Here is a 56,771-nt window from a genome sequence, read left to right on the forward strand (position 1 = left end):
AGTCCGGATGCGAAGGCGCGAGATCCTCGGACGGCCGCCAGCGGTCCCACGGCCGGCCTGCGCCGGGCCGGGGACGCCGGCGACCGCTGCACCGGCGGCCGTGGCCGCGGCCGCGGCCGCACCGAGTTTGACAAAAGTGCGTCGGGAATATATCGACATGCGTTGATCTTTTCAGCCGGTTGGGCATCGGACCATCCAGCCAACCCCCCGATCGGTGGGGGTGATAACCCTACCGGCGGGGCATTCAATTCCTGGGTCGCCCAACTCCGCCCCTACATGATCGTCACAGCACGACTCCGCTGGGACTCGCGCACCCGCGCCTACGTCGACCGACGCGTCCGCGAAGGCAAGACCAGACGCGAAGCAATCCGCTGCCTCAAACGCTACGTCGCGCGCGAGCTCTACGACCTCATCGCCCGGCCAACGCCGCACACCAGCCTGCCAACGAACGCTTGACATCCATAGGGGCATCAAGCTCCGCGACCGCTACCACGCCACCGTGACCATCGCCTCGATCATGATCTGGCTCCGCGCCAACCCAGACCGAGCCCGCCCATGATCCGTCAGATTCGCTCTAGTCCGCCGGATCCGGGCGCCGGCGACCAGGCCGCACGACTGCGGCGGCGATCCGGAAGTTTCCTGGGAGGTCTGCCGCCGGGGCCGGTCCGACCGGCGGATCTCTCAGAGTTCTCCCAGAAGCTCTGCGAAAGCGGCCAGCCGGGTCGGCGAGCATCGCCGCCATGACGATGATTGAGGTACGCGGCCTGACCAAGAGGTACGGGCCCGACACCGTGGTGGACGACCTGTCGTTCACCGTCGAGGCCGGCCAGGTCACCGGCTTCCTCGGCCCGAACGGCGCCGGGAAGACCACCACCATGCGCATGATCGTCGGCCTGGCCGCGCCCGACCGGGGTTCCGTCACGATCCACGGCCGCCGCTACGCCGACTTCCCGGTGCCGCTGACCGAGGTCGGCGCGCTGCTCGACGCCGGCGCTGTGCACGGCGGGCGCAAGGCCTACGACCATCTTCTCGCGCTGGCGGCCAGTAACGGCCTGCCCCGGCGCCGGGTCGGTGAGGTGCTCGACCTGACCGGGATGCGGGCCGCGGCGGGCAAGCGGGCCGGTGACTTCTCGCTCGGCATGCGGCAGCGGCTCGGTATCGCGGCGGCCCTGCTGGGCGACCCCCGGGTGCTGATCTTCGACGAGCCGGTGAACGGGCTCGACCCGGAGGGCATCCGCTGGGTCCGTGAGCTCATGCGCTCGCTGGCCGCGGAGGGCCGCGCGGTGCTGGTCTCCAGCCATCTGATGAGCGAGATGGCCCAGACCGCGGATCATCTGGTCGTGGTCGGCCGGGGGCGGCTCATCGCCGACACGTCGGTGAGTGAGCTCGTGAACGCCGCCGGGGGCGGCACGGTGCAGGTGCGGGCGGGCGATCCGGATGCCCTCGCGCTGCGGCTGTCGGCGGCGGGCGCGACCGTACGGGAGGGGCTCGAGTCGACCCTCGTGGTCTCCGGCATGACCGCCGAGGACATCGGCAAGCTGGCCGCGTACCACGGGGTTGTCCTCAGTGAGCTGACCCCGCAGCGGGCGTCGCTGGAGGACGCCTTCATGGCTTTGACCAAGGACAGCGTCGAGTACCAGGGGGTGCCCGCATGAGCCGCACGTTGCTGGCCGAGTGGATCAAGCTCCGCAGCCTGCGCTCCACCTGGTACACGCTGGTCTGCCTCCTCGTCGTCGGGCTGGGCATCACCGCCCTGTCCTCGAACTCGGCCCGGGAGGCGTACGCCGACGCCGGCGCCGCCTGGGATCCGACGGCGCACAGCCTGACCGCGTACATCGTGGCCCAGCTGATCATCGGGGTGCTCGGCATCCTGGTCGTCACCTCGGAGTTCGCCACCGGCCTGATCCGGACCACGCTGACCGTCACGCCCCGGCGGCACCGGGTGCTGGCGGCCAAGGTGGTGATCGCCGCGGCTGTCGCCGTGGTGGCCGGCCAGGTGCTGATGGTCGCCGCGTTCCTGATCGGACAGCCGCTGATCGACCGCCAGGGTGTGCCGAACGCCGGCCTCGGCGATTCCGGGGTGCTGCGTGCCGTGCTCGCCGGCGGTCTCTACCTCACCCTGATCGCGCTGCTGTCCGTCGGGCTCGGCACGATCATGCGGGCCACCGCGGGCGCGCTCGCCACCCTGGTGGGCATCATCTTCCTGGTGCCCGCCCTGGCCGGCATCTTCCCGTCCTGGATGAGCGGCCTGTTCGACTTCTGGCCGACGCTGGGTGGGTCGGCCGCTCTCGCGACGGTCCCGGACCCGGACTTCCCGCACCCGTGGTGGAACCTGGCCGGTCTGGGCCTGGGAGTCGCCGGTGTGCTGGTGGCCGCGTTCGTGGTCCTGCGGCGCCGAGACGTGTGATGACGGCTCGCGACATCGGCCGGGGGCTGGCCGCGGCGGCCGGGGCGCTGCTCGCCATGGCCGGCACCGCGGCGGCCGGCCTGCTCCTGCTGGACGCCGGTCGAGGAGGCCGGCTCGAGCGCCTGACCGCCGCGGTCGTCGCCATGGCGGCCGGCGGTCCGGCCGACGTCGGCGTCACCCCGGCCGGCGGCCTGCCGATCGCGGTGCAGGGCCGGATCGAGGTGTTACCGCTCGGCGTTTCCCTGGTGGGCGCGGTCGTCCTCGGGACTTTGCTGCTGGGCCGCGGCCGTTCCGGGCTGCTGGTCCGCGGCGCGTCCGCGGCGGTCGCCTGCACGGCCGGTCTCGGCGCGGTGGCCGCGGCGGCGCGCGGAACGCTGACGCTGCCGTCCGGCAGCGCCCGGGCAGCCGGCGGGGGAGTGGGGGCGTGCGCTTCGGGCACCCGTACGCCGTTTGCCGGCACCTCCGTCGACAAGCTGGAGGCCGGCTTCTCCACCGCCGTCGGACCCACCGTGGCCGGCGCGGCGGTGGGGGCGCTGGCCGTGGTCGGGCTGTGCTGGCTGGCCGTCCGGTTCCCGGCTGTGGGGGGAACGCTGCGCGCCGCGCGGTGGCCGGTTGCCGGGGCGGGCATCGTGGGTGTGCTCGGGGCGTGGGCGGTCGGCGGTCCGGCCGTGGCCGGCGGGGTGCTGCTCGCGTTGCCGCTCGTGGTGGGCGGCGCGCTGCTGCTCGGGCTCGGTGTGCCGTGGGCGTTGAGCTCGGGCGGCATGCTCTCGTGCGTCGTGGACGGCGGTTGGTCGCCGCCCGGACGCGGTGCCCTCGTGGTCCTGTCGGGTGCTGTGCTCCTCGCCTGCGCTGTCGCGGTCGCTGCGCGTACCGGTGCAGACCGGGCCGGTGGCCCGCTGCGCCGGGCGGCCGGGCTCGCCGTGCGGTTCGCCCCGGTGGTCGCTGCCGTGCTGGTCGTTCTGACGCTGCTGTCCCGGGTGTCCGTGGAGCTGGGGGTGCAGGCGTTCATCATCGCTGTCCCGGTCCTCGACCTGCGGCTGGCCGCGAGCCCGTGGGTTGCGCTGGCGGCCGGGCTCGGCGCCGGTGCCGTCGCCGGCTTCGCCGCAAGCCTGCTGGTTGACGCCGTCCGGAGCCGGACCTCCGTAGGCTGGCGGGCATGACTGCCCGGGAAGAGGCTGAACGGCTGCTCGTGGTGGACGACGAGGCCACCGTCCGGGAACTGCTCGCCGCGACACTGCGGTTCGCGGGCTTCCGGGTGACCTCGGCGGCCACCGCGGCCGACGCGATCGCCTCGGCCATCGCGGACCCGCCCGACCTGGTGCTGCTCGACGTGATGCTGCCCGACATGGACGGCTTCGAAGTGGTCCGGCAACTGCGCGAGCACCGTACGCCGGTGCTCTTCCTCACCGCGCGCGACCGGCAGGCCGACAAGATCACCGGGCTGTCGCTCGGCGCCGATGACTACGTGACGAAGCCGTTCGACCTGGAGGAGCTGATCGCCCGCATCCGGGCCATCCTGCGCCGCACCGCCGGACACCACGACGGGGTCCTGACCGTCGGCACGCTGGCCCTGGACGTGGAGGGACACCAGGTGACGCGGCACGGCCGGCCGGTACGGGTGTCCGCCACCGAGTTCCGGCTGTTGCGCCACCTCATGGAGAACGCCGGGCGGGTGGTGTCCAAGGCGCAGATCCTCGACCGGGTGTGGCACTACGACTTCGGCGGCGACGCCAGCATCGTGGACACGTACATCTCCTACCTGCGGCGCAAGGTCGACGGCGAGGAACCGAAGCTGATCCACACCGTGCACGGCGTGGGCTACGTGATGCGGGAGCCGCGCCCGTGAGTCTGCGCGTACGGCTGCTGCTGCTCACCACGGCCCTGCTGCTGACCGGGCTGGCCCTGGTCGGCACGGTGGTCTCCGACCGCCTGGAGCACTACCAGGTCGACCGGCTCGACAGCCAGCTGGGCTCGCTCACCGCCCTGATCTCGCGCCTGCCGGTCAGCGGGCCGCGTGATCCGGGCACCACGGGCGCCCGGGCCGACCTGCTCGACCCGGCCCTCGACCTGGTCGGGGCGCCCTACCTGGTCTACCTGGACGCCGGCGGCGCGGTCGCCGACGGCCTGCACACCTCCCGGCTGAGCACCGCGAGCCTGCCGCCGCCGGCCGAGCTGCGGACGGTCCCCACCGACGGTTCCGCGGTCTTCCTGCCCGCCGCCGACGACTCGGGCCGCTGGCGGGCCGTCGCCCGCCGGACCACCGGCTGGAACGGGACGGTGATCGCCGCGGCGCCGATGACCGCGGCCGACGCCACCGTGGCCCAGCTGCGCACGACCTCCCTGGTCAGCGGGATCGTGCTGCTGGTGGCGCTGACGGCGGTGGGCTGGTTCGCGCTCGGCCGGGGACTGCGTCCGCTGCGCCGCATCGAGCACACCGCGGCCGCGATCGCCGCCGGTGACCTGACCCGGCGGGTGCCCGCGCTCGCCTCGCCGGGCACCGAGATCGGCCACCTGGCGGCGTCGCTCAACCTGATGCTCGGTCAGCTCGAACGGGCCTTCGCCGACCGGGCCGCCTCCGAGGCCAGGATGCGAACGTTCGTCTCGGACGTCAGCCACGAGCTGCGTACCCCGCTGTTCGTCATCAAGGGCTCGACCGACCTGCACCGGATGGGTGCGCTGGCCGCCCCGGCCGACGTCGACGCGGCCATGCGCCGCATCGACAGCGAGGCGACCCGGCTCACCCGGCTCACCGAGGACCTGCTGCTGCTCGCCGAGCTGGACGACGCGCCCGAGGCCCAGCTCGACCGCGCCCCGATGGACCTGCGGACGCTGGCCACCGATGCCCGGCACGACCTGCACGCCCTGGACGCGACCCGGCCGGTCGAGCTGACCGGCCCCGGTGGGACCGGCCCGCCCGGCCCGGCCCCGGTCGACGCCGACGAGGCCCGGCTCCGGCAGGTGGTCACCAACCTGGTCGGCAACGCGGTCGCGCACACCCCGGCGGGCACCGGCGTACGCATCGGGGTGGGCACGGTCGACGGCCGCGCCGTGCTGGAGATCGCCGACCGCGGCCCGGGGATGACGGCCGAGCAGGCCGGCCGGGTCTTCGACCGCTTCTACCGCACCGACCGCTCGCGGAACCGCCTGGGCGGCGCCAACGCCGGGCTCGGACTGGCGATCGCGCGTTCGCTCACCCGGGCCCACGGCGGTGACGTCGAGCTGGAGACGTCGCCCGGCTCGGGCTCCTGTTTCCGGCTTGTGCTGCCCCTTCTGGCCCAGCCTTTGTAGCGTGTCGGCGTGAGCAGAGTCCGCACCTGGTGGCCGATCGTCTGCTGCCTGGTGGCGGCGGTGGCGCTGCTGTACGCGGTGGTCCTGCCGGGCGGCTACCTGACCTGGTTGTGGGTGGCCATGGTCCTGTGGCTGGTGGCCGCCGTGGGCTGGCTGAGGTCGCCGGCCGGCCGGTCCTGGCCGATCCGGTTGGTCCTGCCGGTGGTGTCCGTCGTGACGATGGTGGTGGCCTGCTCGGGCGTGGCCGGCCGGGTGCTGTTCGCCTGGCACCGCCCGGGACTGGCGCAGCTGGCGGCGTCGCCGCTCGGGGCAAGCCATGGCCTGTACCGCTTCTCGGCCGTGTGGAGCCATGACGGTTGCGTCACGTACGTGACCGAGGACAGCGGCATGTCCCACTTCGCCGGTCTGGTGCGATGCTCACCCGGCGTGCGGCCGTCGCCCCGCTTGGGAGACACCGCGGGCGACGCCGTGTTCGAGCCGCTCGGCGACGACTGGTACGCCTTCACCGTCCCGCGTTCCGGCTCACCGGTCTGGGGTTTTAACCCGTTCGCCGTAGGAGCTACCACCGAGGTTTGACGGTCCGCGCCGGGTCGCGGTGGACCGGATCAGCACGATGCCCGTGGCCAGGGCCCAGAGCAGCACGCTGTAGAGCGAGATGCGTTCGGCCAGTCCGGTCGGCACCCAGCCGTACGTGAGCGGGATGTTGAGCAGTCCGATGCCGCCGGCGGTGATGCTCAGGACGGCGAGCCATCGGGGGAGTCCGAGCGGCCGGTGGGCGAAGCCGGTGACGACGGCCAGGACGTTCCCGGCGATGATCGACAGGAATGCTCCCACCAGGTAGAGCACCAGGGTCCCGTCGTCGAAGCGCGCCGGCCCGAGCGGGAACACGGCGAACAGGATCAGGGCCACGGCCTGCGCGATGCCGAGCGCTGGGATCACCCGTCGGCGCCGGCCGGTGAGCCGGCGACCGAGGGCGATGCTCGCGGCGGCGAAGAGCGCTCCGGAGAGGATCCAGGCCGCGCTCATCATCCACCACAGCGGTGAGGAGATGAGGAAGCCGCGGAACTCGCCGGTGAAACGGCTGCCCAGGAAGTTCACGTAGTCGTCGATGTAGCTGTACGGGCGCACGTCCCAGGCGGCAGCGACGACCGCCTCGGCGATCAGGTCGACGAGGACCGCGGCGACGAGGGCAGGCCCGGCCCAGCGCGCGACGACCGGCCGGGTCCGCGGATCCGCGCTCACGGGATCAGGATGATCTTGCCGAGGGCGGTGCGGTTCGCGGACTCCGACAATGCCACCGCCGCGGCCACCTCGGACAGCGGGTAGCGGGCGGCGATCTGCGCGGTGAGCTTGCCGTCGCGTTGCAGCTCGAAGACCCGGGTGAGATCCGTACGGATGCGGGCCCGGAACGCCTCCCGCTTGGCCGAACCGGGTTTGCCGGCTCCGGCCCAGACGTTGTAGAAGCTCGCGTGCCGGCCGGTGGGCAGGTAGTTCCAGAACGCGAGCTTGCTCAGCAGCGCCATGAAGATCAGCAACACGGAACTCTTGTCGTCGAGGCTGCTGGCGATGCTGTACGCGACGAGCGTCCCGGTGCGGTTGAGCAGCCGGTACGACTGGTCGACGCTCTTGCCGCCGAGGTGGTCGAACACGGCGTCCACGCCGCCGGGGGCGAGTTCCCGGATCCGGGCGGCCAGGTCGGGGTCGCGGTAGTCGACCGGCTCCACCCCCAGCGCACGCAGTGCCTCGTGGTGGCGCGGGCTCGCGGTGCCGATCACCCGGGCCCCGGCCTGCCGGGCCAGCTGCACCAGGATGGTGCCCACGCCGCCGCTGGCGCCGAGCACCAGCACGGTCTGCCCGGCCCGGACCCGGGCACTGCCGTGCAGCATCTGGTACGCGGTCAGCCCGTTGACGATCAGCGTCTCCGCCTCGTCGGCGCCGATCCCGTCGGGCACCTCCACCAGGTCGGCAGCGGTCAGCAGAACAGCCGTGGCCCAGGCGCCGGTCTTGGTCAGCGCGGCGACCCGCCGGCCGACGAGGGCGCCGTCGACGCCCGGACCGACCTGCTCGACGACGCCGACGAGGTCATAGCCCGGCACGAACGGGAACGCGGGCTGCCCGTAGTAGCGGCCCCGGCGCATCGCGCTCTCGGCGAACGACACGGCGGTGGCCTCGACCCGCACCAGGGCCTCGCCGGCACCGGGCGGCGGCAGTACGCGCTCGACCAGTCGCAGGCCGGCGGGCTCGACCTTGCCCGGCAGCACCACCTCGGTGGCGGTGTTCGTCCCCATCATGGCCTCGGCTCCTCGTTCACTGACGCATCGTCACTCTGTTAATGGCCGTAACTATGCATCGGTACGTCAGACCGCGTCAACCGGTCGCGGCACGGGCCGTCGCACCGGGACGGCCCGTTACGATGCGACGATGGCCGACGACCCGCAGGTGATGAACAGGCGCGAGCGGTTGCGGGTGCAGACCCTGCAGGAGATCGAGGACACCTCGTTCGCGATCATCGACGCGGACGGCGTGCACGCGTTGTCGATCGCCGCCCTGGCCCGCAGCATGGCGATGTCCGCCCCGGCGGTGTACCGCTACTTCCCGTCGCGGGACGCGCTGCTGACACAACTGATAACCCGGTCGTATGAGCAACTCGCCGCGGCGATGCTCGAGGCGGCGGAGGGTGGGCGGCGGACCCCGCGCGTACGGGTGCGGCTGATCGTCGCCGCGTACCGGGACTGGGCGCTGCGCCACCGGCGCCGGTACGGGATGCTCTTCGGTCAGCGGACCGGGGGCGTGCCCGGCGACGCCGGGCCGCAGACCCCGCTGGACCAGCCGATGGCGCTGCTGGTCGGCCTGCTCGAAGCCGTTGCGGACACCGCATCGGCCGCCGGCAGCAGCGGCGACCGGACGCTGGACGGGCAGCTGCGGGAGTGGGCCCGGGCGCGGGAGTTGCCGGGCACCACCCCGCGGGCCGCGCGGGCGGCCATCGTCATCTGGACGCGGGTGCACGGGATCGTGAGCCTGGAGCTCACCGGCCTGTTCGACAACAACGCCGTCGACGTGCAGCGCCTGATCGACCAGGAGGTCGACAACGCCATCCGGTCCCTGACGCCGCCGACCCCCTGATGCGGACCGCTCAGGTGTGCGGGTTGTCGACGTAGTTGCCGCGCGTGTACGGCGTCGAGCTCGCCCCGTTGTCGATGCGGACGTAGAAGCCTCTGATGACTTCACCGGTGGCGGCGCCGTAGGTCTGGTCCGGCCACTGGGCGTACGAGCCGCCGCAGGCGTTGTCGGGCCGCGGCGTCGTCCAGACGCTGCGGACCGTGCTGCCGGCGGCCACCCGGATCTCGATCTTGACGACCGCGGTCGGGCTGTTGCTCGCGCAGCTGGTGTCCTTGACGCTCTCGTTCCAGCGCATGGTGCGCGTGCCCCAGGCCTCGATGGTGGCACTGCCGCAGGCGTACGACGGGCAGGCCTCGGACCGGCCGGCGGCCTGGGCGGCGGTGGCACCGACGAGCGCGATGCTCGTGCCCAGGACCGCGGCGGCGGTGATTCGGGTCTTGCGCATGGGAGTTCCCCTTCGATCGGGATCGGCGGGCGCCGGTAATGCGGCGCGTTGCCGTTGTTGGTACGCCCGCTCAGCGCAGCCGTTCCACGATCCCGACCGTTCCCGCATGCGTGCGGCGCTGGTCCACCGCGGCCAGCCGAATGCGCAGCTGCTCGGCCTCGGGGCTGCTGAAAGCCGCGTACAGGTTCATCGCCTGCCGGTAGTGCTCGCGCGCGGTGAGCACGGCGCCGAGCGCCTCGTGCGCGTGGGCCAGGCCCGCGCAGGCCCGGGCCAGCTGGTAGCGGTCGCCGATGCTGCCGGCGACGGACTGCGCCGCGGCATGGTGCGTCACCGCCGCGGCCGGGTCACCCGCCAGGTACGCCGCCGCGCCGAGGCCGTTCAGCGCCGACGCCTCACCCTCGCGTTCACCGGTGTCGCGGTGGATGGCGAGGGCCTGCCGGTGGTGGTCCTCCGCCAGGTCGAGCCGGCCGAGGCGGGCGTGCAGGGTGCCCACGTTGTCGAGCGTCCAGGCCTCGCCGTGCCGGTCGCCGTGGCCGCGGAACAGCTCCAGCGCCCGGCGGAGGTGGACGGCGGCGCTGTCGAGACGGCCCAGCGGCATCTCGGCCTCGGCGAGGTCGTCGAGGCCGTGCGCTTCACCGTTGGCGTCCCCGGTCTCGCGGAAGTTGATCACAGCCCGCTCGTGGCGGGAGATCGCGGACTCGTACTGGCCCATCCGGGCCTCGAGGTTGCCGAGGTTGCCCTCGGCCCGTCCTTCCCCGGTGCGGTCGCCGGCCTCGCGGCACGCCAGGATCGCCTGCTGGTAGAGCGCGACCGCTTCGTCGTACCGGCCGAGGCGGGCGGTCACGATGGCGAGGTTGTTGGCCGCCCGGGCCCGGCCGCCGGGGTCGCCCGCCCGGGCGAACAGCTCGAGTGCCTGCCGGAGCAGCTCGACGGCGGTCTCGTACCGGCCGAGGCGGGTGTACGTGGCGCCGAGGTTCGTCAGCGCATGCCCCTGCGCCAGGGGATCCGCGATGTCCGCGGCGGCGTGCCGGGCGTGGTCGTGCAGGGTCAGCGCGTCGGAGTGATGACCGCCGTTCAGGTAGCGGAACAGCGTGGTGGACAACGCGGTGGTGTGGCCCGGCCAGCCCTGCACCGCCGTGTACGCGGCCACGGCGACGAGCGTGTGCCGCTCGGCGTCCAGCCACGCCCGGGCGGCATCCCGGTCGCCCACGTCCGGCAGCGCCGACTCCGGTGCCGCGATCCGTGGACGGCTGTGCGCCTCGGCGGGGGACAAGGCGTTCGCGGCGGCTGCGGCGGTCGCCAGGTAGTAGTCGAACAGCCGGGTCAGCGCCGCCCGCCGGGCCGACGGCGCGTCCTCGTCGGTCGCCCGGTTCGCCGCGAACGCCCGGACGAGATCGTGGAACGCGTACCGTCCCTCGCCGGCCGGTTGCACCAGATGGTCCCGGCACAGGTCGTTGAGCTCCGCGCGCACCGTGGCCGGGTCCGCGCCGGCCAGCGCCGCTGCCGCGTACCCGTCGAAGTCCTGCCCGGGATGCAGCGCGAGCAGGCGCAGCAGCCGCCGGCACCCACCGAGATGGTCGTAGGAGACGCGCAGGGTCAGCTCGACCGCGTCGTCGAGGCGCCGCTCCTGCCGGCGCTCGTCGAGCCGGTCGGCATGATCGGTCAGCGTCCACCCGGGCGCCGCCCGCAGCTGCCCGCTCACCAGGGCCAGCGCGAGCGGAAGGTAACCGCAGCTCCGGGCGATCCGGGCCGGCGCCGACGGGTCCGGCCCGAGCGGGACCCGTGGGCGCACCGCGCCGAGAAATCGCAGCGCTTCCGCCGGCGTGAACGCGTCCACGGCGAGGCGCGTGGCCCCCACGATCCCGGGGAGCCGGCGCCGGCTGGTGACCAGCGCGAACGACCCGGGCGTGTCCGGCAACAGCGGCTCCAGCTGCTGCTCGTCGGCGGCGTTGTCGAGCACGAGCAACACCCGCAGCCCGGTGAGCCGCTCCCGCAGGGCGGTGGCGCGCGCTGTCATCCCGTACGGGACCCGCAGGCTGGGCACCCCCAGGCTCTGCAGCATGCCGTCGAGCACGGCCGAGGGATCGGCCGGCGGCTGGGTCGCGTCCTCGTGGAAACCGCGCAGGTTGACGAACAGCACCCGGTCGAAGGCGTGCTCCGCGGCGAGCAGGTGCCCGGCCCGGACCGCGAGCCGGGACTTGCCGGCGCCGGCCATCCCGGTGATGAGACAGACCCGGGTGCCGTCGCCGAAGGCCGACCGGAGCCGCTCCAGCTCGGACTCCCGCGCGGTGAACGCGGGCAGGGCTGCCGGCAGGGCGGCGCTGACCCGTACCTGAGCCGCGGCCTGGATCTCACCGCCGACGACCCGCAGCGCCTGCCGCCAGCGCGCGACGTAGCCGGGATCGGTGTGCAGGGCCTCGACCACGGCGACCACCAGATCGGCGTTCAGCCGGCGCCGTCCGGGCCGGAAACAGTCGACCACGGTGGTCCGCCCGGCCAGGTCGGCCTCCCGCCCGGAGCGCGACCAGGCGGCATTGACGCGCGCGGTGATCGTGTCGAACGAGGGACTCCCGGCCCACGCCTTGAGCAGCCGTAACCGCTGCACGATCTCGTCGACCGAGCCGGCCCGTTCGGGATCAGGCGGACTCGCGAAAGCTGACACGACAGAACCCTATTCACCCGGCCGGTCTCCCTCACCGAAAGTCACCGATGCGACAAGGCCAGGGACCGAAACTTTCGGCAACGGTTGATCCTTCGGCGGTGGACAAAACGGTCGCGCGGTAGTCGGCGGACTCATTTCTGTGCTGCTTGATAGCGCGGCTGAGCTGGGAAGATCCGCTTTGGACGGCACTTTGTCCGAGTTCGTAATTCCGGTGTGTTTCCGGAAGTTGTTGACTTCGTCACGGCTGCCGATCGATACTTCAGCCGTCAATCGATAGATGGACATGAACCCCGCCTGGTCCCCCGCCAGGCTTCCCCCGAGGAGGACGTCCGCGATGCAAGTAGCTCCCGTGCAACCGAAGGGCCGCCGGCGCGGCCTGGTCAGAACGCTGTTCGGTGTCGGCTGCGCCATGGCGATCGCCCTCGCCGGCACCGCGATGGCGGTCGACGCCAGCGCCGAGGCCAACCGGACCGTCACGTCGAACACCACCGGCAGCCACAACGGCTACTTCTTCTCGTTCTGGAAGGACAGCGGCAACGTCTCCATGACGCTGGGGCCGGACGGCAACTACACCTCCCAGTGGAGCAACGTCAACAACTGGGTCGGTGGTAAGGGCTGGGCGACCGGTGCCCGGCGCACGATCAACTACTCCGGCTCGTTCAACGTCAACGGCAACGGCTACCTGGCGCTCTACGGCTGGACCCGCAACCCGCTGGTCGAGTACTACGTGGTCGAGAACTTCGGCAACTACAACCCGAGCACCGGCGCGACCCGGCTGGGCACCGTGACCTCGGACGGCGGCACCTACGACGTCTACCGCACCCAGCGGGTCAACCAGCCGTCGATCGAAGGCACGGCGACGTTCTACCAGTACTGGAGTGTGCGGCAGCAGAAGCGCACCGGCGGCTCCATCACCACCGGCAACCACTTCGACGCCTGGACCCGCTCCGGTCTGCAGCTCGGCTCGCACGACTACCAGATCATCGCGACCGAGGGCTACCAGAGCAGCGGCAGCTCGAACATCACCGTGAGCAGCGGCGGCACCACGGTCCCGAACCCGGGCCAGACGACGACCCCGCCGGCCGGCGGTAGTGGTGGCTGCACCGCCGCGGTGACCGCCGGCGACTCGTGGTCCGACCGCTACAACCTCAACGTCGCGGTCAGCGGCTCCAGCAACTGGACCGTGACGATGAACGTCGTGGCACCGCAGAAGGTGCTCTCGACGTGGAACATCTCCGCGAGCTACCCCAGCGCCCAGACGCTGGTCGCCAAGCCGAACGGCAGTGGCAACAACTTCGGCGTGACGATCCAGAAGAACGGCAGCACCACCTGGCCGAGCGTCTCGTGCCAGGCCGGCTGATCCGCAACCAGTCGAATCCGAGAGGAGGAACGCGCATGCTGACCACATCACGTCGGTGGAGAGGGACGCTGACCGGCCTGACGGTCGCCGCCCTGGCCGCCCTGGGCCTCGTCGCCACCACTGTCACGGCCACGCCGTCCCAGGCGGCCACCTGTAACGGCTACGTCGGACTGACCTTCGACGACGGGCCGTCGGGCAACACCCAGGCCCTGCTGAACGCGCTGCGCCAGAACGGCCTGCGGGCCACCATGTTCAACCAGGGCAACTACGCCGCGCAGAACCCGGGGCTGGTCAGGGCCCAGGTCGACGCGGGCATGTGGGTCGGTAACCACAGCTACTCCCACGCCCACCTGACGCAGGGCAGCCAGGCCAGCATGGACTCGGAGATCAGCCGTACGCAGACGGCGATCGCGAACGCCGGCGGTGGCACGCCCAAGCTGTTCCGCCCGCCGTACGGCGAGACCAACGCGACCCTGCGCTCGGTCGAGCAGAAGTACGGCCTGACCGAGATCATCTGGGACGTCGACTCGCAGGACTGGAACAACGCCAGCACCGACGCCATCGTGGCGGCCAACGCCCGGCTCACCAACGGCCAGATCATCCTGATGCACGACTGGCCGGCCAACACCCTGGCCGCCATCCCGCGTATCGCCCAGGGCCTGGCCGGCCGCAACCTGTGCGCCGGCATGATCTCCCCGTCGACCGGCCGGGCGGTCGCCCCGACCGGCACCTCCAACCCGACGACGCCGAACCCGAACCCGACGACGACGCCACCGCCGCAGGGCGGCGGCAGCTGCACCGCCACGTTGTCGGCCGGTCAGAGCTGGAACGACCGGTACAACCTGAACGTCGCCGTCAGCGGCTCGAACACGTGGACCGTGACGATGAACATCCCGGCTCCGGAGAAGGTCCTCTCCACCTGGAACATCAACGCGAGCTACCCGAGCGCGCAACAACTCGTCGCCCAGCCCAACGGCAGCGGCAACAACTTCGGCGTGACGATTCAGAAGAACGGCAGCACCACCTGGCCGACAGTCTCCTGTCGAGTGGGCTGAACCGGATGGTGGCGCGGCAGCTGCGGCTGCCGCGCCACTGATCGGCGGCAGCAAGGCGATGTAAGCGCCGGTCGCCCGCCGGTTCCTAGGGTGAGCACCGACAAGGTCTGGACAGGCTCGGTGGGTGGTGGTTGCGTGGAGGGCGCTGATGTGAGGAGTGTGGCCATGACAGCGATCCATCCCGGTGCCACGGACCGGCGCGGGCCGTCCGCCGGCGTTGTCGGTCTGACCGTCAACGACGTCGTGCACACAGTCGACCTGGAGCCGCGGGTCAGCCTGCTCGACGCGCTGCGCGAGCACCTCGGCCTGACCGGCGCGAAGAAGGGCTGCGACCAGGGCACCTGCGGCGCCTGCACGGTCTGGGTGGACGGTCGCCGGGTGCTCGCCTGCCTGACCCTGGCGGTCACCTGCGAGGGCCGGGCGGTCACCACCATCGAGGGCCTCAGCGGCGACGGCGACGATCTGCACCCGATGCAGCAGGCGTTCATCGAGCACGACGCCTTCCAGTGCGGCTACTGCACCTCGGGCCAGATCATGTCCGCGGTCGCCCTGCTGCGCGAGGGCAACGCCGGCGACGACGCCGCCATCGCGGAGTTCATGAGCGGCAACATCTGCCGCTGTGCCGCGTACCCGAACATCCGGGCCGCCATCCGCGCGGTCCGCGACGGCGAACGGCGGGCGACCGGCGATGCGACCGCTTAGTTACGTACGCGCCCACGACGTCGACGAAGCGGTGACCGCGGTCGCCGGTGACCCGGCGAGCACCTTCCTGGCCGGCGGTACGACCGAGGTGGACCTGATCCGGCTCGGGGTCACCGCACCGGACGTCCTCGTGGACATCAACGCCCTGCCGCTCGCCGACGTGTCCGGCACGCCCGGCGGTGGCCTGCGGATCGGCGCGCTCGCCCGGATGAGCGACGTGGCCCGCCATCCCGCCGTCGTCGCCGGCTATCCCGGCATCTCCCAGGCGCTGCTGCTGGGCGCGTCCGAACAGCTGCGCAACATGGCGTCGATGGGCGGCAACCTGTGCCAGCGGGTACGGTGCGCGTACTTCCGGGACGGCGTCTCGCCCTGCAACAAGCGCGCGCCGGGCACCGGCTGCTCCGCGCTCGACGGCTTCAACCGCGGACACGCCGTGCTCGGCACCAGCGACCACTGCATCGCCACCCATCCGTCGGATGTCGCGGTGCCGCTGGTCGCCTTCGACGCCACGGTCCGCACGGCCGGTCCGCGGGGCAGCCGCTCGATCCCGATCGACGACTTCTACCTGCTGCCCGGCGACACCCCGGAGCGCGAGCACCCCCTCGAACACGGCGAACTGATCACTGCGATCGAGGTGCCGGGCCTGCCGCTGGCCCGTACGTCGTGCTACCTGAAGTTCCGCGACCGGCAGTCGTACGAGTTCGCCCTGGTCTCGGTCCTGGCCGCGGTCCGCGTGGAGCAGGGCACGGTCGCCGAGGTCCGGCTGGCCCTGGGCGGCGTGGGCACCAAGCCGTGGCGCGCCCGGCGGGCCGAGGCGGCGCTGGCCGGCGCACCGGCGACGGCGGAGGCGTTCGCCCGGGCGGCCGCCGAGGAGATGCGACCGGCGGTCACCCGTCCCCTGAACGCCTTCAAGGTCGAGTTCGCCGAGCGCGCCATCGTGCGCGCGCTGACCACCGCGATGCGAGGAGCAGAGCGATGAGCCCCGCGGTAGGAACACCCGTCGACCGGGTCGACGGCCGGGACAAGGTCACCGGTGGGGCCCGGTACACGGCGGAGATCGCCCTGCCGGGCCTGGTGTACGCGGTCATCGTCGGGGCCGCGGTGCCGGCCGGGCGGGTGACTGCGGTACGGGTCCGAGCAGCCCTGGACCAGCCCGGGACCCTGGCCGTCCTCACCCACGAGAACCTGGAACGGATCGCCGCGCCACCGCGTCTGCTGCCCTCGCTGGTCGGCCAGGCGGCACCGGGGGAGAGCTTCTTCCCGATGCAGGACGACGTCGTGCACTACCACGGGCAGCCGGTCGCGGTGGTGGTCGCCGACAGCCACGAACGGGCCCAGTACGCCGCGTCGCTCGTCGAAATCGACTACGAGCGGGCGCCGTCGCTCACCACGATCGACGAGGGCCGGGACCGGGCGTACGAGGCCGAGCGGCTGTTCGGCGGACTCGCCCCCGGGCGCAACGAACGCGGCGACGTGACCACCGCCCTGGCCGCGGCCCCGGTACGCGTCGAGACGACGCTGCGGATGGCCGCGAACCACCACAACACGCTGGAACCGTCGGCAACCACGGCGGTCTGGCATGACGGCCGGCTGACCCTCTACGACTCCACCATGGGCGTACGCGCCAGCCAGCTCACCGTCGCGCAGCTGCTGGGCCTGCCGCTGTCCCGGATCCGGGTGATCACCGAGTACGTCGGCGGCGGCTTCGGCGGCAAGGCGATGGTGTGGCCGCACGTCACCCTGGCGGCCATGGCGGCCAGGCACGTCGGGCGCCCGGTGAAGCTGGTGCTGACCCGGCCGCAGACGTACACCTCGCACGGTCATCGCGAGGAGCAGGAGCAGAGCGTCACCCTGGGCGCGGGCGAGGACGGCCGGCTGACCGCGATCCGCCACGAAAAGCTGTCGATCACCTCGCCGTTCGACGACTGGGCGGAGCCCGCCACCGGGGTGTCCTCCCAGCTGTACGCCGTCGACAACTACCTGGGCGTGCACCGGCTGATCAAGGGCAACACGATGACGCCCACCTTCACCCGCGGCCCGGGCGAGACCCTCGGGGTGTTCGCGCTGGAGACGGCGATGGACGAGCTCGCCACCCGGGTCGGGGTCGACCCCGTCGAGCTGCGGCTGCGCAACCGGGCCGGCACCGACCCGTACGGGCACCCGTGGTCCAGCGACGGCTTCGCCGAGTGCCTGCGCGCCGGCGCGGAGACATTCGGCTGGCAGCAGCGTGATCCACGGCCACGCTCACGGCGCGAGGGCGACTGGCTCATCGGGTCGGGCATGGCCGCCGCGGCGTACCCGATCGCCTTCTTCATGCCGGTGCAGCACGCCCGGGCCCGGGTGTACGCCGACGGTAGCGCGGTGTTCGGGGCCGGCGCCCAGGAGTTCGGCACCGGCGCCACCACGGTGATGACCCAGGTGGCCGCGGACGCGCTCGCGGTGTCCCTGGACGCGGTCCGCTTCGAGGCCGGCGACACCGACCTGCCGAACACGTCCTCAGCCGTCGGCTCGTCCGGCGCGATGATGGTCAGCTCCGCGGTCCACGACGCCGGCGTGCAGCTGCGCGACCGCCTGGTCGCGATGGCAGTGGCCGACCCGAAGTCACCGCTGCACGGCGCCGACCCGGCGACGATCGGCGTCCACGACGGTCGGATGGCAGTGGCCGACCGGCCGGACGATGGCGAGACCTACGCGGATCTCCTGCAGCGCAACCGGCTGCTCGACGTCGAGGCGCTGGGCAGCTGGACGCCGCCACCGCTGGACACCCCGCACGGCCTGCTGACCTTCGGCGCCCAGTTCGCCGAGGTCGCCGTGGACGCCGACCTCGGCCTGGTCCGGGTGCGCCGGCTGGCCGGGGCCTTCGCGCCCGGCCGGGTGCTGAACCCGAAGCTGGCCCGTAGCCAGCTGATGGGCGGCATGCTGTGGGGCCTGAGTCAGGCCCTGCTGGAAGGCAACCGGATGGACCCCCGGTCGGGGCGCTGGGCCGCCAACAACCTGGGTGAGTATCTGGTGCCGGTCAACGCCGACGCCCCCGATGTGACGGTCGAGTTCATCGAGGTGCAGGACCCGGTGGTGGGGCCGCTCGGGGTGAAGGGCGTCGGCGAGATCGGGCAGGTGGGGGTGGCCGCGGCGATCGCGAACGCGGTCTTCCACGCGACCGGCCGCCGGATCCGCGAGCTGCCGATCACCGCCGAGCTGCTGATGCCGGACCAGGCCACCCGGGTCTGAGCGGCGTGCCGGCCCGCGGTCAGCATCATCGCCAGCCCGGTGCGGAACAGCGCCGAGTCATCGGCGAGAGCAACCCGCACGGCGATCAGCGGTAGCCGGACCGGCGGGCGACGGACCCGCCGCTGAGCTGCCGGATGCGGGCGACGAGCGCGACGACGAAGGGCTCCCGATCGAACGGCACGCGCTGCCCGAACAACCCGCCACCGGCCCACCGGCTCGACCGCTGCTCCCGGAACAGCACAGCCCGCAGCAGGTCGATGTCCTCACCCAGCTCACCGGTCTGCTCCCAGGCGCGCCGGGTGACTTCACCGATCTCGTTGAGGTCGCCGGCCCAGGCGTAGCCGTCGTAGGACAATGCAAACTGCTGGTATGCGTCCTCGCCGGAGCCCTCCGCCGGGACCTGCACCTGTTCCGACATTGTCAGCCTCGCTTTCGCTGGTTGCGGTGAGAGCGTCCAGTCGCTCGGCCTCGTGCCGGAGGTGAGCCGCGGCCGGGGCCTGCCAGACGTAACCCCCGTTGCCGTGGTGCCGGACCCGCGGCCGCCCGTCGCCGGGACGTCGCAGGTCCACGGGCGGGTCGGGTAGCCAGCAGTCGGCGTACTCGCGGGCCGGGGAGGTGGCCGCGCCGGCGCGCGCCTTGTGGAACAGCTCCCGGCCGACCGGGTCGGTGTGCCGGTAGAAGTTCACCCACCGGCGCCCGCCGGGGACCTCGGCGCACTCCTTCACCAGGCAGTCGTTGATGTAGGCCGGGAACCACCGCATGTACAGGTGGGCCACCGGATTGCCGTAGGTCACGACGGACAGCCGGGAACGCTGCTCCCGCGGGAGATTGGTGAGCTGGGCGAGCGTCGCCACGGTCAGCACCGCGCCCTGGCTGTGACCGCACAGCACGACGGCATGCCCCTCCTTCAGCAGGTGGCGTACCCGTAGCACCAGGTCGGGCACCGCCCGCTGGGCATAGCTCGGCGGGGCCAGCGGGTGGAAGCTGCGCGGCCAGAACGTGGTGATGTCCCAGGCGACGCCGACCGTCCGCCGGGTGCTGTCGCTGCGGATCGCCCGGCGCAGCACGAGCACCCCGGCCACAGGAATGAGGGTGAGCACGGTGGTGGCGAAACCCTCGTTGAGCGGCCACCAGTCCGGCAGCGCCGACGTCTCCAGGGTCACCCGCGGTACGCCTTGCCGGACCGCCCACCCGACCAGGCCCAGGCAGACCAGGAAGGTGACACCGGCCGTGACGCGCAGCGGCCGGGGTCTCGACGCGTCGCCGGCCGCGGCCAAGGCACAGAGCCCGGCGCAGAACAGCAACACCGCCACCGCCAGCGTGAGGCCCGCCCCCAGCTTCTCGCCCCGCCATTCCGGGAAGACCCAGATCGCGTACAGGATCAGACTCAGCGTGCTGAACACGACCGCGGCCACGACCAGGAACTCCAGCCAGCGGGCCCCGCCGGCGAACCACATCCAGGTGCGTACCGACCGCAGCCAGCCCGCGTCGCGGTCCTTGCCCTCGGCGAGGTGCTTGGCCGCCGGCAGTGAGTAGCGCCGCCATTGCGCGAACTCGGCCGCGAGGGCCCGTCCGGGATCCTGGCGCCGGTGCCGCAGCGACGCGCCGGCGACCAGGCCCACCAGCACCACGATCAGAGCCGCGCCGATGACGTTGAGCTGGGCGGATGCGGTGTACGACCCGGGATAGGACATGACGTCGGCGGCCGGACCGGCGTTCGGCCGCGCCTCGCCGCTCAGCCAGCGCGCCACCCACACCACGAAGCCGGACCACACGGACAGGGTCAGCACCACGGCCACCACCAGGGCGATGACCGGCGCGGGGAACGCCGCCGGACGGGCCCAGCTCGCCTTGCGGACCTGGTGCCGGGCGACGACGGCGACGACACCGTGCAGAAAGCCGAGCACGTAGATCAGCAGGAGCACCGAGTCGAGGAACATGACGATCCCCGGCATGACGCCCGGATCACTCTGCTCGTGAGCCGGCTGCAGCCACGCCACGAGGGCGGCCGCGAGGAGCAGAGCGCCGGCCGTGGCGAAGGCGAGGCGGGGGCGCTGGAAGACCCGGCGGCACAGCCAGGCCCAGCCGGCACTGATCGTCGACAGCACCAGCAGGGCCACGACCACGAGGGACAACACGCCCGTGACGGCCGGGAACCGGTCGCCCTCGCGGGCGACCCGCAGCAACAGGTACGCGATGACCAGCAGCGCCGAGGCCAGGTGCAGCCGGCGGGTCGACTCGTTGTAGGTGTGCCGGGTCCAGAACCGCGGGCTGGTCAGCGTGATCCGGGCCGGCAGCCCGGCCCGGGGAGGGACGATGCCCGGGTCGTCGCCGTGCTCGTCGTACCGCTGTTTGCTGACCGAGCTCAACCGCCACAGCCCGGCGACGAGGACCAGCGGGACCAACGCCGCCAGCGCGACCGCCCGGAACGGATGCCCGGCCAGACCGATCTTCTCCCAGGCCGTGACGACCCGGCAGGACACCTGGACGCACTGCCAGCCGGCCAGGTCCATCGCGATCTGCGCGGCGAAGAGCAGGTACAGCCAGGTGACGCCCAGCCCGATGACCCGGACCAGGCTCTGCTGGAGCACGACGAGCCAGCCGACGCGTACCTCGCCCCGCTCGGCGCCCGCCCCGCTGCGCAGGCCCAGTGCCATCCAGCCGGCCAGATTGACCAGCGCGAACGGCAGCAACATGAGCCACAGGGCGCTGCTGAGCGCCTGGGAGGTCAGGCCGCCCCACGAATACACCTCCCGGTGCCACCGGGGCCGGCCGTCGATCAGGTGGTCGCGACCGCGCCAGAAGCCGGCTACCTGGTCACCGGACACCTGCCGGGCCGCCGGGTCGTCCAGCATGGCCGTCGGTGAGCCGCCGCCGACCCCGTGCACCCGGATCTCGGTGACGCCGTCCTCGTCGAGGGTGCACGGCCAGTCGAGATCACCGTCCGGCACGGGCACGGGCACGGCCGATCCCGGCGCGTCGAGGTGCTCCTGCGTGTGGGCCATGGCGTCGCACCTCGGAATCGGAGGGGTGAGCCGTTCATACGCCGCCGGGCGCCCGCCGTCCACGCATCTGACGGGAACGAGTCAACGCGCGGAAGTTCGCACCGCGTGTCCTGTCGGATCGGTGCCGGCGTGTTCGTGGACAGGGTGAGACTGCCAATCAAGGAGGAAATGACATGACTGCTCTCTACACCTGGGACGTGTTCTCCACCCTCGACGGCTACGGCTCGTACGCCGAGGGGGCGGACTGGGGTGGCTACTGGAGCAAGCAGGGCCCTGAGCTGCTCGCGCACCGGGCCGCCCTGTTCGGCACCGAGCAGCGGATGGTTTTCGGGGCCACCACGTTCCGGGAGAACGCCGAGATCATGTCCTCGGGTATCGATCCGCACACGCTCGACGAGTGGAACGTCCGGACCATGCGCATGCCGGCCACGGTGATCTCGTCGACGTTGCAGGACACCCTGGGCTGGCCGGACGCGACCATCGTCAGCGGGGACGCGGTGGAGATCGTCACCCGGCTCAAGCAGGAGTCGGACGTGCCGCTGCGCTCGCAGGCCAGCCTGTCGCTGAACTGGGCCCTGCTGGCCGCCGGCCTGGTCGACCGCCTGCAGGTGACGATCTTCCCCGTCATCTCCGGCCGGACCGGAACCAGTCCGATCCTCGGCGGGGCGGGGGACTTCGACCTCGAGCTGCTGGAGAGCCGGACCCTCGACGGCCACACCCAGGAACTGGTCTACCGGCCCACCGCCCACTGACGGCATCCCCCGTGTCCGGCGCCGAGGGACTACCTTGTCTCGCATGCGTCTGGCGCCACCGGTACCTCCGCGGTCACCGACCACTGTGCGGTTCGCGTCCGCGCTGTTGTTCGGTGTCGCGGGGCTCTCCCTGCTGTCCGCCGTCCTCGAGCTGGTCTTCGTCAACACGGACCTGAGCGTCTACCGCGATGCCTACACCGGCGACACCGGATCCGGATTCCGGAGCATCGTCGGCGCGACGCTCGACATCTTCTTCGTCGGCGGGGCCGCCCTGCTGGCCGTGCTCAACGGCGACGGCCGCAAGAACGCCCGGGTGACCACGTACGTGCTCGGCGGGATCTTCCTGGTGTGCGGCGGGCTCGGCAACCTGTCGGACCCCATCCACGCGCCGTCCGGATCCGCGGGCGAGGGCACGGTCGCGCGGTTCATGCCGGCCGCGTACGGCATCAGCGCCGGCCTGCTCGACGCGCTGACCGTCCTGGCCGCGCTGGGGGCCCTCGTGCTGCTCGCCCTGCCGCCGTCCAACCGCTTCTTCGAGACCGTCCAGCGCAACCGGTACGTGCTGGTCGTGGCGCCCCCACCGCACTTCAGCCACGACACTCCGAGCGGAAGCACACCGCAGCGCGACCTGCCACCACACACCGGCAGCATCCCGGCGAGCGACCCCTGGGCCCAGCCGGACGGCAACTGACAGCCGTACGACCGCGGGGCGGCCGCGGGCGTGGATACGATGACTGCCTCATGGCTTGCGGGAGGATCCGGTGGCGCTGACCGACGAGGCGATCACGCGGATCCGTGGTCTGATCCAGTCGGGGGAGTTGCCTCCGGGCGCCCGGCTGCCCACCGAGCAGCAGTTGTCGCAGGAGCTGGGCCTGTCCCGCAGCGGCGTCCGGGAGGCCGTCAAGGTGCTGGAGGCGGCCCGCGTGCTCGACGTGCGCCGCGGCGACGGCACCTATGTGACGAGCCTGGCGCCGCGGCTGCTGCTGCAGGGTCTGGGTGTCGCCGTCGAGCTGCTTCGCGACGACACCCTGCTGGAGGTCATGGAGGTGCGCCGGATGCTGGAGCCGGTGGCCACCGGCGTCGCCGCGCTGCGGATCACCGACGCGGACGTGGCCCGGCTGGGCGAGATCCTCGAGGACATGCGGGGGGCGGCGGAGGACGCCGAGCAACTCATCCGGTACGACGCCGCGTTCCACCGTACGGTCATCGCGGTCACCGGCAACGAGACGCTGACCTCGCTCCTCGACGGGCTCTCGGGGCAGACGCTGCGGGCGCGGGTGTGGCGGGGGCTGATCGAGGGTGGCTCCGCGCACGTCACGCTCAACGAGCACGAGGCGATCTACCTGGCGCTGCGTGACCGGGACCAGTTGCTGGCCCAGGCGAGCGCGCTGATCCACGTGAACACGTCGGAGTCGTGGCTGCGTACGGTATTGGCCGCCGCGCCGCGGCACCAGCTGTAGCGCCGCGGTCAGGTCTGGGCCTTGCCGCCGGTGATCCGGGAGACGACCAGCGCGACCAGGATGACCGCACCGTTGAGGAAGTTGGTCCACTGGGCCGGCACGCCGCCCAGCGTCAGCACGTTGATGATCATGAAGAGCAGCAGCACGCCGGTGAAGGCCCCGAAGACGGTTCCCTTGCCGCCGTTGAGGCTGACGCCGCCGATGACGGCCGCGGCGAAGACCTGGAAGATCGCCCCGTCGCCCTGCGCCGCGGTGACCGACGCGAGCCGTCCGCTGATCAGCAGGCCGGCGAGGGCGGCCAGCGTGCCGGCGATGATCAGGGTCAGCCAGACGACCCGGTCCGTCCGGATGCCGGCCGCCCGGGCGGCGTCGACGTTGCCGCCGATCGCGTACAGCGAACGCCCGGCCCGGGTGTAGCCGAGGACCACGACGGCCACGGCGAACAGGGCCAGGGTGATCCAGATCGACGCGGGCACGCCCAGCCAGGACGTGGAGCCGAGGTAGGTCATGGACTCCGGCAGGGCGAAGAAGGTCTTGCCGCCGGAGATGCCGGTTAGCAGGCCGCGCAGGACGATGAGCATACCGAGCGTGACGATGAAGCCGTTGAGCCCGAAGCGCACGATCAGCAGGCCGTTGAAGGCGCCGATCAGCGCGCCGGTCAGCAGCACCAGCGGGACGGCCAGGGCGCCCGGCAGGGCGTGCACGCCGAGACCGTGGGTCACCGCCGGGTCGACGATCAGCCAGGCCGCGACGCCCGGCGCCAGCCCGAAGGTCGACTCCAGCGACAGGTCCATCTTCCCGGCGATCAGCACCAGGGTCTCGGCCAGCACGACGATGGCGATCTCGGACATGCTCTGCAGCACGTTGATGATGTTGTCCGGTTGCAGGAACACCGGGCTGACGATGAAACCCACGATGGCGACCGCGATGATGGCCGGCACCAGCGCGAGGTCGCGCATCCGGGCCAGCGCGAGGGTACGGCGGGTGGCCGGCGGCGCCGGGGCGGCCGGGGGAGCGGTGGTGCCGGAGAGCGTGTCAGACATGGTCGAGATCGACCCCTTCCATGGCGGCTACCAGGTCGTTGTCGCGCCAGCCGGACGGCATGTCCCGCACGACCCGGCCCCGGACCATGACCAGGACGCGGTCGCACACGCGCAGATCGTCGAGCTCGTCGGAGACGACCAGCACGACACTGCCGCGCCGGCGTACCTGCTCGACCACGCCGAGCAGGGTCTGCTTGGATCGCACGTCCACGCCGGCGGTCGGCGTGATGAGGACCAGCAGTCTGGGGTCGCCGGCCAGGGCACGGCCCATGACCACCTTCTGCTGGTTGCCTCCGGAGAGGTCGGAGACGGGCACCTGCGGGCCGGAAGCCTTGATGGCCAGGTCGGTGATGAACCGGCCGGCGAAGGCATCGCGGCGGGCCGACGAGATGAGACCGCGCCGGCCGACCCGCTCGGGCACGGTCATGGTGATGTTCTCGGCGACGGACAGCAGCGGCACCAGGCCCTGCCGGTGCCGGTCCTGCGGGACGAGGCCCACGCCGGCGGCGAGCGCGTCCGGCACGCTGCCCCGGCGCAGCGTACGGCCGTCGACGGCGACCGTGCCCGCGGCCGGCCGGGCCAGTCCGACCAGGGCCTCGGCCACCTCGAACTTGCCGCTGCCGCCCCCGCCGGCCAGCCCGATCACCTCGCCCGCCCGCGCCTCGAACGACGCTTCGGCGCCGGACGCCGTCACCAGGTCGCGAACGACGACGCGGACCTCGGCGTCCGCGGCCGGCGGCCGCCGGTGCGTGTCGCCGGCCAGGCTGACGTCCTCGCCGGTCATCGCCGCCACCAGGGCGGCGCGGTCGAGCTCGGCGACCTCGGTGGTGAGGATGTGCCGGGCGTCGCGGAAGACGGTCACCACGTCGCAGATCTCGTAGATCTCCTGCAGGTGGTGGCTGATGAACAGGAAGGTGACGCCCTGCGAGCGCAGGGCTTCGATGCGGGCGAAGAGCCGGGTGATGCCGGTGCCGTCGAGCTGGGCGGTCGGCTCGTCGAGGATGATGAAGCGGGCGCCGAACGACAGCGCGCGGGCGATCTCCACGAACTGCCGCTGCTCGACGGTCAGCGCCGACGCCGGCTGGTCCACGTCCACGTCGACCGACCAGGTCGCCAGCAGCTCGCGCGCGGAGCGGCGCAGCGCACCCCAGCGGATGAGGCCGCCGGCGCCGCGGTCGTGCCGGTTCAGGAACAGGTTCTCGGCGACGGTGAGGGTCGGGATGATCGTCGACTTCTGGTAGACGCAGGCCACCTGCCGGCGCCACGCGTCGCGGTCACCGAGCGGCGGGGCGGGCCGTCCGCCGAAGGTGATCCGGCCGGTGTCCGGCGCCTGCAGCCCGGTCAGCAGGGCGACCATCGTCGACTTCCCGGCGCCGTTGCGGCCGACCAAGGCGTGCGTCTCGCCGGGCCGTACCGTGATGGCGGCCCGGTCCAGCGCGACTGTGGACCCGTAGCGTTTGCTGATGCCGGCGGCCTCGACGACCGGCTCCGCGGCCGTCATGAGGCGCCCCACAGCGACTTGTCGTCGTACTTCGCCGTCTTCTCACCGCCGATCGTCGCGCCGTCCGCGGTGACCAGCGGCGCGGAGAGCTGATCCTCGAGCAGGCCGTCGCGCACCTTGATGATGGTGCTGTCGTGGTCGGTCGGCCCGGGCTGGAACGTCTTGCCGTCGATGGCGGCCTTGGCGTAGAAGAGCCCGTACTTCGCGTACAGGTCGGCGGGCTGGCTGACCGTCGCGTCGATGAGGCCGGCCTTGATGTCCTTGAGCTCCTCGGGAATCCCGTCGTTGGAGACGATGAAGACGTGCTTGGGGTCGCTCGGGGGCACCAGCAGGCCCTTCTGCTTGAGCACCTGCTTGGTGCCGGAGAGCGCGAACGACGACTGCATGTAGACGCCCTTGAGGTCAGGGTCGGACGCCAAGCGCGTCTGCAGCTTGGACGCCGCGACGTCGCCCTTCCAGTCGGTCACCTCGCCGAAGACCTTGATGCCGGGGAAGTCCTTCTTCATGCAGTCGTTGAAGGCCTCGGTGCGGTCGCGGCCGTTGATCGACGCGAGGTCACCCTGGAGCATCACGACCTTGCCCTTGCCGCCCAGCTTGGCGCCCAGGAACTGACACGCCTTGGTGCCGTAGGCGCGGTTGTCGGCCCGCACCACCATGGCGACGGATCCGGTGTCGGGCCGGGTGTCGATGGTGACGACCGGGATCTTCTTGGCGGCGAGCTGTTCGAGGCTGGGTGCGATGGCGGCGGTGTCCTGCGGGGCCATCACCACGGCCTTGACGCCCTGGCTGACGAACGTCTGCACGTTCGAGATCAAGGAGGCCACGTCGTTCTGCGAGTTCGTCGTCTTGAGCCCGACGCCGAGGTCCCGGGCGGACTCGGGCACGTACCTGATGTAGGAGTTCCAGAAGTCGGTGTCCGACCTCGGGTAGTCGACGCCGACGATCGGGGCCGTGGCCCCGCCGCCGTCGGCCGCCGGCGAGTCGCGGTTGCAGCCGGCCAGCGCGGACGTGACGCCGACCGTCGTGACGACCGCCAGACCGAGCAGAATTATGCGGTTCATCGGTGTCCTCCATCTGATGATTCGGCGCCGGCCCATCGGGGGCCGTCGGGATACCGGTACGCCGTGAGCGTCGACGGCAGCATCTGCGCGCTCATCCCGGCCGTCCGGGGCGCCATGTAGCGACCGTTCTCGATGCGTACCGGGGCGGTGAAGTGCTCGTGCAGGTGGTCGACGTACTCGATGGCGCGGCCCTCGGCCGTGCCGCTGACCGCGATGAAATCGAACATGGCCAGGTGCTGCACGAGCTCGCAGAGGCCCACCCCGCCCGCGTGCGGGCAGACGGGGACGCCGAACTTCGCCGCCAGCAGCAGGATCGCCAGGTTCTCGTTGACGCCGCCGACGCGGCAGGCGTCGATCTGGACCACGTCGACCGCGCCGGCCTGCAGCAGCTGCTTGAACATGACGGCGTTGTGCATGTGCTCGCCGGTGGCGACCCGGATCGGCGCCAGCGCCGACCGGATCGCGGCGTGCCCGAGGACGTCGTCCGGCGAGGTCGGTTCCTCGATCCAGTACGGGTCGAACGGCGCCAGCTCCCGCATCCAGCCGATCGCGTCGGACACTCCCCAGACCTGATTGGCGTCGACCGCGAGGTGCACGTCCGGACCGACCGCGCGCCGGGCGATGGCCAGCCGCCGGACGTCGTCCTCGAGGTCCGCCCCGACCTTCAGCTTGATCAGCTGATAGCCGTCGGAGACCGCCTGCTTGCACAGCCGGGCGAGCTTCTCGTCGTCGTAGCCGAGCCAGCCGGGCGTGGTCGTGTACGCCGGGTAGCCCTCGGCCAGCAAGGTCCGTTCGCGCTCGGCCTTGCCCGGGGCCGCGTCGCGCAGCATGGCCAGCGCCTCGTCCTCGGTCAGCGCGTCGCGCAGGTAGCGCCAGTCGATCTGGGCCACGACCTGCTCCGGGGTGAGGGTGGCCAGCAGTCGCCACAACGGCTGGCCCGCGCGCCTGGCGGCGAGGTCCCAGACCGCGTTGACCAGAGCGCCGGCGGCCATGTGCACGACCCCCTTCTCCGGTCCCAGCCAGCGGATCTGGCTGTCGCCGATGAGCCGCCGGGCCAGCGCCCCGGGATCGGCCACCAGGTCGTCGACCGGCAGTCCGGTGACCATCGTGGCCAGCGACCGGATGGCGGCGACCTCGATCTCCGTGCCGCGGCCGACGGTGAAGACGAACCCGTGGCCCTCGGCGCCGGCCGTGGTGCGCAGCACGATGTACGCGGCGGAGTAGTCCGGGAACGGGTTCATGGCGTCGGACCCGTCGCGCTGCCGCGACGTCGGGAACCGGATGTCGAAGGTGTCGACGGACGAGATGCGCTCAGTCACCGAGGCTCCTGCTCTGTGGTGGCCCGCGCCCCACGCTCGGCCGCAGCAGGCCTTAGACATCTGATGTATTTATAGGCGCCGGTGACCTCCCGTGTCTACGGGCGGATACTGCTGTCCTGTTCAGAGCCAGAAATCAGATGTCTTGCGCTAAGTTGCGCGGCGAAGTTGACGATCTTGAGAACGGGGGCTCCGCGCGGGGTGGTGCCCGGGCCGGGTCACTGATCACCGGGGAGGACCGGTATCTGGCGCCGTACGAGAGCGCGAAGCAGTCGATCGACGGAGCCATCACCGCGGTCGCCGAGCTGACCAGCGACAACGCCGAGCAGCAGGCGCGGATCACCACTCTGCGGCCGCTGGTGGAGAGCAAGTTCGCCGAGCTCGCCGACACGATCGAGCTGCGCCGTACCGACGGCTTCGCCGCCGCGCAGGCCGTCGTGCTGACCGACAAGGGCAAGACGGTCATGGACCAGATCCGTACCGTCATCGCGGAACTGTCGGGTGCCGAGACGAGCCTGCTGGGCGCGCGGGCGACGGAGACGGCAGAGACCGCCGACGGAGCCCGGGTCGCGGTCCTGGTCGGCATCGTCGCCGCCGCGCTGCTGGTCAGCATCCTGGCGTTCCTGATCGCGCGCAGCATCCTGCGCCCGCTGTCGGCGCTGACCGGCCGGATGTCCGAGATCGCGGACGGCGAAGGTGACCTCACCCGCCGGGTCGACGAGACGCGCAGGGACGAGTTCGGTCCGCTGGCCGCCGCGTTCAACCGGTTCGTCGCCAAGCTGGCCGGCACGATCCGGCAGATCGGCGACCAGGCCACCTCGCTGGCCGCCGCCTCCGAGCAGCTCTCGGCCAGCTCGCAGCAGATCGCCGGCTCGGCCGCCGACACGTCCCGTCAGGTCGGCGGCGTCGCGGACGCGACCGAGTCGATGAGCGGGGCGCTGACCACGGTCGCCGCGGGCGCCGAGGAGATGGGCGCGTCGATCCGGGAGATCGCCTCGAACGCCGCCGACGCCAGCCGGGCCGGCGCCGAGGCCGTCGACGTGGCGAGCGAGGCCACCCGGACCGTCAAGGAGCTCGGCACCTCGTCCGTCGAGATCGACAACGTCATCAAGCTGATCACCGCGATCGCCGAGCAGACCAACCTGCTCGCCCTCAACGCCACCATCGAGGCGGCCCGGGCCGGCGAGATGGGCAAGGGCTTCGCCGTGGTCGCCTCCGAGGTCATCTCCGACGCCTCCGGCAGCAGCCGCGACATCTCCGGCAGCCTGACGGCGGTCGCCGGCGCCGCGACGGAGACGTCCACCGCGATCGGGGGCTCCCAGGCCGCGGTCAACGAGCTGGCCACGATGAGCGCGACGCTGCACACCCTGGTCAGCCAGTTCAAGTACTGAGCGGCCTCACAGTGGCGGGCACAGCGGCCGGCGGCTGGTGTCGGGGAAATACCGGTGCCAGTCCACGGTGACCGGCCGCTCGCATGTCGTCCGGATCACCGCGGCGAGATCGGGGTTGATGCGCCACATCGCCGACTTGCCGTCCAGGACGAACAGGTCGTTGCCACTGAGCCTGGGCGAGCTGAGGCGCAGGCCCTGGGTGTGCAGCCGGAGGAGGTCCCGGCCGGTCGCGGTGTCCCAGATCCGGGCCCCGGCCCCGTCGACGACCGCCACGGTTCGCCCGGCGGCGTCGAAGGACAGGCCGGTCGTCTCGTCGAGGCCGCTGACGCGGGCCACGACTCGCGGCGCGTGCGGATCGGCCAGGTCCAGGACGGTCGTGGTCGTGTCGTTCACGTACGACGTGACGGCGATCAGCCCGGCCGGTCCCGCCTGGACGATCGCGGGGTGCGGGACCTGCAGCAGGGTGCTGGTCCGGCGGCCGTCGACGGTCCAGCGTTCGATGGTGTCCTGGTCGCCGGTGCGCCGGCTGAGGACGACGCCCGTGCCGTCGGCGAGCACCGCTGTCCCGATCACGTCGCGGGCCGGCAAGGTGCGGATCGAGCGGTCACCGACGCGCCAGACTCTGGCCGTACGGTCCGGGCCCAGGGCGCTCAGCAGCGAGCCGGTCCGGTCCATGCCCTGCATCAGCCCCAGTCCGGCCGGCACCCGGACGGACCGGGGGCGGTTCAGATCAGCCAGGTCCCAGAGCTGGGAACGGGTGCTTCCGCTCCAGTAGATCGCCCGGCGCTCGTCGAGGCTGTTCATGTGCAGGTAGCTGTTGGCGGTGGGCAGGCTGCCGGCCTGCCGCCACGTCTCACCGTCCCGCCGCCACAGCCGTTCCCCCAGCGTGCGGGTGTCGTAGGTGACCGCGAACCGGCCGGGCGGGTGCACGTATCCGCGCCCGAGGGTGGTGGCGCCCGCGGCGGCGTGCGCCAGGAGCAGCACGTCGCGGGCCTCGACAGTGGGTGCGAGCCGGTACGCGGCCAGAGCCAGGGCTGCGGCGTCCGTGGGCCGGGTGGCGATCAGGTCGCGGGCGGCATCGGTGGCGCGCAGGGACAGTGCCTCGTTGCGCTGCCGAGCGGCCCGGTGCTGGGCCGCCGCGGCGGCGACCGCTGTCCCGGCCAGCAGGACGGCCAGCACCGTCAGCCCCGCGGCGAACCGGCGCAACCGCCGGGTGGTGCGCTGGTCAGCTCGCGTCCGGGCGTCCTCGACGGCGAGGCCGGCGGCCACGAACGCCCGCTCGCGGGGGTTGAGCCGGTCGCGCAGCCGGGCCGCCTGTTCGAGCCGGGTGCCACGGTAGAGGGTGTCGGGGTCGTACGCGTGGGCCTCCCAGACGGCCGTGGCCTCGGTGAGCCGGTGCTGGGCGCGCAGGTCGTCACGGTCGTCGGCGATCCAGCCGGCCAGCCGTGGCCAGGCCTTGAGGAGCGCCTCGTGGGTCAGGGTGACGCTGTCGCGGTCGATGGTGATCAGCCGGGCGGCGGCGAGCCGGTCGAGCAGGGCGTCCGGCACCTGCAGGTCGGCCCGCCGGACCCGCCGCCTGGTGTCCTCGGTGCCGTCGCCGGGCACCACCAGGCGCAGGAACAGCAGCCGGACCGCGCCGCGCTCGGCCTCGGTGAGCTGGTCGAAGGTGTGCTCGGCGGTGCGGGCCAGCGCGTGCTCGATGCCGCCGACGTCCTCGTAGCCGGTCAGGGTGAGCACCACGCCGCGCCGGCGCCGCCAGGTCTCGGCGAGCGTGTGCGACACCAGCGGCAGCACGGCGGGCTGCCCGCTGACGTCCGAGACGAGCCGGGCCAGCAGCGCCGTCTCGATCGTGGCCCCCGCGTGGGCGGCCGGTCCGGTGATCGCCGACCGGAGCTCCTCGGTGGACATCGGGCCGACCAGGACCTGCGCCCGGTGCAGCGCGGCCACCAGCTCCGGGTGGCGGGCGCAGCGACCGTAGAAGTCGGCGCGGACGCTGATCACCACCCGGCTGTGCGGTCCCGCGGCCGTGGTCAGCGCCCGGATCAACCACAGCCGGGCGGCTTCGTCGCAGAGCGTGAACACCTCCTCGAACTGGTCGACGACCAGCAACAGGTCGGCGGCGGCCTTCGCGAGCCAGCCGCGCAGGGCCTGCGGGTCGGCGGCGAGGTCGTCACGGACCCGGTCCGCGGGCTCGTCGGCGAGGTTCGCGACGGGCACGGCCAGCTCGGTGATCGGGTCGGCTCCCGGGGTCACGACGATCGCGGTGCGCGCGCTGCGGGCGACCAGGCCGGCCCGCAGCAGCGACGACTTGCCCGCCCCGGAGGAGCCGAAGATCCCGACGAACGGCCGCTCGTCGACCAGCGTCAGCAGCGTGTCGGTCAACGCCTCGCGGCCGAAGAACCGGTCGGCGTCGGCCACCTGGTAAGGGGCCAGTCCCACGTACGGCATGGGCGCCTCACCGTCCGCGCCGGGCTGCGCGGCCGCCAGCTGCCGCCACCGCTCGGTCCATTCGCCGACGTCGCCGGCGCAGGCCCGGACGATCGCCGCGGTGACGGCCAGGCTCGGCAGCCGGCGTCCGGACAGCGCCTCGGACAGTGCCGCGGCCGAGTAGCTCGTCCGCTTGCCCAGCTCCCGGTACGAGGGCAGGCCGGCCCGCCGCCGCAGGCGCCGCAGATCACCGGCGAACCGCAGCAGAGGCGTCTCCTCGGACTCCAGCGGACGTTCCTGTCGGGGCACCGGCCCTCCATTCGTCGCGGTCATTGTCCTCGCCGATGTCCAGCGTTGGTTGTTCAGCGGCCGACGCCGAACACGAACAACGCCCCGGTCCCTACGGTCGGGATCGTTCCGCCGGCGCACCCGCCCGTGAAGCATTGAGGAGTTCGTGCATGCGAAACACCCGCATCCTGGTGGCGGCATCGGCCGTCGTCCTGGCCTTCTCCCTGGCCGCCTGTGGTTCCAGCGAGAAGACGGCAGACAAGAAGACGGCCGGCACCGGCAACGCCGGCGCGCTGATCGGCGTCACCATGCCCACCCGCTCCTCGGAGCGCTGGAACGGCGACGGCGAGAACGTCAAGAAGGAGCTCGAGGCCCTCGGCTACAAGGTCGACCTGCAGTACGCCGAGGACGACATCCCCACCCAGATCAACCAGCTGGACAACCAGATCACCAAGGGTGCCAAGCTGCTGATCATCGCGCCCATCGACGGCACCGCGATCACCACCCAGCTGCAGAGCGCGGCGGACAACAAGATCCCGGTGATCGCGTACGACCGGCTGATCCGTAACTCGCCCAACGTGGACTACTACGCCACCTTCGACAACTTCCGGGTCGGCGTGCAGCAGGCGACGTCGCTGCTGACCGGCCTCAAGCTGCTCAACGCCGACGGGTCCAAGGGCTCCGCGAAGGGCCCGTTCAACGTCGAGTTGTTCGCCGGCTCGGCGGACGACAACAACGCGACGTTCTTCTACAACGGCGCGATGTCGGTGCTGAAGAAGTACCTGGACGACGGCACGCTGAAGGTGCCGAGCAAGCAGACCGACTTCAAGAAGATCGCGATCCTGCGGTGGAAGCCGGCGGTCGCCCAGGACCGGATGGAGAACCTGCTGACCTCGACGTACCGTTCCGGCCTGCGGGTGGACGGTGTGCTGTCGCCGTACGACGGCCTGTCGATCGGCATCGTCTCCGCGCTGAAGAGCAACGGCTACGGCACGGCCGGTCAGCCGTACCCGGTCGTGACCGGCCAGGACGCCGAAGCGGCCTCGGTCAAGTCGATCATCGCGGGTGAGCAGTACTCGACGATCTTCAAGGACTACCGGGTGCTGGCCCGGACCAGCGCACAGATGGCCGATGCCGTGCTCAAGGGCCAGAAACCGACCACGAACAACAACAAGGACTACGAGAACGGCGTGAAGGTCGTGCCGTCGACGCTGCTCGACACGGAGATCGTGAACAAGACCAACTACGAGAAGGTCCTCATCGACAGCGGCTTCTACACGAAGACCAAGCTGCAGTGAGGATCGCGGCCCTGGCGGCTCTGACTCTGGTCCCGATGACCGTCGGCGCTGGGGTACCGAGCGCGATCCCGGCGGCGGCCCACGGCGCGGCGCCGTCGCCCTCGGCGCCCGGAACGGGCTGGCGGATCAGCGGCGACACGGTCACCTGGCGGTCGCCGGAGGCGATCCCGGTCGGTGACGCGGCGGTCGAGTTCTGGGCGGGGCAGCGCCGGCTCGGGGTGGCCCGCCGGCTCGACCCGCACACCTTCGCCCTGCGCTGGTCCGGTGCCACTGTCCCGGCCGGTCTGGCAGTCCGGGCCGGCGGGCGCCGGCTGGACCGCGCTCCGGCCGTGGCTAGGCGCTCCGGCCCCGTACCCGGGACGGCCACACCCGGCCCGGCGCTGCCCGCGAACCCGGTTGATCCCGGAATTGCCGGTCCCTACCGCGTCCGGTCCGGCGAGTACACGCTGCCTCCGCTGACGTTGCCCGGCTATCCGGCCGCGGTCGAGATGCAGGCGCTGGTGACAGCGCCCCTGGGTGCGCCCGGCGCCCGCCCGCTGGCGGTGTTCCTGCACGGCAAGCACGCGACCTGCTACGGCGGGCCGGACAGTGCCGCGTACCGCTGGCCGTGCCCCGCGGGCAGCCGGCCCCTGCCCAGCTACCGCGGCTACCGCCAGGCCCAGGAACTGCTCGCCTCGCAGGGCTACGTCACCATCTCGATTTCGGCCAACGGCATCAACGCGCAGGATGAGCCCGACGGCGACGGCGGGGCGCAGGCCCGGTCCTCGCTGGTCCGGGCGCACCTCGCGCAGTGGGCGGACTGGGCCGGCCCCCGGCGGTCGGGCGCGCCGGCGATCGTGCGGGCCGCCCCGCCCGCCGACCTCGGCCGGGTGCTGCTGATCGGGCACTCCCGCGGCGGCGAAGGGGTCAACCGGGCCGCCATCGACAGCCTCACCCCACCGCCCGCCGCGCGGGACGGCTACCACGGCCCGGTGCGCTGGACAGTGCGCGGCATGCTGCTGATCGGCCCGACGGCCTTCGGGCAGAACCAGGCGCCGGATGTGCCGGCGGCGGTGCTGCTGCCCGGCTGCGACAACGACGTCGCCGACCTGTCCGGTCAGATGTACGTCGACGCCACGCGGGGCGTCAGCAACGGCGCGGCGATGCACAGTGCGCTGTTCATGGTCGGGGCCAACCACAACTACTTCAACACCGAGTGGACGCCGGGACAGGCCGTCGCGCCGGCCGGTGACGACTTCCCGCGCGGTGTCGACGATCCGGTGTGCAGCCCGGGCCGGCCGGCCCGGCTGACCGCGGCCCAGCAGCAGCGGGCCGGGGCGACCTACATCGCGGCCGCGGCGCGGGCGTTCGTGGCCGGCGACGACCGGGTGCGGCCCCTGCTCGACGGCACCGGAGTCCGGGCCCCGTCGGCGGATCCGGCCCGGGTGCTCAGCCATGCCGTGGGCGCCGGCCGGACGCCCGCGGTGCTGCCCGACGAATCGCTGACCGTCACCGGGCACGGCCGGCTCTGCGAACAGGTCGACCCCGATCCCGGCCGGGCCTGCCTGGCCCACCCTGACGACAACCTCTGGGCGTGGTCGCCGCACTTCGTGGGAATCGACCTGGCGGCCGACGAGCCGGGCCGGCACTCGGTCAAGATGACCTGGTCGAAACCGGGGGAGGCGACCGGCCTGCGTCCGGCGCACCCGCGGCCGGTCGCCGGCGATCTGGCCCTGCGGCTCATCGTCCCGCCAGGCAGCACCGGTACGCGGATCGGCGTCGTCGCCACCGACCGCCACGGCCGCAGCGCTGACCTCGGCACGGTGACCCTGGACGGGCTGCCCTCCTCGGACAACCTGCCGCGCTACTGGGCGCAGGAGGTGCGATTGCCGTTGCAGGGCCTCACCTCGCTCGCCGAACTGCGGCTCGTGCCGCGCAGCCCCGGCGGAACGGCCTGGCTGATCGACGCCTGGGGGTGGCGGCCGGGCCTGCCCGCCCCACGGCCGGACGCGTTGCCGCGCATCGACGCCGACGACCTCACTGTCGACGAGAACGATGCCGGCGAACGTACGGTGCAGGTGCCGGTCCGGGTCACCGGCCGCGGGGCCGGCCGGGTGAGACTGTTCCTGGCCGACCTGTCGACCGGCCGTACGCGTTCCTGGGTCGCCGCGGTCCGCCCCGGCCGCACCACCGTCCCGGTGCCGTTCACCGTCGCGGGCGACCGGCTCTACGGTGCCGACCAACGGCTCGTGGTGAAGGTCAAGGCCGTGCGGGGCGTGCAGGTCGGCAACTGGATCGGCCGGCTCCGGGTACGCGACGACGACCCGGCCCCCGAGGTCACCGTCGAACTGGTCGCCGACTCGGTGGTGGAAGGTGGCACGTTGCGGTGGCGGATCACCCTGTCGGACACCATCGAGGGCCGGATCTACGTGGAGGCGACGGTCCGGGCGCCGGGTGACGATCCGGAACTGTCCACGACGGACGTGCATCCGGACTGGCTGGCCGAAGCGGGCGGCTACGAGGCGGAACCGAGCCGGCCGTTGTCGGACCTTGAGTTCTTCGGCGTCCTGGCCGAGTTCGCCTCGGATCGGCTGACCGCCGAGCTGACCGTGCCGACGATCGCCGACGAACTGCCCGAGCCGGTCGAGCGGATCCGGTTCGCGCTGTCCGGTTCGGGGCACGGTCTGCCGGACCTGGGCACGGTGACCGGGAGCGTCTCGGACCCGCCCGGCGCGCGGCGGTAGGGTCGGGCTTGTGGATCTGGAAGACACCGCTTTCCGGCTCGGAGTGCCCGTCGAGGACGTCGAGCGCGTGCAGCGACTCGCCGGTGACCGGCCGTCGGCCCCGCTGCCCGCCAAGGCCGACGCGCCGGGGATGCTCGAGCGGCTGGCGGTGCGGCCCGACGACGCCGCGGAGATCATGGCCGGCTGGCCCGACCCGGACTCTCCGCTGTGGACGCCGGAGCTGCGCTGGCTGCTCGACCGCTCGACCGCCCTGGTGCGGGCGGACCTCGCGGGCTTCGACTGGCTGCCGCCCGGCCCGGTGCTGCCGCGCGACCGGGGACCGGCCTGGCGGCACCTCTACGTGTACGCGTATCTGGCCCTGGTGGACGTCGTCACGGCGTACCACCGTGAGCACGGCATCGCCGATGCCGTGTCGTGGGTGACCCTCGCGGACCTGGGCCGCAACCTCGCCGTCGACCGGCGGATGCGCGGCGAGGGCTGGCCGGTCATGCAGAGCTGGCTGACCTTGCACGCGCGCGGCGGCCTGTACGAGCTGGGCCGCCTGCAACACCAGCGCGGCGACACGGCCATCGGCCTGCACATCCCCGAGTCGGGCCCGTTGACCCCGGAGGCGGTGGCGGCGTCGCTCGACGAGGCTCGGGCGTTCTTCCCGCGCCACTTCCCCGAGGAGCGGTACACGGAGTTCTCCTGCGGTTCGTGGCTGCTCGACCCGCAACTGCTGGAGTATCTGCCCGAGGAATCCAACATCGTGCGGTTCCAGCGGCGGTTCGAGCTGGAGCCGTACGAGGAGCCGGAAGGGCTGGACGCGGACGAGGAGGCGTTGCGGTTCGTGTTCCGTACGCTGACGACGCCGCTCGACCAGCTTCCCCGTAACACGACACTCCAGCGTGCGATCGTCGACCACCTGAAGACGGGTGGCCACTGGCGCTGGCGTAAGGGCCGCTTCCCGGTCTAGCCAAGGCTGCCGGTGAGCGACTGCATCGCTTACCAGCTAGGTTCCTAGGATGCTGTAGAGCGTGTGTCACGGCCGACCAGCCGCCCTCAGCTCTCAGCGGACGCCTCGTAGCGGGTGGCGATCGCGGTGGCGCGGTCGCGCAGGGCGGTGCGCAACCATGCCGGAGCCAGGGCCTCGGCGCTCGTGGCGAGCTGCCACAGTGCCCATTCGGCGTGCCGCCCGTCCTGGAAGGTGACCTCCAGCCGTAGCCAGCCGTCCGCGTCGGCTTGCTCCTCACGCACGGCCACCGCGGTGCCCACCAGCTCCTCGCGTCGCGCCGCGTGCACCCGTACCGTCGCGGTCACGGTGTCCCCGCCGGCGCGGAACCGCGTGCTGCGTTCCTGCCAGGCCCGGTCCAGATCGACCCGGTCCGGGCGGTCGGCGGGTTCGGCGAGCTCCTCGGCCGCCAGGACGCGGGACAGCCGGTACGTGCGGTCCGCGCCGGCTCTGGTGGCCAGCAAATAGCCCTGCTCCCGTACGGTCACCAGCCCGATCGGATCCACCGTGCGCCACCGTGGGGTCTGGCCCGCAGCCGCATAGCGGATGCGCAGCTTGTGGCCGGCGAAGACCGCGCGCCGGACCGCGGCCGCGATGCTGTCGGGAAGCTCCTCGGCGACCAGCCGGCGCGACAGCAGGTCGGTCTGCGGGTCGATGAGCAGCCGTCCCACCGCGTCGGACGCGGTGTCCCGGTAGCTTTCGGGCAGCGCGTCGACCACCTTGAGCATGGCCGAGGCGAGCGCCGACCCCAGACCGAAGACCTGCGCGCCGCGCCGCGAGCCGGCGACCAGCAGAGCGAGCGCTTCGTCGTGGTTGAGCCCGGTCAGCTCGGTCCGGAAGCCGGGCAGCAGCGCGAAACCGCCGTGCCGGCCGCGTTCGGCGTAGACCGGGACGCCGGCCGCCGACAGCGCTTCGATGTCGCGCAGCACGGTACGGGTGGACACCTCCAGCTCGCGGGCCAGTGCGGCCGCGGACATCCGGCCGTGCCGGCGCAGCAGCAGCACCAGGGAGACCAGCCGGTCCGCTCGCATCGGCAAACTATGGCAGCAATACACGACACAGGGTGTCGTATATCGGCTGCGAGGCTTCCTCTCGACGAAAGGGAGCTGTGATGACAACGGATCGAATGGCGGTCAACCCGTGGACGTGGTCGGCGGAGCTGGGCTACAACCAGGCCGAACTGGTCACCGGGCCCACCCGGACCCTGTACTGCGCCGGGCAGGCCGCGATGAGCAGCGACGGCAAGCCTCAGCACGACGGTGACCTGGCGGCGCAGCTGACCCTCAGCCTCGACAACCTGGAGGCCGTGCTGGCCGGGGCGGGCATGTCCTTGGCGGATCTCGTCCGGCTCACCGTCTACACCACCGACGTCGATCGGCTCTTCGAGCACTACGGCGTGCTGGCATCGAGGCTGGGAGCCGCCGGAGCCGCTCCGGCCACCACGCTGCTGGGTGTGACCCGGCTGGCGGTCCCGGCCCTCATGGTCGAGCTCGAAGGAACCGCCGCGGCGACCACCGGTTCGTCTCGGCGATGATCAGCGCGGTCAGCACCGCGACCAGTCCGGCCAGCCCCGCCGTCGGCGGCAGCACCACAGCGGCCGGAACGGCCGCGAGCAGGACGCCTGCCGCGACCAGCCGGGGCGCGCTCAGCACCGTGTGCATGCGGTACGCGAACAGCAGATGCCCACCGAGGTACAGCGCCGCACCACCGTAGAGCGACAGCGCGTACCAGGCGCCCAGCGGCTCGGTGTCGCCGGCGTGCGCCACCACCCCCTCGACGCCGAGCGCGGTGAGCACGATGCCGGCGACCAGCGGGAAGTGCCCGTACGTGTAGGCGTCGACGGCCAGGCTGACCCGGGCCTGGCCGTCCGCCCGCAGCAGGCGGTGTTCGGCCGCGGACGCCACCACGTCGAAGTACAGCCACCAGAGGCAGACGGCCACGCCGACGCCCAGCACGGCGGCGACCAGCAGCGGCACGCTGATCGGCTGGCCGGCCGCACCCACTCCGATCGCGACGACCGACTCGCCCAGGGCCAGGATGACGAACAGGCCGTGTCGTTCGGTCAGGTGCGCCGGGCTGTGCAGCCGCCAGGCGCCGTGCCGGGCGGTGACGTAGATGCCGGCCCAGTCCACCACCAGGGCCACCGCGAACAGCAGCAGCTGGGCCCAGCCGCCCAGCAGAGCCCCGGTCACCAGCAGGCCCGCGCCGACCAGCAGCGGCAGCCAGGTGATGGTGACCTGATGCCGCAGCCCCGCGTCACCGGTCGCGGCCACGGCGTAGACCATCAGGTGCACCGACCGGACCAGCAGGTACGCGCACACCAGCACCAGCGGGCCGGAGAGGCCGCCGGGCGCGTCGTGCCACGCCTCGGGGATGGCCAGGGCCACCACGAACATGGCCGCCATCGCGACGACCATGCCCGCGCGCAGCAGACCCCGGTCGGCCCGGGAGTGGTTGCCCAGCCAGGTGTAGCCGGACCAGGTTCCCCAGAGCAGCGCGAGCACCAGCAACCCCTGTAGCACGCCGTAAGCGGTGTGTTCGTGGGCCAGGTAGGCGGTGATCTGCGTGGTCGCGAAGACGTACACCAGGTCGAAGAAGAGCTCGAAAGGCGTCGCCCGGTGCTGCTCACCGGCCGGGCGCACCCTCGCCAGCACCCCGCGTCGCGGCGCCATGTCAGGCCGGGACCAGGGCCGGCGGCCGCACCGTTACGCGGGGCCGCCGGCAGTAGTAGACGAACGCCGGTGGCACGTTGGCCCACACCGTCCGGCCGGCGACCACCTCGTCGAAGCGGGTGCCCAGGGACCGGCGCAGCCGGCGGGCGGGCGGCGCCCAGCGGGCGAGCGTGTAGGCGAAGGTGGTGAACGCGCCGTCCGGGGCCAGCGTGTCGGTGACCGCGTGCAGCAGTTCGTCCTGCCGGCCACCGGCGAACGCCGCCCACGGCAGTCCGCTCACGATCACGTCGGCGTGCCGGTGACCGCGTTCGGCCAGCACCTCCCGCAGGTTGCGGGCGTCGGCCACGGCGACGTCGACCTGCGGGTACCGGCCGGCCAGCAGCCCCGCGAACCGTCGATTGATCTCCACGGCGATGTGGTGTCCGCGGCCGGCGAGCCGCCGCTGGACGGCGGCGGTGAACGCGCCGGTGCCGGGACCGAGCTCGACGACCACCGGGTCGCCGCCGCGGGGCACGGGCGCGGTGATGAGGTCGGCCAGCGGCCCGCCGCTGGGGGCGACGGCGGCGACGGTGAACGGGTCACGCAGGAATTCGTGCAGGAAAGCGGCACGGTGCTCGGAGGTCATCGCACTGCTCCTTGCTCGGCGCCGGCCGGGTCCAGGACCCGGGAGAGCCATCCGGTACGGGTACGGCGGGCCGCGGCGGACAACCGCGCGTGCGGGTACAACGCGTCGAACCCGTGGAAGCCGCCGGCCCAGACGTGCAGCTCGGCGATGCCCCCGGCCGCCCAGATCCGGGTGGCGTAGGCGACGTCCTCGTCGCGGAACACCTCGGCCGAGCCCGTGTCGATGTAGGTGGGCGGCAGGCCGGACAGGTCGTCGGCCAGCGCGGGGGAGACGTGAACGGGCACGGCGCCGGGGTCGAGGTCGCCGAGCAGCGACCGCCAGCCGAAGGCGTTCATCTCGCGGGTCCACACGCCTGGGCCGCCGGCGTACTGGTGGCTGGAGACGGTGTTGTTGCGGTGGTCGAGCATGGGACAGATCAGCACCTGGGCGGCCAGGGCCGGGGTGCCGCGGTCGCGGGCCAGCAGGGCGACCCCGGCGGTGAGGCCGCCACCGGCGCTGGTCCCGGCCACGACGATGCGGGCCGGGTCGATGCCGAGCTCACCGGCGTGCTCGGCGACCCAGAGCAGGCCGCGGTAGCAGTCCTCGACCGGGGTCGTGCCGGTGTGCTCCGGGGCCAGCCGGTACTCCACTGAGATCACGACCGCGCCGAACTCGTCCAGCCATTCCAGCGGGATGTCGAGCTGGGCGAAGCGGTCGCCCATGACCATGCCGCCGCCGTGCATCCAGTACACGCACGGTGCAGCCGTGGGACGGGCGCCACCGGACGGGCTGAAGATCGACAGGGTGATCGGGGTGTCGTCCGTACCGGCGATGCTGACCTCGCGCCGGTCGACGGCGCGGCCGGCGAGCAGGGGTTCGACGGGTCCCGACGAGTACGGGCGGATCTGGGCGAGGATTTCGGTGGTGAGTTCCGGTACGGGTGGCAGGCCGGCCAGGAGGCGGCCCAGCTCGGGGTCGAAGGGTGGACGGTGCTCAGTCATGGTGAAGTCCTGTCGCTGAAAGGGTTCGCGGGGCAGGGGTGCTCAGAACGCGGCCTTGCCGCCGACCGGCACCTCGTCGGTGTACTGCGACTCGCCGGCCAGCAGCGGCTGGAGCCCGGCCACGAGTTCCCGGGCCGCGGCGGTCGCGAAGAACCGGCTGTGCGCCTCGGCGCTGGTCCAGCCCTCGGTGACGTGCACGACGTCCGGGTTGCCGGCCGAGCGGCCGACCAGGAAGACGACACAGTCGTCGTCGGACAGTGACGGCGCGTCGAGCAGCAACGCGAGCACCGCGTCACCCTTGCCGGGCTGCGCGGTCATGGTGGCGTGGAAGCCGTGGTTGATGGTCATCGGATGTCCCCTCGATCGGTGCCGCTGGTTGCAGCTCCCAATCTGGCGGCGCCCGGACGGATCTTGCTCAGTCATCCGACTGCCGGATCCGCGGCGATCGCGGCCGGTGCGGCTTAGGTCATCTGACAGATGCGCGGCGGCGGGCGGTGCTCGACGATCGAAGGCGTGACGAGGCCATCAGGACGGGAAACCGCAGCGCAGCCGGCCGTGCTGCGGACGCGTGAGGTCCGCGACCGCGCGTTGTTCGACCTGGACGACGGGCCGGTGACGCCGTCGAACCGGGCCGACCTGACGGCGACCACCCGTCTGCTGAACGTGCTGCTGGCCAGCCTGCTCGTGTCCTCGTTGCAGTTCGACCAGCACGCCGTGGCCGTCCCCGCACCCTCGGCGCGACCGCTGGCGGACTTCCTCCGCGCCTGCGCCGAGCACGACCGCGACAGCGTGCGGCTGCTCGCGGCGCGGATCCGGGATCTCGGTGCCACCGGCGACCACGACCCGCAGCACCTGAGCGCCCGGTCCCGGATCGCCTTCCGCGCCTTCCCGGACGGCGACGTGACCGCCGTCGTGACGCAGAACCTCGTCGGCGTGCGGATTCTGGTCCAGACGCTGCAGGAGGCGGTGCGCTGGGTCGGCGCCGACGATCCCACCACCCGGCGGCTGCTGGAAGGGCTGCTGGAGGACAAGGAGGAGCAGGCCGGCCGGCTCAGCGCCCAGGCGGCCCATCAGCAGGCGGCGACAGCGCATCCCGGAGCCCGGCGCGGGACGTGACGCCCAGCTTGGGGAAGATCCGGTACAGGTGGGCGCCGATCGTGCGGTGCGACAGGTACAGCCGTTCGGCGATCTGCTTGTTGCTCAGCCCGCTCGCCGCCAGCTGGGCGATCTGGCGTTCCTGGGCCGTCAGCGCGCCCAGCTCACCCTCCGGCGGCCGGGCCGGCCGGTGCCCGGCCGCCCGCAGCTCGGCCTGGGTGCGCGCGAGCCACGGCTCGGCCGCCATGGCGGCGAAACCGTCGCATGCGGCGAGCAGGTGTCGGCGGGCCTGCGCGGAGGATCTCGTACGGCGCAGCCGCTCACCGACAGCCAGCCGGACCCGGGAGGCGTCGAACAACCAGCGCTCGGCGGCCGGACCGGCCAGCAGCGCCTCCAGCCGGTGCACCGGCTCGTCGCCGCCGAGCACCAGCGCCTCGGCACCGGCCTGGATCAGCGCCATCCGTCCCGACAGCGCCCCCACGTCCGCGGCCCGCATCGCCTCGACGTGGGCCCGGGCCTCGACCGTGCGCCCGGTCCGCACCGCCGCCTCGACCAGGTCGAACATGACCCAGGTGCAGTGCGGCACGTACGCGGTCAGCACGCCGGGCGGGCTCATCGCGGCGGCGTGCCGGAACGCGGCCTCGAAGTCCCCTTGTCCCGACGCCGCCAGCGCGCGCGGCTGGTGGGCGAACAGGGCCGCGGCCGCCACGCCACGCGGCAGCGCCCAGTTGGTGATCTCGTCGGCGAGGGCGTACGCCTCGCCGAAGCGTCCCCGGCCGGCGGCGACCAGCGCCCGGTTGTACCGGAAGTACCACGCGAAGAACGGGAAGCCACTGGTGTCGCAGATCCGTTGCCCCTCCAGGGCCAGTTCCTCGTCCTCGTCCCACCGGCCCACCAGGAAGTCGTCCAGGCACAGGTGCATGAGGGCGCCGAGGTGCCGGCGCGGCGGGCCACCGTCGCGGCCCTGCCGGACCAGCCGCCAGGAGGACTCGCGGCAGTCGCCGAGGCGGTCCAGATAGACCGAGGCCGTACCGATCCGCATGATCCGGGTGGGATCCGCCTCGTCGGCCAGCGAGCGCAGGATCGCGTCGATCCGGGGCAGTGCCGCCGCCCCGGTGCGGACCGGATCGGGGAAGGTCTCGCTGACCAGCGCGAGAACCTCCGGCGGTTCCGGCCGCAACCGGCGCAGCACCCGGAAGTAGGACTCCCAGTACTCCGGCGTGCTGCCGTACCAGCTCACCAGCAGCAGCGTGTGCACGGCCTCGACCAGCGCGGGGTCGTCGGCCCGGTAGCCGTGGTCGCCGGCCTCGATGGCACCGACCAGCAGCCGGTGCGCGGTGTTGACATCGCCGTCGCCGTTGAGCATGAGGAAGGCAGCCGCATTGGCCACGTGCAGGGAGCCGGCGGCGTCCGGGGCGGCCCGACGGGCATCGCGGAGCAGCGCCTCGGCGTCATCGACACCGCTGGCCTCCGCACCGATGTACGCGGCCTCGGCCAGCCGCCGCCCCCGGCCCGCGCTCGTCGTGCTCAGCTCCGCCGCCCGGACCAGGGCGGCGATCGCGGCGAACGCGTCCCCGCGCAGCATCACCCGGTGCGCCGCGTCCTCCAGCAGCTCCGCCACCGCCTCGTCCGGGCCGGCCGCGGCCGCCGCCAGGTGCCACGCGCGGCGCTCCCGGTCGTCGGTCAGCGCGCCGGCCAGGGCGGCGTGGGCCCGGCGGCGTTCCTCGTGGGTGGACACCGCCACGATGGCCGACCGGATCAGCGGATGCCGGAACGCGATCCGCGCCGTGGCGTCGTCCACCCGCACCAGCTGGGCCCGTTCCGCCGGGGCCAGATCGGCCAGGCTGACCCCGTCGGGCAGGGCGGCCCGGAGCACCCGGACGTCACCGGTGCTCTCGAAGGTGGCCAGCAGCAGCAACTGCCGGGTCGGTTCCGGCAGGCCGGTGAGACGCGTGGCGAAGATGGCCTGGAGGCGGTCGCTGAGCGGAACCACCTCCGGCTGCGTCACGGCGCGCTGCGCGGCACCCAGCAAGGTGGCGGGCAGCTCGATCAGGGCGAGCGGGTTGCCCTGCGCCAGGTCCAGCAGCCGATGGCGGACCCGGGCCGGCATGTCCGGATGGTTGGCCGTGACCAGCTGCCCGGCCGCCTCGCCGTCCAACGGCTCGACGACCTGCTCCGCCAGGCCGCGCCGGTCCAGGAAGCTGCCCGTCCCGGCCCGGGCCGACGCCAGCAGACCGGCGCGGCGTCCCGCCAGCCGCCGGGTGATGAAACCCAGGACGACGGCGCTGGCCCGGTCGATCCAGTGCACGTCGTCGACCAGCAGCACGACTGGAGCGTCGGCGGCCAGCTCGGAGATGAGCAGCAGCGCGGCATTGCAGACCAGGAGCACGTCCGGGGGAGTACCGGCGCCGAAGCCGAGTGCCACCGACAGCGCCTCCCGCGGACCGGGTGGAAGACGGTCGAGGTCCGCGAGCACGGGCAGGAACAACTGGTTGAGACCGGCGTAGCTGACGTCGGCCTCGAACTCGGACCCGGAAGCGCGCAGCACCCGCATGCCCCGCTCCGCGGCGAGCTCGGCCGCGGCGGTCATCAGGGCGGACTTGCCGACGCCCGGGTCGCCGCTGATCAGGCGGGCGTCGCCGTGCTGCCGTACGCCGTCGAGAAAACCGGCGAGCCGCTCGAGTTCAGCATGGCGTCCGAAGAGTCCGATGGGGGCCACACATACCTCACGCGCCTGTCGTTGCCGGTCACCTGCTGCCGGGCACGGTATATCGGCTCCTGCGCGCTGCGGCACTCCTGGCGCGGGTACCGGCAGGATCGGGCAAGACTACGCGAGCTTTGATCAACGGCCGCCCGCGAGGTGCGAAGCCTCGGCCTGGTGCACCCGGAGGCCGTGGTCGATGAAGTTCAGGATCCAGGTGAAGCTGACATCGACATCAGCGGCGATCTGGAAGCTGCCGGCGGCTTCCAGGGTCGCGAATCCGTGCAGCATGCTGCGCAGCATCCGCAGGGCGTGGATCTCCTGGTCGGGGGCCAAGTGGTAGCCGTGCAGCATGGCGGTCCACGAGGCCAGGACCCGCTGGACGGCCGGGATGAACGGGTCGTCGGGCCCCCTGCCGGCGGCGACGTTGCCCGCTGCGTACCGGCCGGGGTGGGCCAGCACCCACGAGCGCATCGCCTGGGCACCGGCGACGAGGGCTTCGCGGCCGGATCGCCCCTGGGTGGCATCGCGGAGGGTGTCCGCGAGCTCGTTCATGGCCAGCACGGCGATCCGGTGGGCCAGGTCGGCCTGGCTGGCGATGTGCTTGTAGAGCGAGGGCGTCCGGACGCCGAGCCGTTCCGCCAGCAGGCCCATGCTGAGCCCGCTGAAGCCGACCTCGTCGGCCAGGGCGGCACCGGCGGCGGTGACCGTGGCCCGGTCGAGTCCGGCTCTAGGCATTGGTCAGCGTCCGGGCGAGGAACGGCAGCGACAGCGCGACGACCTCGTCCGGGGTCTGGGCGTGCGGGTAGTGGCCGGCGCCGTCGATGACCGCCAGCTGCCCGAGCCCGGCCGGCAGGTCGGCGATGATCTTCTCGCCCTCGGCGCGGGGGTCGGCCCAGTCGGGGTCGAGGCTGCCCTCGACGATCAGGACCGGGCACCGGACGTCGGGCAGCCGCGCGCCGGCGTCAGCCGGGCTGGTCTTGCACATGGCCTGCAGGGCCTTCATGCGGCCGGGCTCGCTCATCGTGGACTCGATCCGCGCCAGCTCACCGGCCCAGTCGGCGGGCTTGGTGGGGTACGCCACGTCGAGATACTTCTTCCAGGCCGACAGGCTGCCCAGGGCCATGGTCATGCCGAGCTGGGTGGATCCGGTCCGGTGGCGCTTCACCCGGATCAGCCCGCTCAGCGAGACTGTCTGCGTACGGGTGAACGGCGCCAGCTCGATGACCCCGGCGATCAGCTCCGGCGCCGTGGCCGCGGCGATCGTCGCGGCGCCGCCGCTGATCGACTGCCCCATGATCACGGCCGGGCCACCGAGGTGACGCACGAGCGCCACCAGGTCACCGGCGATGTCGGTACGGCTGAAGCCGTCCCATCCGGGACTGGAGTCCCCGCAGCCCCGGATGTCCATGTTGGCGACCCGGTATCCGGCCGCGACCAGGGCCGGGGCGACGAAGCGGTACGAGTGGCGGCTGTCGCCCATGCCGTGCGCGAGGACCACCAGCGGCCCCTCGCCGGTCACGTCGTAAGCGATCTTGTTTCCGGCGATGTTCAGGAACTCAGTCATGATCTTCTCCAACGGCTTGGCTAACCTCGTTAGCCAAAAGCTACTGCCATTAGCCGGAAGAGTCAAGGTCATCACGCGGGTGTGGTCAGGCCCACTGGACGACGTCGTCGTGCTCCAGGCGGGGCAGCCGGCCGAACCACGGGTTCTCACCGGGATGCCCGATGTTGACGACCAGGATCGAGCGGAAGCGCCCGTCCGGGAAGAACTCGGCGTCGACCCCCGCCGCGTCGAAGCCGCTCATCGGCCCGGCGGCCAGGCCGTGGGCGCGGACGGCGAGGATGAAGTAGCCGGCCTGCAGGGCGGCGTTGAACGAGGCGGTCTGGGCCCGCATGGCGTCGTTGCCGGCGAAGACCTCCCGCAGTTCCGGCTTGAACGGCAGGACCGTGGGGATGTGCTCGTGGAAGCGGGTGTCCAGGGCCAGGACCGCCACGGCCGGAGCGGCCGCCGTCTTGGCCCGGTTGCCCTCGTTCATGTGTTTGACCAGGTTGTCGCGACCGGAGCCGGGACGGACGAAGAGCGCGCGCAGCGGTTGGGTGTTGGCCGACGTCGGCGCCCAGCGGGCCAGCTCCCAGATGTCGGACAGCTCGGCGTCGCTCACCGGTGTGTCGGCGAAGGTGTTCGCGGTCCGCGCGCCGGTGAACAGGGTGTGCCGGGCCTTGTCGTCCAGGCGCTCGAGCGGGCCGTCGCCCAGGTTCTCGCTGCCGATGATCGCGTACGGCGCCGGTCTGGTCATGCCCGCCTCCAAGATGGTTAACGTGTGAACCAAACCGTAGGTCGGCAGTGGTTCACATGTCAACCAACGCTAGAGTGACGAGCATGACCGAGGTGCGGTGGCTGGACGAGCGGGAACAGCGGGCGTGGCGCAGCCTGATGACGATGCAGCACGGCCTGTCGGAGTACCTCGACCGGCAGCTGCGGAACCGCTGCGGGCTATCCGACGCCGACTACCAGGTGCTGGCCCATCTCTCCGAGGCTCCCGGCGGCCGGTTGCGGCCGTTCGAGCTCGGCGCCCTGCTGCGCTGGGAGAAGAGCCGGCTGTCGCAGCACCTGAGCCGGATGGAGAAGCGCGGCCTGGTCACCCGCGAGCCGTGCCCCACCGACCAGCGGGGAGCCGTCATCGTCATCACCGGGCCGGGCGGCGACCTGATCCGGGCCGCCGCGCCGCAGCACGTCAGCGACGTCCGGGACGTGTTCGTCGACCATCTCACCGCGGCCGAGCTGGAAACCCTGGTCACGATCGGCGACAAGGTCCGGGCCCGGCTGGCCCGGGCCGAGCAACGCTGACGCCGGTCAGGGGCGCTCGGCCCCTCGGCGGCCGGCCGGGCCGAGTGCCGAGCTGTTCCAGCAGCTTGCGGGAGTCCCGGCGCAGCTGGGCCGGGGTGCCGGAGAACGCGGTGACGCCCACCGCCCGGGTCTTGGTGTGAGCGGGGTGAGGTCTTCGGCGAGGGAAGATGATCCTGACGAGAGGGGACAGGCGTGGGGTCGACACCGCTGGACGGACGGCTGGCCGCGGCACGGGCCGAGGCGCTGGTGGGCCGGGACGCGGAGCGCGCGGTGCTGGACCGGATGCTGTCCGGGGCGGCGGAGGCCCCGCTGGTCGCGTACCTCCATGGGCCCGGCGGCATCGGCAAGTCCTGGCTGCTGCGCTACGCCGGCCGGCAGGCCGAGCTGGCCGGCCGGCGGGTGGTGCCCATCGACGCCCGGTACCTCGACGCGGACCCCCGCCGGCTGGCCGAAGCCGCGGCCGTGGCGTGCGAGGAGCCCGGCGTCGTGCTGCTCATCGACACTTTCGAGCGCTGCCGGACGCTGGAGGCCTGGCTGCGTGACACCTTCCTGCCACGGCTGGCCCAGGGGGCGGTTGTCGTGCTGGCGAGCCGGGTCGCCCCGGACGTCGAGTGGTCGCTGGATCCCGGCTGGGCGCCGCTGTTCGCCGAACTCGTCGTGCGGCCGCTCGACGCCGCGCAGTCCGACGCCCTGCTCGCGGCGCGCGGGGTGCCGGCCGATCGCCGGCCCGAGCTGGTGGCCTTCGCCGGCGGCAGCCCGCTCGCGCTCTCGCTCTGCGCCTCCGTCCTTGCCACGGGCGCGCCCTGGGAGCCGACCGGCGAGGTCCTGACCACCCTGGTCGAGCGCCTGGTGGGTGACCTGCCGGGTCCCGCGCACCGGCGGGCCCTGGAGGTCGTCGCGCAGGCGTACGTCACGCGCGAGTCGCTGCTGCGCGCGGTGCTGGGTGACGAGGACGCCGCGGAGGTCTTCCCCTGGCTGCGCCAGTTGCCCTACGTCGAGGCCACCCCGGAAGGGCTGCATCCGCATGACGCGGTGCGTTCCACGCTGGCGGCCGACCTGCGCTGGCGGGATCCCGAGCGCTATGAGGAGGTACGCGTACGCGTCTCGATCGCCTGCCTGCACGAGGCCCGGCGCGCCGCCGAGGACGACGCGCTGGTGCGGGTGGCGGAGTGGATGTTCCTGTTCCGCGACGACTGCGGCCCGGACGACCCGTACGACTGGCGGCCGCACCCCCAGGTCGAGGACGCCCCGCTGCACCCGGCCGACGTGCCCGCCGTGCTGCGCATGGCGCAGGAATCGGAGGGGCCGGCAGCGGCGGCGGCGGTCGCGCACTGGGCGCGTCGGCGGCCCCAGGGCTTCCGCGTCTACCGGTACGCCGGTTCGCCGGCACCCGTCGCGTTCGTGGCATTCCTGCAGCTGGAGGCGCCGCTGTCCGAGGACCGGGCGGCGGACCCGGTCATCGCGGCGCTGTGGGATTTCGTGGATAAGGCAGCCCCGCTCGGGCCGGATGAGCATCTGAGCGTCCGGCGCTTCGCGGTGCAGTCCGGCCGGGTCGAGCGGCCCTCACCGTTCCTGGATCTGATCGGACGGCGCGCCGTCGCCGCCGACCTGAGGGCCCGGGGACGCGCTATGAGCTTCGCGGTCGTGGAGGACGCCGAGCGGGTCCGGGGCTACCTCACCAGCGCCGGGTTGCAGGAGGTCGTGGCCGCGGACGTCGGCGGGCGGGAGCAGCACGTCTTCGGCCGGGACTGGCGGCGGCAGCCGGTGGAGCAGTGGGTGCAGGACCGGGCCCGTACCGGGGTCGTGCCCGCGGCCGGTTGGACCGACGCGGCGTCCGCCGGCGACGAGCTGTCCCGGGAAGCGCTGGCGGAGGCCGTGGACGAGGCGCTGCGCACGTGGCACGTTCCGCGGGAGTTCGCGACCAGCGTGCTGCTGCACACGCGCCTCGCGCCGCAAGGTTCGACCGATCCCGTGGCGGACCTGCGTGGCGCCGTCATGGCCGCCGTCGACGCGCTGCCCGTCGATCCGGCGGGCGTGAAGGCGTACGAGGCGCTCACCGCGACGTACCTCTCGGCTTCGCGTACCCACCAGGCGGCCGCCAGGCGGTTGGGCGTGCCGTACGGCACGTACCGGCGGCATCTCGGCCTGGCCAAGGAGCGGCTCGTCGAGCACCTGCTGCGCCGGCTGGCCTGACCTTCCTCACCTGCGTGGACACTGCTGAGCAGCAGTGAGCACCGCGGGCCGTGGCGTACGGGCCGGCGCGTGGCGCAGGGTGGTCGGGCGGGAGATGTCCTGTCGGCTGGATCACGTCTCACTCTCTTGCTTCGAATTCGAAGCATAGGTATGGTCAGAGGGTGCTTCGAAATCGAAGCAAATGCGGAAGGTGAGGATCAGCCATGAAGGCAGTGCGTTTCCACGAGTTCGGCGGCCCCGACGTCCTGCGGTACGAGGACGTCGACCAGCCCGTCCCGGGCGCCGGGCAGGTCCGGCTGCGGGTGGCCGCGACCAGTTTCAACGGCGTCGACGCGAACATCCGCGGCGGCAACATGCAGGGCCCGATCCCCGTCGCCCTGCCGCACACCCCGGGCATCGACGTGGCCGGCACCGTCGACGCCCTCGGCGAAGGCGTCGACAGCGTCGCGGTCGGTGACCAGGTGATCGGCTTCCTGCCCATGACGGGAATCGGCGCTTCCGCCGAGTACGTGATCGCGCCCGCCGAGGTTCTGGCGGCGGCGCCCACGACCGTGCCGCTGGCCGACGCCGCCGCACTGCCGGTGGTCGGTCTGACCGCCTGGCAGGCCCTGTTCGAGCACGCCAAGCTGACCGCCGGACAACGCGTGCTGATCAACGGCGCCGGCGGAGCGGTCGGCGACTACGCCGTCCAGCTGGCCAAGAACGCCGGCGCCCACGTCATCGCGGTGGCCGGTCCGCACAGCACCCGGCGCGTCCAGGCGGCCGGCGCCGACCAGGTCATCGACCACACCAGCGCCGACGTCACCGCCGAGGTCACCGAGCCGGTCGACGTGGTGCTCAACCTCGCCCCGGTCGACCCCGCGCAGCTCAGCGCGCTCGTCACCGTCATCCGCGACGGCGGCACCCTGGTGAACACGACCGTGTGGATGCCGGCGCCCTCCGACGACAAGCGCGGCGTGGCGGGGATCAACCTGTTCGTCCGCAGCGACACCGATCAGCTCGCGCAGCTGGCCGGCCAGGTCGACGCGGGCCGGCTGCACATCAACATCGCCGAGCGGGTCGCGCTGGCCGACCTGCCCGCCCTGCACGCCCGGGCCGCCACCGGCGCGCTGCCGAGCGGCAAAGCCACCATCACCGTCGCCGCCTGAGATGAGCGAAGCGATACAGCTGCTGATCAGCTCCGCCGACCGGACCGTCCCGATCACGGTCCAGCAGCGGACCTGGCGAGCACCGGGCGACGCGTTCCGCCTGATCGTCCCCATCGACCTGCCGAGCGTGTTCCATCGCGTGGCACCGTTCCCCGGCGTCAGCAGCGTCGCCGGGCAGACCGAGCCGTGGGACCACGCCGGCCCGACGAGGAACCCGCAGTTCGACGACGGGTCGCAGGCGGACGAACAGCTGACCGAGTACACGGACGGGGTCAGCTTCGCCTACCAGCTGACGGGTTTCACCAACGTCCTGGCCCGCCTCGCGGCCGGCGTCCGGGGCGAATGGAACTTCAACCCCGACGGCGATGGCACGCTGATCCGGTGGACGTACGAGTTCAAGCCGCTGCCGGGGCGTCGCTGGATCCTCAACGGTCCCTTCCGGCCGCTGTGGCGCCGCTACATGACCGCCGCCCTCGCAAGATGCGTGCACGTGATCGAAGCAGAACCGGCAACGAGAGGCCAGCGATGATTCCCGACGACGATCCGGCCCGGTCGCTGACCGTGGCCAACCCGGACGACCCGGCAACCACGTTTGTGTCCCTGGTGGGCAACACGTACGCGATGCTGATCACCGGCGAGCAGACCGACGGCCGGTACTGCCTGATCGACATGCGTGTACCCGACGGCGGCGGCCCGCCGCCGCACCGGCACGACTTCGAGGAGATGTTCACGATCCTCGAAGGAGAGATCGAGTTCACCTTCCGCGGCGAGAAGCACGTCGTCAAGGCGGGCTCCACGATCAACATTCCGGCCAACGCGCCGCACAACTTCCGCAACACCTCCGGCGCGCCGGCCCGGATGCTGTGCATGTGCACCCCGGCCGGGCAGGAGGAGTACTTCACGAAGATCGGCACGATCGTCGCCGGCTGGGACGCGCCGCCGCCGCAGCTGTCGGCCGACGAGCTCGCCGACCAGCGCCGCCGCGCCGGGGAACTGGCCGGGACCTACCGCAGCGAGTTCCTCTGACCCCGCCATGGGATCTGGTTTACCGGGGCGATCCAGGGCACCCTTCGGTTATCCCGCCACCTCGGGCCGGGTAGCACAGTTCCGGGCGCGAGCCCGGAGGGAAGGGGAAGCGACATGGCCAGGGACGAACTGAACACGGAGGCGGCCGAGGGCGAGCGCGACCGCCGGTTCCACGGCGGCGCCCCGGCCCACCTCGACGACGACGAGCTGGCTCGCCGCACCGACGAGGAACGGGCCGACGCCGGGGTCATCGACTACGACCCGGCCGGCGTGCCGGCGGCGACCGACGACCCGGTGCCGTTCGACCCGCAGGCCGACAACGACGAGCAGGACATCGAGAGTGTCACCGCCCGTCAGGAGGCCGAGGGCGAGACCATCCCGCTCAGCGAGGACAACCCGTTCCCGCCGACGCGCTACCCGGAGTCCTGAGGACGATTCCTCAACCGCGCACGAGCGCGTCGTACACCGCGGCGAACCGTGCGCGGCGGTCCGCGTAGTGCTCGACGTGCGCCGCTCTGGGCTCGTACGTCGCGCCGGTGGCCCGGGGCGCCCGTGGGACGTCCGGGGCCAATACGTCGAGCGCCAGCAGAGCCGTGCCGCGCTGCGTGGCGCGGCGCCGGGTCACGTGCGTGACAGGCCGCCCCAGCACGTCCGCGAGGACCTGGAGCCACTCGGGCCGGTCGTTGCTGACCCGGCCGGCCGCCGCGACCTCCAGCACCCCCGGGGCGGCCGGGTGCAGCTCGTCGGCGACGCGCGCGTAGGTCATGGCCACGCCCTCGACGATCCCGCGGAACATGCTGTCGGCGTCCGTGGCCGCCGACACCCCGCCGAGCACCGCACGTGCCCCGCCGACCCAGCCGGGCGCACGTTCACCGGTGAGATACGGCAGCACGAGCGGCGTGGCATCGCTGGGCGGCGCGGTGAGAGCGGCCCCGAGCGCCGGGCTGAGGCGCAACGTGCTCTCGGCCCAGCTGACGGCGCGGCCGACGTCGTTGATCGCCCCGCCGAGCAGCGTGCGGCCGGCGTCGACCCGGTAGTTCCACAACCCGAACGGCAGGGGATCGGCCGGGCCGTCGAGCAGCACCCGCAGGGCACCGCTGGTGGCGGTGGCCGCGGTGAGCACCGTGGCGTCGGTCGCCCCGGCTCCGATGTTGCTCGCGAAGCCATCGGTGATGACGGGGAACCACACGGCCCGGGCGAGGGCCGGCCACCGCGCCGGGGTGGCCGGAGGTGCCGGCTGCGTCATGTCCCGCGGCGGGGAGAGCTGCTCCGGGCCGATGCCCGCGGCGGCGAGCAGCTCGGCGTCGAGCGCACCGGTGCGACGGTCGAGCAGGCCGGTCCACGCCACCGTGGACGTCCCGGCGAGCGGCTGCCCGATCAGCCGGGCCAGGATGTACTCACCCAGGGACCACCAGGCGGCGGTGCCGGCGACGATGCGCGGCTGCGCGGCCGCCAGCCAGCGCAGGCGCGGGGCGTGATAGCTCGTGTGCAGACGGGTGCCGGTGCGCTGCTGCACCGCGTGCTCGTCCAGCTCCTGACGCAGCGCGGCGACCGCGCCGGCGCTGCGGGAGTCGGCGTAGGTCAGGCACGGGGTGAGCGCGCGCCCGGCGGCGTCGACCGCGATCAGCGAGGCGGCGAAGGTGTCCATCGCGACACCGGCGATGCGGGTCCCCAGCCGCGGATCACCGGTGACCGCGGCGAGAACCTGCTCGACCTCCGCGGTCACCTGATCGGGATCGATGACCGAGGTGCCGTCCGGCGCGACCGTGAAGGCGTGCGGCACCTTGTGCTGCAGGCCGTGCACCCGCCGCCCCGACGCGTCGTGCACGCCGCCCCGGGTAGCGGTGGACCCGATGTCCAGGGCGAGGACCAGCGGGTCCACCGCCGCGTCGAGGGTGACGTCGTCGTCGGTCCGGGTCATCGCGGTCTTCCCTCTCAGGACTTCAGCAGGTGTTTCTGGACCTTACCCATCGCATTTTGATCGAAGCAGAACCGGCAACGAGGGGCCAGCGATGATTCCCGACGACGATCCGGCCCGGCGGGCTCCACGGTCAACATCCCGGCCAACGCGCCGCACAACTTCCGCAACAATTCCGGCGCGCCGGCCCGGATGCTGTGCATGTGCACCCCGGCCGGGCAGGAGGAGTACTTCACGAAGCGCCGCCGCGCCGGGGAACTGGCCGGGACCTACCGCAGCGAGTTCCTCTGACCGGTCAGCCGCCCCGGCGAGTGTGGCCCTCGACGCCGGACTCCGAGGGCCACGCCGAGGTCAGCTCGCCCGGTACTGTTGCGGCACCTGGCCGTTGACGAGCCAGGGCGGAAGATCGGTTCGCCGGTTCACCTCGAGTTTGCGGTAGACCCTGGTGAGGTGTTGCTCCACGGTGCTCACGCTGACGTAGAGCTCGGAGGCGATCTGCCGGTTGGTGAGCCCGCGCGCGGCCAGCGCGGCGACGCGCCGTTCGGCGTCGCTCAGGTCGGCGGTGCGGCTCTTGATGTCGGACACCACAGTGCGGCCGTACCGTGACCCCGCACTCTCGTCGGCGAGGGTGGCGGCCAGCCCGGCGGCACCGCACTGCACTGCCATCTCGTGCGCGCGCCGAGCCAGCGTGTCGGCCTCGCCGGTCCTGCCCAGCGCGCGGCAGCTGCTGCTCAGCGCGGCCAGGGTGCCGGCCAGCTCCGCCCGGTTGCCGCAGTTCGCGAAGTGCTCCGCCGCCTCGCGCAACAGGGACAGCTTGACCTGGGGGCGGTCGGTGACCGCGGCCAGGGCTCGCAACGAGATGCCCCTGACCCGGCTCTGCGCGGGCTGTCCCATGGTCAGCTGTTCCTCGACCAGCCGCCGTGCCTCGTCGCGACGGCCGAGCGCCGTCAGGGCGGCCGCGGCGTCACTGCGCCACGGTATGACGGCCGGACTGTCCATGTTCCACCGCCGCATCCGTTCGCCGCACATGAGGTGATCCCGCACCGCGGCCTCATAGCGGCCGGCGGCCAGGTGATGCTGGCCGCGGGCCCGCAGATAGTGCAATCCGAACGGGGTGCGGAACAGCGCCTCGGGTACCGGCACGTTCAGATACTCGGCGGCCCGGTCGGGACAGCCGCGCGCCAGCGACACCAGGGCGCCGGTGGCCAGCGGCCAGCCCAGAGCCACCCCCCAGCCCTTGTCCGACATGAGGGACAGGGCCTGGCGAGACTCGCCCTCCGCCGCGATCAGGTCACCCTGCCGTCCGCTGATGGAGGCGCGCGCCGCGGTGAACAGCGCCTGCCACATCGGTGCGCGTGGTCCCGCCTCGGCCACCATCTGGTCGCACCAGGCCGCCGCCGCGTCCAGTTGATCCGTGTGGATCAGCGACGAGATCGCCACTATGATCGTTTCGATCGTGGTGTCGTCCGACCTGACGTGCTGCAGAATCTGGGCCGCCTGCCGGCCCAGGTCGGTGACCGCGTCCGGACCCGGGGGCCCTTCGACGGCCCGGAGCAGGCGCTGGGCGGACGCCCCGGTGGCCTGGTCGAAGGCGGGCGGGGCGCTGGGCTCGGCCGCCGGTGGGAACAACGGAGGGTGCTGGTCGGCCAGCAGGCGCAACGTGTCCGGATAGAGGAAGGCCAGCCAGAGCTGCACGGTGGCCAGCATGATGCCGCTGCTCGAGGCCGCGTGCCGCATCCGGCTCAGTCCGGCGCGCAGCGCGTCGACCGCCTTGTCCACGTACCCGTGCCACATGAGCTGCTTCACGGTGACAGCCGTCTGTACGGCGGACAACTTGCCCGCGCTGACCGCCGCCGTCAGCACGGCGAGATGCCTCGTGGTCGCCGACGGATCCACCCGCCATTCGAGGGCGGCGGTGTTGACCGTGGTGGCGAGGCGCTGCTCCTCGTCGGTGTCCGCGCGTCCCGCCGTCCGCAGGTGGGCCAGGGCGGTCCGCAGGTCACCGCGGGCCGTGACCACGTCCACGGCGTCGTGCACGA

General features: G+C 72.4%; 49 protein-coding genes (1 of these 49 cut by a window edge). 27 read left to right on the plus strand and 22 right to left on the minus strand.

Annotated features, from left to right (window positions below):
• Positions 1-746: 746 nt before the first annotated feature.
• From ACQP2Y_RS15900 to ACQP2Y_RS15925, 6 genes are read left to right on the plus strand one after another with little or no spacing between them, the layout of a single operon-like run.
• A complete protein-coding gene (locus tag ACQP2Y_RS15900; RefSeq protein WP_433731967.1) occupies positions 747-1,655 on the plus strand; it encodes an ABC transporter ATP-binding protein in 909 nt (302 codons plus the stop codon).
• Positions 1,652-2,407: an ABC transporter permease gene (locus tag ACQP2Y_RS15905; RefSeq protein ID WP_433728828.1), complete on the plus strand. Its 756-nt coding sequence runs from the start codon at positions 1,652-1,654 to the stop codon at positions 2,405-2,407. Before ACQP2Y_RS15900 ends, ACQP2Y_RS15905 begins: the two co-directional genes overlap by 4 nt.
• Positions 2,407-3,567, plus strand: a complete 1,161-nt coding sequence (locus tag ACQP2Y_RS15910; protein WP_433728830.1) for a streptophobe family protein — start codon at positions 2,407-2,409, stop codon at positions 3,565-3,567. The genes ACQP2Y_RS15905 and ACQP2Y_RS15910 overlap by 1 nt, the downstream gene beginning before the upstream one ends.
• Positions 3,564-4,253, plus strand: coding sequence for a response regulator transcription factor (locus tag ACQP2Y_RS15915; protein ID WP_433728832.1), 690 nt, complete (start codon positions 3,564-3,566; stop codon positions 4,251-4,253). The genes ACQP2Y_RS15910 and ACQP2Y_RS15915 overlap by 4 nt, the downstream gene beginning before the upstream one ends.
• The gene (locus ACQP2Y_RS15920; protein WP_433728834.1) at positions 4,250-5,695 is read left to right on the plus strand and encodes an ATP-binding protein; all 1,446 of its coding nucleotides are present in this window, start codon (positions 4,250-4,252) and stop codon (positions 5,693-5,695) included. Before ACQP2Y_RS15915 ends, ACQP2Y_RS15920 begins: the two co-directional genes overlap by 4 nt.
• A gap of 9 nt (positions 5,696-5,704) precedes the next feature.
• Entirely contained in the window at positions 5,705-6,271 is a 567-nt protein-coding gene (locus ACQP2Y_RS15925; RefSeq protein ID WP_433728836.1) for a hypothetical protein, read from the plus strand.
• Here the strand turns inward: ACQP2Y_RS15925 and ACQP2Y_RS15930 are convergent.
• Both ACQP2Y_RS15930 and ACQP2Y_RS15935 read right to left on the minus strand, forming a co-directional pair.
• Positions 6,218-6,937 (minus strand): DUF998 domain-containing protein, encoded by a 720-nt coding sequence (locus ACQP2Y_RS15930; protein ID WP_433728839.1) that lies wholly within the window; start codon positions 6,935-6,937, stop codon positions 6,218-6,220. The two genes, ACQP2Y_RS15925 and ACQP2Y_RS15930, sit on opposite strands and share 54 nt — an antisense overlap.
• Entirely contained in the window at positions 6,934-7,986 is a 1,053-nt protein-coding gene (locus ACQP2Y_RS15935; RefSeq protein WP_433728841.1) for a medium chain dehydrogenase/reductase family protein, read from the minus strand. The genes ACQP2Y_RS15930 and ACQP2Y_RS15935 overlap by 4 nt, the downstream gene beginning before the upstream one ends.
• 130 nt (positions 7,987-8,116) lie before the next feature.
• Between ACQP2Y_RS15935 and ACQP2Y_RS15940 the strand changes: the two genes are divergently transcribed.
• Complete coding sequence (locus tag ACQP2Y_RS15940; RefSeq protein WP_433728844.1) at positions 8,117-8,818, plus strand: TetR/AcrR family transcriptional regulator; 702 nt, start codon at positions 8,117-8,119, stop codon at positions 8,816-8,818.
• A gap of 10 nt (positions 8,819-8,828) precedes the next feature.
• On the opposite strand, the gene ACQP2Y_RS15945 is transcribed toward ACQP2Y_RS15940, so the two are convergent.
• Both ACQP2Y_RS15945 and ACQP2Y_RS15950 read right to left on the minus strand, forming a co-directional pair.
• Positions 8,829-9,260, minus strand: a complete 432-nt coding sequence (locus ACQP2Y_RS15945) for a hypothetical protein (RefSeq protein ID WP_433728846.1) — start codon at positions 9,258-9,260, stop codon at positions 8,829-8,831.
• A 70-nt stretch (positions 9,261-9,330) separates the two neighbouring features.
• The gene (locus tag ACQP2Y_RS15950) at positions 9,331-11,922 is read right to left on the minus strand and encodes a tetratricopeptide repeat protein (protein WP_433728848.1); all 2,592 of its coding nucleotides are present in this window, start codon (positions 11,920-11,922) and stop codon (positions 9,331-9,333) included.
• A 334-nt stretch (positions 11,923-12,256) separates the two neighbouring features.
• Between ACQP2Y_RS15950 and ACQP2Y_RS15955 the strand changes: the two genes are divergently transcribed.
• The 5 genes from ACQP2Y_RS15955 (at position 12,257) to ACQP2Y_RS15975 (ending at position 18,267) form a co-directional block, all read left to right on the plus strand.
• Positions 12,257-13,282: a glycoside hydrolase family 11 protein gene (locus tag ACQP2Y_RS15955; protein WP_433728850.1), complete on the plus strand. Its 1,026-nt coding sequence runs from the start codon at positions 12,257-12,259 to the stop codon at positions 13,280-13,282.
• A gap of 35 nt (positions 13,283-13,317) precedes the next feature.
• Entirely contained in the window at positions 13,318-14,337 is a 1,020-nt protein-coding gene (locus ACQP2Y_RS15960) for a polysaccharide deacetylase family protein (protein WP_433728852.1), read from the plus strand.
• A 165-nt stretch (positions 14,338-14,502) separates the two neighbouring features.
• Positions 14,503-15,039 carry a (2Fe-2S)-binding protein gene (locus tag ACQP2Y_RS15965; protein WP_433728854.1) on the plus strand — a complete coding sequence of 179 codons (537 nt, stop codon included), beginning with the start codon at positions 14,503-14,505 and terminating at the stop codon, positions 15,037-15,039.
• The gene (locus ACQP2Y_RS15970) at positions 15,026-16,018 is read left to right on the plus strand and encodes an FAD binding domain-containing protein (protein WP_433728856.1); all 993 of its coding nucleotides are present in this window, start codon (positions 15,026-15,028) and stop codon (positions 16,016-16,018) included. The genes ACQP2Y_RS15965 and ACQP2Y_RS15970 overlap by 14 nt, the downstream gene beginning before the upstream one ends.
• Complete coding sequence (locus tag ACQP2Y_RS15975) at positions 16,015-18,267, plus strand: xanthine dehydrogenase family protein molybdopterin-binding subunit (RefSeq protein WP_433728858.1); 2,253 nt, start codon at positions 16,015-16,017, stop codon at positions 18,265-18,267. The genes ACQP2Y_RS15970 and ACQP2Y_RS15975 overlap by 4 nt, the downstream gene beginning before the upstream one ends.
• A gap of 85 nt (positions 18,268-18,352) precedes the next feature.
• On the opposite strand, the gene ACQP2Y_RS15980 is transcribed toward ACQP2Y_RS15975, so the two are convergent.
• Complete coding sequence (locus ACQP2Y_RS15980; protein WP_433728860.1) at positions 18,353-18,622, minus strand: hypothetical protein; 270 nt, start codon at positions 18,620-18,622, stop codon at positions 18,353-18,355.
• Entirely contained in the window at positions 18,573-21,272 is a 2,700-nt protein-coding gene (locus ACQP2Y_RS15985; protein WP_433728862.1) for a hypothetical protein, read from the minus strand. The genes ACQP2Y_RS15980 and ACQP2Y_RS15985 overlap by 50 nt, the downstream gene beginning before the upstream one ends.
• Before the next feature lie 173 nt (positions 21,273-21,445).
• On the opposite strand from ACQP2Y_RS15985, the gene ACQP2Y_RS15990 reads away from it, so the two are divergent.
• The 3 genes from ACQP2Y_RS15990 (at position 21,446) to ACQP2Y_RS16000 (ending at position 23,484) form a co-directional block, all read left to right on the plus strand.
• Positions 21,446-22,024: a dihydrofolate reductase family protein gene (locus tag ACQP2Y_RS15990; RefSeq protein ID WP_433728864.1), complete on the plus strand. Its 579-nt coding sequence runs from the start codon at positions 21,446-21,448 to the stop codon at positions 22,022-22,024.
• Between the two features lie 43 nt (positions 22,025-22,067).
• Positions 22,068-22,715 (plus strand): hypothetical protein, encoded by a 648-nt coding sequence (locus ACQP2Y_RS15995; protein WP_433728866.1) that lies wholly within the window; start codon positions 22,068-22,070, stop codon positions 22,713-22,715.
• Between the two features lie 70 nt (positions 22,716-22,785).
• Positions 22,786-23,484, plus strand: coding sequence for a FadR/GntR family transcriptional regulator (locus ACQP2Y_RS16000; protein ID WP_433728868.1), 699 nt, complete (start codon positions 22,786-22,788; stop codon positions 23,482-23,484).
• Positions 23,485-23,492: 8 nt separating this feature from the next.
• Here ACQP2Y_RS16000 and ACQP2Y_RS16005 read toward each other — a convergent pair whose 3' ends face one another.
• The 4 genes from ACQP2Y_RS16005 to ACQP2Y_RS16020 are packed head-to-tail and all read right to left on the minus strand — an operon-like array spanning position 23,493 to position 28,408.
• Positions 23,493-24,527 carry an ABC transporter permease gene (locus tag ACQP2Y_RS16005; protein WP_433728870.1) on the minus strand — a complete coding sequence of 345 codons (1,035 nt, stop codon included), beginning with the start codon at positions 24,525-24,527 and terminating at the stop codon, positions 23,493-23,495.
• Complete coding sequence (locus ACQP2Y_RS16010; protein WP_433728872.1) at positions 24,520-26,028, minus strand: sugar ABC transporter ATP-binding protein; 1,509 nt, start codon at positions 26,026-26,028, stop codon at positions 24,520-24,522. The genes ACQP2Y_RS16005 and ACQP2Y_RS16010 overlap by 8 nt, the downstream gene beginning before the upstream one ends.
• A complete protein-coding gene (locus ACQP2Y_RS16015) occupies positions 26,025-27,089 on the minus strand; it encodes a sugar ABC transporter substrate-binding protein (protein ID WP_433728874.1) in 1,065 nt (354 codons plus the stop codon). The genes ACQP2Y_RS16010 and ACQP2Y_RS16015 overlap by 4 nt, the downstream gene beginning before the upstream one ends.
• On the minus strand, positions 27,086-28,408 hold the full coding sequence (locus tag ACQP2Y_RS16020) for an enolase C-terminal domain-like protein (protein ID WP_433728876.1): 1,323 nt from the start codon (positions 28,406-28,408) through the stop codon (positions 27,086-27,088). Before ACQP2Y_RS16020 ends, ACQP2Y_RS16015 begins: the two co-directional genes overlap by 4 nt.
• Before the next feature lie 152 nt (positions 28,409-28,560).
• Between ACQP2Y_RS16020 and ACQP2Y_RS16025 the strand changes: the two genes are divergently transcribed.
• Complete coding sequence (locus ACQP2Y_RS16025) at positions 28,561-29,796, plus strand: methyl-accepting chemotaxis protein (RefSeq protein WP_433728878.1); 1,236 nt, start codon at positions 28,561-28,563, stop codon at positions 29,794-29,796.
• Between the two features lie 6 nt (positions 29,797-29,802).
• Here the strand turns inward: ACQP2Y_RS16025 and ACQP2Y_RS16030 are convergent, their stop codons facing one another.
• Positions 29,803-32,532 (minus strand): hypothetical protein, encoded by a 2,730-nt coding sequence (locus ACQP2Y_RS16030; protein ID WP_433728881.1) that lies wholly within the window; start codon positions 32,530-32,532, stop codon positions 29,803-29,805.
• A gap of 149 nt (positions 32,533-32,681) precedes the next feature.
• Between ACQP2Y_RS16030 and chvE the strand changes: the two genes are divergently transcribed.
• From chvE to ACQP2Y_RS16045, 3 genes are read left to right on the plus strand one after another with little or no spacing between them, the layout of a single operon-like run.
• Positions 32,682-33,809, plus strand: a complete 1,128-nt coding sequence (gene chvE, locus ACQP2Y_RS16035) for a multiple monosaccharide ABC transporter substrate-binding protein (RefSeq protein ID WP_433728884.1) — start codon at positions 32,682-32,684, stop codon at positions 33,807-33,809.
• A 35-nt stretch (positions 33,810-33,844) separates the two neighbouring features.
• Positions 33,845-36,532 carry a hypothetical protein gene (locus tag ACQP2Y_RS16040; protein WP_433728886.1) on the plus strand — a complete coding sequence of 896 codons (2,688 nt, stop codon included), beginning with the start codon at positions 33,845-33,847 and terminating at the stop codon, positions 36,530-36,532.
• Between the two features lie 10 nt (positions 36,533-36,542).
• Complete coding sequence (locus tag ACQP2Y_RS16045; RefSeq protein ID WP_433728888.1) at positions 36,543-37,487, plus strand: acyltransferase domain-containing protein; 945 nt, start codon at positions 36,543-36,545, stop codon at positions 37,485-37,487.
• A gap of 86 nt (positions 37,488-37,573) precedes the next feature.
• Here ACQP2Y_RS16045 and ACQP2Y_RS16050 read toward each other — a convergent pair whose 3' ends face one another.
• A complete protein-coding gene (locus ACQP2Y_RS16050; RefSeq protein ID WP_433728892.1) occupies positions 37,574-38,554 on the minus strand; it encodes a helix-turn-helix transcriptional regulator in 981 nt (326 codons plus the stop codon).
• Between the two features lie 80 nt (positions 38,555-38,634).
• Between ACQP2Y_RS16050 and ACQP2Y_RS16055 the strand changes: the two genes are divergently transcribed.
• A complete protein-coding gene (locus tag ACQP2Y_RS16055) occupies positions 38,635-39,057 on the plus strand; it encodes a RidA family protein (RefSeq protein WP_433728894.1) in 423 nt (140 codons plus the stop codon).
• Here the strand turns inward: ACQP2Y_RS16055 and ACQP2Y_RS16060 are convergent.
• Genes ACQP2Y_RS16060 through ACQP2Y_RS16075 form a run of 4 tightly spaced genes read right to left on the minus strand, consistent with a single transcriptional unit; the run spans position 39,002 to position 42,148 of the window.
• Positions 39,002-40,195, minus strand: coding sequence for a low temperature requirement protein A (locus ACQP2Y_RS16060; protein WP_433728896.1), 1,194 nt, complete (start codon positions 40,193-40,195; stop codon positions 39,002-39,004). The two genes, ACQP2Y_RS16055 and ACQP2Y_RS16060, sit on opposite strands and share 56 nt — an antisense overlap.
• Before the next feature lies 1 nt (position 40,196).
• Positions 40,197-40,820, minus strand: coding sequence for a class I SAM-dependent methyltransferase (locus ACQP2Y_RS16065; RefSeq protein ID WP_433728898.1), 624 nt, complete (start codon positions 40,818-40,820; stop codon positions 40,197-40,199).
• Positions 40,817-41,800, minus strand: coding sequence for an alpha/beta hydrolase (locus tag ACQP2Y_RS16070; protein WP_433728901.1), 984 nt, complete (start codon positions 41,798-41,800; stop codon positions 40,817-40,819). Before ACQP2Y_RS16070 ends, ACQP2Y_RS16065 begins: the two co-directional genes overlap by 4 nt.
• 42 nt (positions 41,801-41,842) lie before the next feature.
• Complete coding sequence (locus ACQP2Y_RS16075) at positions 41,843-42,148, minus strand: putative quinol monooxygenase (RefSeq protein ID WP_433728904.1); 306 nt, start codon at positions 42,146-42,148, stop codon at positions 41,843-41,845.
• Positions 42,149-42,313: 165 nt separating this feature from the next.
• On the opposite strand from ACQP2Y_RS16075, the gene ACQP2Y_RS16080 reads away from it, so the two are divergent.
• Positions 42,314-42,916 (plus strand): ferritin-like domain-containing protein, encoded by a 603-nt coding sequence (locus ACQP2Y_RS16080; protein WP_433728906.1) that lies wholly within the window; start codon positions 42,314-42,316, stop codon positions 42,914-42,916.
• Here the strand turns inward: ACQP2Y_RS16080 and ACQP2Y_RS16085 are convergent.
• From ACQP2Y_RS16085 to ACQP2Y_RS16100, 4 genes are all read right to left on the minus strand, one after another.
• Complete coding sequence (locus ACQP2Y_RS16085) at positions 42,852-45,614, minus strand: ATP-binding protein (protein ID WP_433728909.1); 2,763 nt, start codon at positions 45,612-45,614, stop codon at positions 42,852-42,854. The genes ACQP2Y_RS16080 and ACQP2Y_RS16085 overlap by 65 nt on opposite strands.
• A gap of 123 nt (positions 45,615-45,737) precedes the next feature.
• Positions 45,738-46,334 (minus strand): TetR/AcrR family transcriptional regulator, encoded by a 597-nt coding sequence (locus ACQP2Y_RS16090; protein WP_433728911.1) that lies wholly within the window; start codon positions 46,332-46,334, stop codon positions 45,738-45,740.
• Positions 46,327-47,163: an alpha/beta fold hydrolase gene (locus ACQP2Y_RS16095; RefSeq protein WP_433728913.1), complete on the minus strand. Its 837-nt coding sequence runs from the start codon at positions 47,161-47,163 to the stop codon at positions 46,327-46,329. Before ACQP2Y_RS16095 ends, ACQP2Y_RS16090 begins: the two co-directional genes overlap by 8 nt.
• An 85-nt stretch (positions 47,164-47,248) precedes the next feature.
• Positions 47,249-47,896, minus strand: coding sequence for a malonic semialdehyde reductase (locus ACQP2Y_RS16100; protein WP_433728916.1), 648 nt, complete (start codon positions 47,894-47,896; stop codon positions 47,249-47,251).
• Between the two features lie 83 nt (positions 47,897-47,979).
• Here ACQP2Y_RS16100 and ACQP2Y_RS16105 point away from each other — a divergent pair, with 83 nt between their 5' ends.
• The 6 genes from ACQP2Y_RS16105 (at position 47,980) to ACQP2Y_RS16130 (ending at position 53,243) form a co-directional block, all read left to right on the plus strand.
• On the plus strand, positions 47,980-48,447 hold the full coding sequence (locus ACQP2Y_RS16105; protein ID WP_433728918.1) for a MarR family winged helix-turn-helix transcriptional regulator: 468 nt from the start codon (positions 47,980-47,982) through the stop codon (positions 48,445-48,447).
• A 192-nt stretch (positions 48,448-48,639) separates the two neighbouring features.
• Positions 48,640-50,640 (plus strand): ATP-binding protein, encoded by a 2,001-nt coding sequence (locus ACQP2Y_RS16110; protein WP_433728920.1) that lies wholly within the window; start codon positions 48,640-48,642, stop codon positions 50,638-50,640.
• A gap of 203 nt (positions 50,641-50,843) precedes the next feature.
• Positions 50,844-51,788: an NADP-dependent oxidoreductase gene (locus ACQP2Y_RS16115; RefSeq protein ID WP_433728923.1), complete on the plus strand. Its 945-nt coding sequence runs from the start codon at positions 50,844-50,846 to the stop codon at positions 51,786-51,788.
• 1 nt (position 51,789) lies between these two features.
• Positions 51,790-52,317 carry an SRPBCC family protein gene (locus ACQP2Y_RS16120; protein WP_433728924.1) on the plus strand — a complete coding sequence of 176 codons (528 nt, stop codon included), beginning with the start codon at positions 51,790-51,792 and terminating at the stop codon, positions 52,315-52,317.
• Positions 52,314-52,814 (plus strand): cupin domain-containing protein, encoded by a 501-nt coding sequence (locus tag ACQP2Y_RS16125; protein ID WP_433728926.1) that lies wholly within the window; start codon positions 52,314-52,316, stop codon positions 52,812-52,814. The genes ACQP2Y_RS16120 and ACQP2Y_RS16125 overlap by 4 nt, the downstream gene beginning before the upstream one ends.
• Positions 52,815-52,928: 114 nt before the next feature.
• On the plus strand, positions 52,929-53,243 hold the full coding sequence (locus ACQP2Y_RS16130) for a hypothetical protein (protein WP_433728928.1): 315 nt from the start codon (positions 52,929-52,931) through the stop codon (positions 53,241-53,243).
• A 10-nt stretch (positions 53,244-53,253) separates the two neighbouring features.
• Here ACQP2Y_RS16130 and ACQP2Y_RS16135 read toward each other — a convergent pair whose 3' ends face one another.
• The gene (locus ACQP2Y_RS16135; protein ID WP_433728930.1) at positions 53,254-54,735 is read right to left on the minus strand and encodes a gluconokinase; all 1,482 of its coding nucleotides are present in this window, start codon (positions 54,733-54,735) and stop codon (positions 53,254-53,256) included.
• 348 nt (positions 54,736-55,083) lie between these two features.
• Positions 55,084-56,771, minus strand: partial view of an AAA family ATPase gene (locus tag ACQP2Y_RS16140; protein ID WP_433728932.1) — the 3' portion only. Its footprint extends 1,135 nt past the window's final position; the window shows 1,688 of its 2,823 coding nt (coding positions 1,136-2,823); its start codon lies off the right edge, out of view; its stop codon occupies positions 55,084-55,086.

It is taken from the genome of Actinoplanes sp. CA-051413 (assembly GCF_050955795.1).
Lineage (GTDB): Bacteria > Actinomycetota > Actinomycetes > Mycobacteriales > Micromonosporaceae > Actinoplanes.

Excerpts from the sequence above, each read along its gene's own strand:
- ACQP2Y_RS15965 (WP_433728854.1), top strand. The coding sequence starts at position 14,503 with ATGACAGCGATCCATCCCGGTGCCACGGACCGGCGCGGGCCGTCCGCC.
- ACQP2Y_RS15970 (WP_433728856.1), top strand. The coding sequence starts at position 15,026 with ATGCGACCGCTTAGTTACGTACGCGCCCACGACGTCGACGAAGCGGTG.
- ACQP2Y_RS16125 (WP_433728926.1), top strand. The coding sequence starts at position 52,314 with ATGATTCCCGACGACGATCCGGCCCGGTCGCTGACCGTGGCCAACCCG.
- ACQP2Y_RS15900 (WP_433731967.1), top strand. The coding sequence starts at position 747 with ATGATTGAGGTACGCGGCCTGACCAAGAGGTACGGGCCCGACACCGTG.
- chvE (WP_433728884.1), top strand. The coding sequence starts at position 32,682 with ATGCGAAACACCCGCATCCTGGTGGCGGCATCGGCCGTCGTCCTGGCC.
- ACQP2Y_RS16040 (WP_433728886.1), top strand. The coding sequence starts at position 33,845 with ATGACCGTCGGCGCTGGGGTACCGAGCGCGATCCCGGCGGCGGCCCAC.
- ACQP2Y_RS15985 (WP_433728862.1), bottom strand. The coding sequence starts at position 21,272 with ATGGCCCACACGCAGGAGCACCTCGACGCGCCGGGATCGGCCGTGCCC.
- ACQP2Y_RS16050 (WP_433728892.1), bottom strand. The coding sequence starts at position 38,554 with ATGCGAGCGGACCGGCTGGTCTCCCTGGTGCTGCTGCTGCGCCGGCAC.
- ACQP2Y_RS16005 (WP_433728870.1), bottom strand. The coding sequence starts at position 24,527 with ATGTCTGACACGCTCTCCGGCACCACCGCTCCCCCGGCCGCCCCGGCG.
- ACQP2Y_RS15960 (WP_433728852.1), top strand. The coding sequence starts at position 13,318 with ATGCTGACCACATCACGTCGGTGGAGAGGGACGCTGACCGGCCTGACG.
- ACQP2Y_RS15935 (WP_433728841.1), bottom strand. The coding sequence starts at position 7,986 with ATGATGGGGACGAACACCGCCACCGAGGTGGTGCTGCCGGGCAAGGTC.
- ACQP2Y_RS15910 (WP_433728830.1), top strand. The coding sequence starts at position 2,407 with ATGACGGCTCGCGACATCGGCCGGGGGCTGGCCGCGGCGGCCGGGGCG.
- ACQP2Y_RS16015 (WP_433728874.1), bottom strand. The coding sequence starts at position 27,089 with ATGAACCGCATAATTCTGCTCGGTCTGGCGGTCGTCACGACGGTCGGC.
- ACQP2Y_RS16060 (WP_433728896.1), bottom strand. The coding sequence starts at position 40,195 with ATGGCGCCGCGACGCGGGGTGCTGGCGAGGGTGCGCCCGGCCGGTGAG.
- ACQP2Y_RS16010 (WP_433728872.1), bottom strand. The coding sequence starts at position 26,028 with ATGACGGCCGCGGAGCCGGTCGTCGAGGCCGCCGGCATCAGCAAACGC.
- ACQP2Y_RS15990 (WP_433728864.1), top strand. The coding sequence starts at position 21,446 with ATGACTGCTCTCTACACCTGGGACGTGTTCTCCACCCTCGACGGCTAC.
- ACQP2Y_RS15915 (WP_433728832.1), top strand. The coding sequence starts at position 3,564 with ATGACTGCCCGGGAAGAGGCTGAACGGCTGCTCGTGGTGGACGACGAG.
- ACQP2Y_RS16055 (WP_433728894.1), top strand. The coding sequence starts at position 38,635 with ATGACAACGGATCGAATGGCGGTCAACCCGTGGACGTGGTCGGCGGAG.
- ACQP2Y_RS16070 (WP_433728901.1), bottom strand. The coding sequence starts at position 41,800 with ATGACTGAGCACCGTCCACCCTTCGACCCCGAGCTGGGCCGCCTCCTG.
- ACQP2Y_RS16130 (WP_433728928.1), top strand. The coding sequence starts at position 52,929 with ATGGCCAGGGACGAACTGAACACGGAGGCGGCCGAGGGCGAGCGCGAC.
- ACQP2Y_RS16100 (WP_433728916.1), bottom strand. The coding sequence starts at position 47,896 with ATGACCAGACCGGCGCCGTACGCGATCATCGGCAGCGAGAACCTGGGC.
- ACQP2Y_RS16135 (WP_433728930.1), bottom strand. The coding sequence starts at position 54,735 with ATGACCCGGACCGACGACGACGTCACCCTCGACGCGGCGGTGGACCCG.
- ACQP2Y_RS16120 (WP_433728924.1), top strand. The coding sequence starts at position 51,790 with ATGAGCGAAGCGATACAGCTGCTGATCAGCTCCGCCGACCGGACCGTC.
- ACQP2Y_RS15995 (WP_433728866.1), top strand. The coding sequence starts at position 22,068 with ATGCGTCTGGCGCCACCGGTACCTCCGCGGTCACCGACCACTGTGCGG.
- ACQP2Y_RS15945 (WP_433728846.1), bottom strand. The coding sequence starts at position 9,260 with ATGCGCAAGACCCGAATCACCGCCGCCGCGGTCCTGGGCACGAGCATC.
- ACQP2Y_RS15940 (WP_433728844.1), top strand. The coding sequence starts at position 8,117 with ATGGCCGACGACCCGCAGGTGATGAACAGGCGCGAGCGGTTGCGGGTG.
- ACQP2Y_RS16095 (WP_433728913.1), bottom strand. The coding sequence starts at position 47,163 with ATGACTGAGTTCCTGAACATCGCCGGAAACAAGATCGCTTACGACGTG.
- ACQP2Y_RS15905 (WP_433728828.1), top strand. The coding sequence starts at position 1,652 with ATGAGCCGCACGTTGCTGGCCGAGTGGATCAAGCTCCGCAGCCTGCGC.
- ACQP2Y_RS16105 (WP_433728918.1), top strand. The coding sequence starts at position 47,980 with ATGACCGAGGTGCGGTGGCTGGACGAGCGGGAACAGCGGGCGTGGCGC.
- ACQP2Y_RS16090 (WP_433728911.1), bottom strand. The coding sequence starts at position 46,334 with ATGCCTAGAGCCGGACTCGACCGGGCCACGGTCACCGCCGCCGGTGCC.
- ACQP2Y_RS16075 (WP_433728904.1), bottom strand. The coding sequence starts at position 42,148 with ATGACCATCAACCACGGCTTCCACGCCACCATGACCGCGCAGCCCGGC.
- ACQP2Y_RS16065 (WP_433728898.1), bottom strand. The coding sequence starts at position 40,820 with ATGACCTCCGAGCACCGTGCCGCTTTCCTGCACGAATTCCTGCGTGAC.
- ACQP2Y_RS16115 (WP_433728923.1), top strand. The coding sequence starts at position 50,844 with ATGAAGGCAGTGCGTTTCCACGAGTTCGGCGGCCCCGACGTCCTGCGG.
- ACQP2Y_RS15955 (WP_433728850.1), top strand. The coding sequence starts at position 12,257 with ATGCAAGTAGCTCCCGTGCAACCGAAGGGCCGCCGGCGCGGCCTGGTC.
- ACQP2Y_RS15975 (WP_433728858.1), top strand. The coding sequence starts at position 16,015 with ATGAGCCCCGCGGTAGGAACACCCGTCGACCGGGTCGACGGCCGGGAC.